Genomic DNA, 57,671 nt, shown 5'->3' on the forward strand with positions numbered 1-57,671 from the left:
ATGAGCGTCACCATCTATCACAACCCCGACTGTGGAACATCGCGCAATGTGCTTGCGCTGCTGCGTGAAGCTGGCGAGAACCCGCACGTCGTCGAATATCTGAAGACGCCACCTGATCGCGCAACGCTTGAGCAACTGATCGCTGACACCGGCATGGCGGTCAGGGACGTGCTGCGCATCAAGGGTACGCCTTACAAGGAACTCGGACTCGGGGATCCAGCATTGAGCGATGCCCAACTGATCGACGCGATACTTGCCCACCCGGTCCTGATGAACAGGCCGATTGTCGTGACGCCACGTGGCACGCGCCTTTGTCGGCCTTCGGACGCCGTGACCCGCCTGCTGCACCGTGTCCCCGGACACGAGATGCTGAAGGAGGAAGGCGTACCGTTCATCGTCGCCCGCGCCATTGACGGCAACGATGCCGGATTCGCCAATGCGTTGCGGGATGCCGACCTGCCGGGCGGCGACCTCGACGAACCGGGTCGCAGTTTCTTCGCGTTCAGCACCCTTGCTGGCTCGCACGTAGGCTACGGTGGATTCGAACATTGCGGCAACGATGTGCTGGTCCGGTCAATCACCGTAGAGCCGCAGCACCGCGGCAAAGGTATCGGCCGCAACCTGATCGCCGTACTTCTGCGCGAAGCGTTTGATGCAGGCGCCCGTACGGCCTGGCTGCTTACCACCAACACGACGGCGCTCTTCGAGAAGGCGGGATTCAAGCCGGTCGCGCGCGACGCCGCGCCTGCAGCAATCCTCGCGACCCGTCAGGCAACCGACCTGTGTCCAGCGACAGCCACGCTGCTCTCGCGTGCCATTACCCTGTAGTTCCTCCACACGATGCAGCCAGACCTCCCAAACATCAGCCTGTCCCATCTCGACACACCGGATCTTGCAAAGCTGGAACCGCCGGCGGTATCGCAACACCCACCTCGCATCCTGCTGCTTTACGGCTCGTTACGCCCGACGTCCTACAGCCGGCTGCTGACGCTCGAAGCCGAGCGCATCCTCCGCCAGTTCGGAGCCGAAACGAAGGTGTTCGACCCACATGATCTGCCGCTCGCTGATAGCGTCCCGGCTGACCATCCGAAGGTGGTCGAACTGCGCGAGCTGTCGATCTGGTCCGAAGGACAGGTGTGGTGTAGCCCCGAGCGGCATGGCGCACTGACGGGCGTATTCAAGAACCAGATCGACTGGCTGCCACTCGACTCCGGCAGCATCCGCCCGACGCAGGGACGCACGCTGGCCGTCATGCAGGTTTCAGGTGGTTCGCAGTCGTTCAACGCCGTCAACGCGCTGCGCGTACTCGGGCGCTGGATGCGGATGGTGACGATCCCCAATCAGAGTTCGGTGGCAAAGGCGTTCCAGGAGTTTGACGAGAACGGCCGCATGAAGCCGTCGCCGTACTACGATCGCGTGGTCGACGTAATGGAGGAACTGTACAAGTTCACGCTGCTCGTGCGCGACCGTTCGGACTATCTGACCGACCGCTACAGCGAACGCAAGCAGAAGGCCCCGGCAACCGTTACTGCGCTCGTAAGCGCGGCAATGAGTCATGAGCACAACACACAGAACGCCGACACCGACGACAGTGAAGTCGAGTAACGCGCCCGACACATCAGAGTCGCTGGCGACCTGGGCGCTCGCGCTCGCCCAACTGGTGTCGTGGGGCTCCGTCTATTACTCCTTCTCGCTAATCGTTGTACCGATGGAGCAGTCGATGGGCTGGAGTCGCACAGCAACGAACGCTGCACTCTCGCTCGGGCTGCTGGTTTCTGGCTTCGCCGCTTACCCGGTTGGCAAATGGATCGATCACGGTCTCGGTCGACGCGTGATGACCATTGGCTCCATCGTGGCTGCGGCCATGCTTCTCCTGTGGTCGGCAACGTCTTCACTGACGGTTGTGTTTGTTGCATGGATCGGTCTCGGGCTGTCGATGGCCGCAACGTTTACGATCCGCTCTTCGCGGTGCTGACTCACCGCTACCCGCAGCGCTACAGAGCCAAGATCACACTGGTGACGCTTGTCGCCGGCTTTGCGAGTACCGTCTTCATTCCGCTGACCCAGTACCTCGTAGGTGCGGCAGGCTGGAGACTCGCGTTGATCGCGCTCGCTGCCTGCAATCTGGCCATCTGCCTGCCAATCCACTTCGCCGCAATCCGTTCGTCGCGACTGGATGCGACGTCGGCCCACGCGAGCGCGGAGCGCAAGGCGGTCAACGATGTGGCCATGCGGCGCGCACTTCAAACACCGACCTTCTGGGCACTCGCCGTCTGCTTTGCGACCTACTATGCGACATTCACTGCGCTCACCTTCCATCTCGTTCCGCTGATGGTCGAGCGTGGTGTCGCAAACACGGTCCTCGTCATCACAATGGCGCTGATCGGACCCGCACAGGTCATCGCACGTGCTGTCTGGTTCATGTTCGATCGCAAGGTCAGCATCGCGACGGTCGGATTCGTCGTCGTCACGCTTTTTCCCGTATCGACGGTCATCCTCATCTTCGCCGGCAAGTCGGCCGCCCTGTTGTGGCTTTTCGCGCTGTGCTACGGCGCAGCCAACGGCATGATGACCATCCTTCGTGGAACTATTGTTCAACAGTTTCTGTGGACCGAAGGGTACGGCGCGATCAGCGGCATGCTGTCGTTCCCGTCGAACGTAGCCAAGGGCATCGCGCCAATCGCCGCAGCCGGCATCTGGGGCATCACCCGCAGCTACCCGGCAGTCGAATGGACCGTGCTCCTCGTCTCCCTGGTGTCGGCAATCTGCTTTTTCGTCGCGGCGCGCACCTCACCCGCCCAGATCCGGCAGGCCTCTGGTCAGTTGCCCTAACGCCGGCTCGCGCTGTCAAGGGGGAGATCAAGCTCATCGATGTTCAGCCCCTTTCTCGCGCAATGGAAGGCGATGCGCTGCCAGCGCTGAAGCCACTGCTGCTCGAGCGCTTCGTACTGGGTGATCCGCGCGCGCAGGCTCTCGATCGTCTGGTCAAGGTACTGGACCTCATCACCTTTAATGCGCGAGCGACGGGCCGGCATGGCAAGGGCCCGTTTAGCCTCGATATACGCCTGCCGGATTTCCGGATGACGGCTCAGTGCCTGCCGTGTAAATCCCCAGAAGGCCTCGACACGCTCCCATGTCAATTTTGCGCCGAGTTCGCCGTCACGCCAACGTTCGAGTTCGGCCACGATACCTGCCGCCTTGCGCTGTCCCAGTTTTCCATTAGCCCGTATGCTTTTCGGCACGGCCGCCTCCTTCGTTGATGTAGCGCAGAAGGTCCGGTTCGCTGACGTTGAGCGTTGCAAGCTGGGTTATCAATTGCGTGTACCGGGTGCGCAGATGCCGGAGCCAGTCCGGTGCGACCAGTGCCTGCATACCGATCTCTGTCTCGACGTTCTGCAGGCTGAGTCGCACGATCGCAGCCTGACGCTTCAGCTCGTCGGTCCGCGAGACGTCGCCCTTCAACCAGATGAATTCGTCGCAATTGACTGTGCACTGCAGATGCCTCGGACACGGTGCCATCTGGAAGTCGTGGATGCACATACCCGGTCCGACATCGTGTACAGCCTGAATGCGGGCGCTCAGAAACGTGTGAGCCAGTTCGACCGGCAACGCTTTCGCCATTTCGGGCACGATGCCACCCATGCGACCGTCTTCGATATCGGCTACAGCCCTGACGGCTCTTTGTGAGAGCGTGAGATGCTGGTAGGCACGGGTATCGGCTTCGTATTTGCGCCCGAACCACTTCGTCTGCACAAGATCCGGTGCACCACCCTCGTCGAGCAGATGGTTGAGGAAGTGGCGGAAGCCGTGAGAGTGCAGGTTGATCGGCCCGCCACGGCTGTCCCGCACCGCATAGCGCTCGAAGACAGACCGGATCTCCCCGCGCCCGCTCAGGAAGTCTCCTATTTGCTGATCTGATATTGGACGTGCTGCATACATCAATGTCGGCCTGTTACCTCGATGCATCTGGTTGGTGTAGCAGACGCACAGGGCCTCGTGCATTAGTACACCCTCACCCGGTGGTCCCGGAATGACAGGCAGTGTGCAGTGGTCGGCGAGCAGCCCCCGAAGAAGGCTATCGCGGCTGACGCAACAACTGCGCTCCCGTATTGAGAATGGAATCCGTCGTGCCTTGAGGAACTGTGCAATGCCTCGACTGCGAAGCCCAAGAATCGCGATCAACGACCTTCCGTCGATCTCTGTATCAGGCATTCTTCCAGATAGCAGACACCCCGTTTCATTGAACGCCCGGGCAACCTGTCTCGCGCCCTCTGTTGCCTCGTGCAGTTCGTTGAGTGCTTCCTCGATCAGCGTTACTGTCTCGGTAAGCAGGGGCTTGTCCTCCCATTCAACGCATATTTCGTCGGCCCTGCCTTTCAGGCGCGCATAGCGCAGAACCCTACTGCCGTCCCTGGCCGTTTTCAGGGGGTATTCAGGCAGCGTCAACATCTCGCCTACGCGTAACCCGGTGCAGACCATGATCGTGGCAATCAGAGTCATGATGCGATCACCGCTGACGCATTCGGATGACGATGCGCCACGCGGGATGTGCTGATAGAGATACCCGAGCGCGCGGATGGCGTCTTCGTCGGGGAGGCGATTCTCTGGCCCGGCATCTCGATGATCCTGCTCGACACGATCAGGCGTCAGCCATCTCGGACGGACTTTATGCCGGCATCTCCAGTCCAGACGCAAGCGGCAGAGTCCGTTACGATCCAGCGCGTCGGCAAACTCCTCTATATGCCCGAAGACCTTATACGCCGTCGACTCTTTCTCACGCCCTTGCACCCTTGCTGCTGCAGCGTCGAGATGATCGCAGCTCAACTCGCTGATGTCGTACTCGCAGTCGGCAAGCGCATCGAACACATAACGCGTTGCGCGCACGAATACCATGTGGCTATTCGATGACTGCCCTCGCTGACGATGTCTCAGACACACGAGTGACTTGACCACATCTCCAAACACGCCGTGCAGTGGAGCGCCCTGTAATCGATGTCCGGGACTGTGCCGGGTGAACACCAGCCTCTGCACCGGCTTGTCTATCTTGTAACCACGGGTGCGATGCCGGTAAGTCTCCGACACGTCCCAGACCGGACTGCCCCAGTCGACACCGGCAAACGGAACTGTCGATCTGGCCGCAGCCACGAGCGAAGCCTGATTGACCAGCCAGTTCGCCGACGGCGCACCCAATGCGCAGACGGGTGCCGCCATCGATTTACGCCTTTTTGCGGGGCTTGCGAACATGTTCTTCAACCTCCAGAACCACCTGCGCAACCGCATAGATAACGTCATCAAGCTGTATCGCTAGCCGCGAGCCATACCTGATCCGGCGATGCTCACGGCTGGCGAGAAGTTCGTTGAGCACAGCCTGATGGTCCGCCTCGACGTAAGGCTGGAATTTCGGACACAGATAGCAGGAGAACGGCGGATCAAGCGTGCACAGATTCTCCTGTCCGCATGCACCGATTTCGACCGGTCGCACCGCGGACACATCCCCTGTAAACCTGACACTTTTCTGTGGATCGGAGCCGTTCACAGCCCATCCGGCAGATGGCACGAGCGTGCCCCGGAACAACCTCATCAGCGGCCCAAGTTTCAACGCTGCGGCCTGATCAAGGATCGTGGTCAGTTGCCTGCCCTTCAGCGCGTAGTAGACCCTCACGTGCTGCGTATCCGAGTGATCGAGCATGACTGCGAGCACTTTTCGGGAGACACCCAGTTCGACCATTGTGGTGGCAAACGTGTAGCGCAGGCGCCGCGGCGTCACCCGCAGGGGTTGCATGGTACGCGGCGAGATCAATCCCGATCTCAACGAGAAGTATCGGAGCAGTTGACCGAACTGTCTGCATGGGATGTGATACGCGTATTCGCCGATATCTGTGCCGACGCACCACTTGTCCGGCCGCCTTCGCATGAAGAGCGGCCTTGGACAGTCACCGCAGTCAATCGACGCGTTACTCTCAATGAGATCCCGGAGCAGTTTCGCCAGATCGTCGCTAATACGCTCGTCTACGAAGACCTGGCGGGGGCGCATGCCGGACTTCTTGATGCGCGGAACGGACAGTACCCATTGAGGCGGGACGTCATATCCTTCAACGATGTTGCGAAGGTCCGTCTCTCGTAGCAGGCAGAAGTTCGCCGGATTCCTGCCAAGCGCCAGGCTGAGCGCAACGGCCGAGCGTTGCAGGAGGCGGGACCGTTTCATCGACTGGTCTGCGGCCAGAGCCTTGCTTAATAGCGTCACCTCAGTATCACAGAGCGGTCCACAATCCTCGTCTTCCAGCTCCACCGCCAGTCGCGAAGGTCGACCTGGAACCCAGATTTCGTTGAGCTCCAGCGCGAATTCGTCATCGAACCCGAGACACTGCAGCATTTCAGACGACCAGGCGTACCACAGACGCAAGTGATAGAAGTTCGACATCGCCTTGCGGGCCCGCAACGCCTGAATAGCTTTGACCACGAGGGTACGCAGAGCTGGACGCAACCTCTCCGGCTCATTGATGGTTTTCATCCTCTGCCAATGCGCTCGCAGTTCTTCGAACGACGCATTCGCACCGCGGCCACGGCCGCTTATAACCGCCGCGGTCCCGGACACCGCACCGGCGACGCTCGCGCTGGCCTGCTGCGTCAGCAGTTGCGCCGCCCATCGCCTCAGTGCATAGCTCACGATCAGATTGAAGTCAGCAAAGTCGCCCCAGTCGATAGACACATGATCCGTAACGGTATTGAGTCTCCAGCGAGATTCAGCCATATCGATACGCCGACCGTCCCGGTCAATGACAGAATCGGGCAAGGCTGGCAGGTTAAACCGGGCGAGCGTTCCGAGCATCGCCTGGTTGACGTCACCGTTCGTCACGTAATGCTCCTCAACGCGTCCCGGCCGAAGAGTGAGGTCTGGTAACGCAGGCTGATCTCATACGATTCCCGTCGGATAGCTGCATCGATGTAGGGTGTCACCGAACCAGATGAACGCCAGCCAAAGAAGTACATCATGTCCTTGTCGATGCGGTCCTCGTCCACGCCGTTACGCTGCGCTGTCGATCGGAAGTTGGTCGCGCACGTGCTTCGCAGGGAGTGGGGATGCAGATCGACGAACTCCGGGTGGACGTGCCCGACCTGGTCGAGCAGCCCATTCACACGCGCAAGGCTCATCGGCTGCCCGTTGCGGCTCAGGAACAGATATGGACTTCTGTTTGCGCCGGCGATCAGCCGCCGCACTTTGCAGATGTACACGTTCAGATATCGGGCAAGCGATACGTCGCACGGCAGATGCCGTGATTCGGTTTTTACCTGTGGCTCGTGCCTGCGCGGATCAACCGGATCGTCGGGCGAGCGCTCGACCTGGATTTCGGGAATGGCCCTGGATAGAAGGCAGTCAGACAGGCGGAGTTTGAGCAGCTCACCTCGCCTGATTCCGAGCGTGACGAGCATCAGCACAATCAGGAAGTTGCGCTCGCGATAAGGCTTCTTCCAGGGATTTTCAACCGAGTCTGGATGGCAGACCTGCAGCAGGCGCTGCAACTGCTCATCCGTGAGCGGCGTGGCATGCACGGCAGTCGGCAGGCGTGTTCGCGCTGCTGTTGCGACGCTCCGTCGAATGACTTCCAGTCGCTCCCGCGCGTCGGCGAGCTGCTGACTGCCTGCGGCCATCATCGCCATTGCGCATTCAAGGTGCCAGACGATGCAGCGCAAGGTGACATTAAGCCGGAACACTACCGTGCCAGGCGAGACGACCAGCTTGCGGATCTTGCCTGCAGTCCTGAAGTTGCGACGCAACCACGGATAGAGCCTGCTGACGATTTCATCCGGGGACAGGCCATCCCCTGACACGAGCCGCGCCTCAAGCGGAAACGCCTCATTGGACGCCCACTGCCATACACATCCGAGAACATAAAGCGTCTTGACGAGACTGCTAACCGCGAGCCGCGGTCGCAGCCTCCGGATCACATAGTTGTTTAGCCACGGTATGGGTTGCCGCTCGGCGTCCAGCAGGATCGGCAGGCGTTCGCCGCCCGGATGCCGGACCGTGACCACGTGGAATCGGGCATGCATCGGCTTCTCCCTGATGCTCCCGATCCAACGTAGACGATGTTTACGACATTTTCGTGGCAGCGCCCGGCGAACCGCACCGGTCCGCACCGCCTGCGCCCGAAGTTGACGGCAATAGTTACGAACAGAAAATCACCGGCGGCCGCGGTACCCCTCCGGTAAATGTTGCGGATCAGGAAACGCCCTGAATCCCAGATACAAAAAGAAAAACCCCGCACAAAGGCGGGGTTGATCTTTACATTCTACGGTTACGAAATCTCGTAGAGTAGGTCTCAAGTTTGAAGTGATCTCCCCAGCGACCTCTCGTCAAACCGTGCTTGCAGTTTTCCCGCACACGGCTTTCCGACTGCCTTCAGCCAGCAGCGTTACAACGGCACAGGGCGTGCATACCGACTTGATTCCTCTCCGGTCACCGACAGGCCATACAACTTGAAGAGCCCGTGGTAATCATAGAACCAAGATGGCGGGTGGTCCCTCCACCCCTTAGCTCGCTTCTTGTGCTTCTTCCGAAGCATGATGCAGAGCGTCCACGTCGTGTAGTTCGCGATGCTCAAGAAGTGCTTCCTTGAGTTACCCGTCTTGAAGTAGTTTCCCCAGCCGCGAAGAATCGGATTGACCTTCTCCTTGATGAGCTGCGGCAGATTCCAGTGCTGCCCTGTTCGGACAACCTCCCGAATCTTCTTCTTGACCGACTTCATCGCCTTGGGCGAGGGGTAGTAGTACGACTTGAGCTTGCCCGTCACCTTCGACGGTTGGGCTACAAATCGGTGACCCAGAAAGTCGAACGGCTCCTCCCGGGCATCTACTATCCGTGTTTTCTGCGCATTGAGCGTGAGACCAAGACGATCCAGCACTTTCTTGGCCTCCCCCAGATAAAACTCGGGGTTCTTGTTGCACAGAATTACGAAGTCGTCGGCGTACCGCACAATGTGAGCATCGTACGGCCGATTAGCAAACGCCTTCTTCACCCATGTGTGATCCAGCCAGTGCAAGTAGAGGTTTGCGAGCAAGGGAGAGATAACTCCCCCCTGTGGTGTCCCGGTCGTTTCCGTCCGGACTCGCATATCCTCCATCACACCTGCTTTGAGCCACATTTCGATCAGTTTTACAACAGACCGATCTATGACCTTGGATCGCACTGAAAGCAGCAGTTTGTCGTGTGGAATCGTATCGAAATAAGCCTTCAGATCCGCATCCACAACCCAATGGCATTTGAAATTCAGCCATTTGTAGACTTCCCGCAGGGCCTGTTGCGCACTCTTCCGAGGGCGAAAGCCATACGAAAAATCCTTGAAACTCGCCTCGAACATAGGTTCGATAACAAGCTTCACTGCTGCCTGAACCACGCGATCGGCAATGACTGGTATGCCCAGCGGTCTTTGCGATCCATCGGCCTTAGGGATATACACCCGTCTAACCGGTAGAGGCTTGTACCGCTTCGCTTTGAGACGTGATTGGATTCCATCCAGAAAATCGCTAAGACCGATTTCGCTTTCAATTACGTCGAAAGTTTGTCGGTCGATGCCAGGGGCACCTTTGTTGGCTTTCACCTGTTGGTACGCCGACCACAGCACATCGCTTTGGCACACTTTGTCATATAACGCACCGAATTTTCGCGTCGGATTCGTCTTGGCTGCCTGGTATAGCTTTCGTTGCAGTACTCGCACACTTTCTAACGGCGTGTTTTTAGCTTTCGCAATCACGCAGTGCCTCCTACAAAAAGAGCATGACAGAAGCAGAGGCCCTTCCCTCCGGCAAGGTTATGTTGTCCTTGCCATCAACAGTACTATGACCTCCTCCGACTTCTCTATCCCGCGTTTCTCCGAACTTCGGCGGTTACCTTATATCGTCGATTACGTGGCGGGTTAAGCCACGACGGGTAGAGATCTCGTTCGTTCCGCTCAGTGCTTTATATGCATCCCATCCTCAATACCCCGAGTTCCTATCATGGCTTCAAGTGGTTAGTTAATCCACCATGACTCGCTGGCCTTCGCCCCCGTTCTAGAGGCTCGGCGGAACCACCCTACACCACACCACTCCCAGCATACTCGTGTGGCTGACATTTACGAGGCTTGTTCAGGTTCACTTTCGTTACGGGCTGCATATTTGCGCGCTCCCACTGACTGGGTCGGGGGACACGTTTATCCGGCGTTGCTCCCATGTTTCAGTCGCCATCCACATGTACGCCATCGCTACGCAGTCAAACTAACCAACTACTGCGACAGGACTCGCACCTGTTAGACACTGAGCAGCTTACCGAACCGCTCAGAACGGGATATCGTCATCCATCTCATCGAAACCGCCGCCGCGCGGTGCACCCCCGCCAGGGACACTTTGCGGTGCGCTTTGCGGCCGGGACTGCGTCGACGCCGCCCGCTGTCCAGCGGCCGTGCGACTTGCCGGCTGCTGTTGAGCGCGCGAGCGACCAGACTGTTCGAAGCCACCGTCGCTCTCATCGCTTTCGCGCTGGGCGCCACCGCGACCACCGAGCATCTGCATCTGATCCGCGACGATCTCCGTCGAATAACGATCGGTGCCGTCCTGCGCCTGCCACTTCCGCGTACGGATGCGGCCTTCGAGATAAACCGATGAGCCTTTCTTCAAATACTCGGAGACGATTTCGGCGAGGCGTCCAAAGAATGAGACGCGGTGCCATTCGGTTGCTTCCTTCATCTCGCCCGATGCCTTGTCCTTGTAGCGATCGGTGGTGGCGAGCCGGATGTTGGCCACAGCGTCGCCGCTGGGCAGATAACGTACTTCGGGGTCCGCGCCGAGATTGCCGACGAGGATGACCTTATTGACTGAAGCCATTGAGAAAGTCCTTAGAGTGAAATTGACCACAGCCACTTGTCCCAGAGCACGGGCGCGCCGTTTCTGGTTTTGGGTGTGCCGTCGGAATTGAATGCCTGCACCTGGATCTTGCGCAGGCGCCGCACGGATACGACATCGCCAACCTGACAGCCGGATTCGCATATCGCATCCTTCAGGCCTTCGCCTTGCAGGACACGCTCGCCCGATAGCGTCTGGAGTCGAAGCGCAAATGAGGTGTAGAAACGTGCACCGCCTGGTTGACGACGAGGAAATTGCTCCTCGCCCCACGCGACGATCGTTCCCGAAACAGTAGCCGTCTCATTGCCGCCGTATTGCGATCTGGCCTGACGTGCAGAGAAACGCGGTACGTCCTCGTCGCCCTTTTCATCTGGCATCAACTGTTCGCGCGGCGACGCCGCACGGTTGCCCCCGAAGTTGCCTGCAGGATTGCTCACGGCCGGCGACATCGGCGCCGGAACGCCGCGCTGACCGTGGCCGCGAATCGCTTTTGCGATCGCTTCCTTGAGACTGCAGCGATGCGTCGCGGCCTCGGTCCAGTGTGGCGCAAGTTCCGGCAGCACCTTGATGCCGAAGTGGGTCTCCTGCATCGCTTCGTCGAACGCCGGAATGAATTGAACGACGCAGTCCCCCTCGTCGACGAACAGATTGGGAACACCAGCGATCGTGACGTGGGCTTCGTTCGTTGCGCCTTGTCCTATCACGCGGGGCGCGGGTTGAACGACGGTCGCTGTTGGCGTTGCTGACGGCGCGGACCAGGTAGGGGGTTTGGCCGTCGGCGAAGTCGCTTGCGGCAGGTTGTTCGACTTGCCTGGGAAGATATCCGCAAGGACTCGGGTGAAAAAGCTGGCTGCGTTCGACATGTCCCCTCCTACAGCAATGTGCCGAGGCACATCGCTTTCAGTTCGGCCAGATCGCGCGCGAGCAACGGCGTGCTCATGATCACGTCCTGCATCGTCTCCGGGTCGACCCCGCTGACCTTGCAGACGTAGACATAGGGCAGTGCGCCATCCCAGTAACCCATGATCCAGCCCAAGGTTGCACGATAGTCAGCAACGTCAATCCTGCGATTGCGAAGACGCTCGGACAGAAGCGTCGCGCAATCCATCAGCGACTCGGGCATGCTGTCGCCGCGCCGGCTGTCGCTGGCGAGCGAGATCAGCGCGTCGACCATCCGCTCACGGACGGACTCGCTCCACAGATGCGGATCGGGAAGAGGATCAGGCTTGATCGGGGGCGTAACGACTGGCGAGGATTCGCCGAACATGTCGAGCTGCCAGGCAGCCGCATGAGGATTCATGAGATTGCTCCGGTGTTTCCGGCAATCTCAATGCCCGTTTCCGGGAATGGGATTCCCGGAAAGGGTTGAGGCGTTACCACCGTGATCAGTTCACGGTGGTAACGCGGTGGTCAGGCGCCTAGTCGCGGGTGCCTGTTTTCAACGGAATGACGACAGCCGATTTCGCATACTGACGTTTCGGTGCCGGTTGGGGCGCGTCCGCTGGTGCTGCGGGAGCCGCGGCAACACCGGTCGCGACGGCGGGTGCTACGGGAACGACGGGAGGCGCCGATTCCGCGCGTGCCGCCTCCGCTTCAGCAGCCGCAAGCGTTTTCGCCTGCTGTTGAATAGCCTTACGAACCCACGCATAGCCGAGGAACGCGAGGAAAATAGCCACGATGAGCGATGTCGCCGCCAGGTAGACCACGAGGCACAAGGCCAGCAGCTTCCACGGTGTCTTGATCGCATCTTTAAAAAGCAGCTTCACCATTTTTCTCTCCAGAAAAATAAAACGCACAGGAAATGTCCAGACGACGTCTGGAAGGCTTCGATGCTCGGTCGAGCAGGGAAAACCGGCGCGAAGCGCTTTCGTGCACGTCGATCACGACCGGCACGAAAAAGCTCAACGACGGTTCAGAGAAATTCCGGGCAGATGTGCCGCGTGGAAGCACGGCGTCGCGCCATGCCATAAGTCGATGCGTCGTCCGACGCGGGGATACGACAAGACTAGGTCCGCGGATACGCAAACGGCGACCGAATGCTCGCGAAACGCATGCAGCTTTGCACGCCGCACGGCATACCGAAACGCGCGCCGCTTCCTTAACCCGAAAGCTATACGTTTTTTCGGGTCATTTCGCCTAAGTCCGCCCAACGTGTTGGACGCACTAGCGAACGGCCGGCGCTTGACTTCTATTTTTCATCGACAAACTGAACTCACCACAACCTGCGGAGTTCACCATGTACGGATATGCGTTGCTGATCGTCGTCTGCTTCTTCGTCTACCGCACCCTTTCTAGCAGGCGACCGACGCAGTTGCGCCCAGTCGAGCCACCTGTCCCGCGCTCAGAGGCGCTGGGCGATGCGGGAGAAGCGATCGCCGACGCCGAGATACGGCGCGTGCTCACCTGGCTGTGTGGCGAGAATTATTACCTGCACCAAGGTGCGGTCCTGCTGCATCACGCGCCCGGTACCGCCTATCCGACTGCGGAAATCGACCACCTCGCCGTCACACCGTTCGGTCTCTTCGTGTTCGAAACAAAAAACTGGGCGGGTCGGATCGAGCCCGGCCCGGACAGCGACACGGTGACTCGTATCGCCGCCGACGGCACGCGCGACGTGCGGCGATCGCCGCTGCGGCAGAACCGTTCGAAGGTCGCCTTCCTCCGAAGTGTGCTGCCCGGTATGTGGCCGGTGCATGGTTTCGGTGTGTTTGCTTCGCCGTCGTCCGTCCTCTCTCCCGAGCTGCCTCCCGCGCTACTGCGCATCGACGATATCGCCCAGCAAATGCGAATGTGTAAAGCGCGATTTGAGGAGTCTGGTCAGCGCTCGCTAGATATTCAATTGGCATGGTCAGCGGTCCTGTCCGTGGGGGAGTTGTGCCCGTTGGCCCTCGCCGAGCACCGTTCCCGCGTGCGCATGGACGACAAATCTCGACACGCTTTTTCCTAAAGATCAAGGCGTCTCTGCCGTTTGTAAGGCATCTCCTCCGGGAGAAATTTCCGCTTCGACGGCAAAAGCTACACATCTTTACGCATCTTTCGCCCTTTTCAGAAGAAAGACCGGGCGTATTCTTATGATCAAAGACGGGCCAACAGTTCGCGGCGAATGTTACTGAATGTGTCTTTCGAAACTATTCGTAACGCGTCTTCGTCCCGCCGGATTGCGAATGCGCCCTCATCACACTTAATGGATCAGCATCATGAGCACTAGCAAAGGCATCCTCTCTCAGAACAATCCGTCCGCTGAATTTGATCCCACGCGACTCGAAGGCGCGTCCGGCTCGCTGCCCGCGACTGAGCCGCCGGGTCATACCGCTCCGACCTTCGGCAATTTCGTCCCGACCGAAGGCGAAATCAGCGCTGCCGCGCGGTCGCTGTTTGGGACGGAAATCCCCGAGTCCGCCATCCGGACCATCATTCAGGAAAGCGAGGAGGTCGCTCATTCAACGCGCAAGATTCTGCTGGAGCATATGCGTATCGGTGGCTACTACGTCCACATCCTCACGACCGTCGTCAACTCCTTCATTGCGTCCCAAGGCGATCGCAAGGCGGTGCGCGACAAGGCAGCGCACCTCGCCTACACGTACATCCAGCGCGTCCACCAACACTCGAAGTCCTCTGTCGGCGTGTACACCCGGATCTACGACAAGTTTGCAAGCAACAGCGCCGCCGTGCAGTCGCTCACGCGCGCGGACATGGCACTACTGATCCGCAACGACACGCCGGACGAGCTGGTCGACCTCGTCATCAATGCAAAAACCGGGAACCCGGAGATGCCTCACAAAGAGGTCAAGTTGCTCGTCGAGAGCTACCGCAAGGCGCAGGACGAAGTCGCCGCAGCGAACAATCGGCTCGAGACAATGAATATCGAGCTGTCCAATGCGGGCCAACAGCTTGACGAGGAGCAAAGTGAAAACAGACGCCTTCGCGAGGAGCGCGACCGACTGCAGGCGAGCATCGATCAGGACCGCCGTGCGGCCGACGCGATGAAGAACGTCCTGGCGAGCCACGGAGAGTCTGTCAGCGCGTTGCAGCGTGAACTGTCGGAGCGCGAGCGAGAATTGCGGAACCTCCATCAGCAACTGGCGGACGCGCAGGCGAAGACGCGCACTGAGCAGGTCGAGGTTCCGAAGGTTCCCGACGGCTTCAAAACGATGGAAGATGCGATTGAGGACCAGATCCGCCGCAAGCGCGAAATTACGTCGACGCTTGAGACAAAGCAGGATGAACTCGTCGCGGCCGAACGGGCACTCGCCGAGAAGAACGCCGAGATCGAGGCAAGTCTGCGCGCCGAGCAGGAAGTCAACGCGTTGATCGACAAGTTTGGCGCGTTCACCCAGCAATTCACTACGGCGCAGTTGCTCGTCACGGCGGAAGGCAGCCCGACCCGATATCTTCCGCTTTTCCAAGGGCTGGCCGATCTCGTCGGCAAGTTCCATTCCGAACTCGTCGCCGTCACGCGGGCCGCCTGAGATCCCGGCCTGGGCTGGCCGCGAATCAGAGACAGAGAGAACCACAGATCACCGAACAATGAACGCAAAAGAAAAATATCTCGCCGTCGAGCGCCTGCATGTCCCTGACTGGCAGACAGATCAGATTCAGAGCGCGAACTTCGACTTCGTCGAATTCATGCGCTGGCTGCTCACTAGCGAAAGCCGCTTTAACGAGATCTTCAAGGTCGAGCGCAAGGAGATCGAGCACCTGCGTGTGAATCAGGCATCCTTGCGCAGCCTGCTGCGAACACCTTTCCTTATGGTGGCGCCCACCCTGACGACGGTCGAAGACTGGCGGTGCTTCTTCGAAGAGACGCCAACGACGCTTGCGGTCGACCGTCTGCGCGCGATGCTTCCCCCCGTCGAAGGCATCGAGTTGTACTCGATCCGCAGCCACAATCTGCGATTCATGACGCTAGTGAGCAACCTGATCCACACCAGCGTGCTCGCCGCGCCGCTGCTCGGCATCACGCCCGAAGTGGCCGATTACCTCGGCTCTCTTCGCGGAAGCCAGATCCGGCTCGCGCTGGGACGTATCGGCGGCCTGCCCCTCTTCCGCTGGAGGTTCACGAGCCCGACATTCTGGTATGAGTTCACGGCAGATACGTTGACGGATGAGTCCGTCGCGCACCAGATCATGCTCACTGCGCCGCTCGATACGGCGAAGCCGACACGCATTCTCGGTTTCTCGGAGCTGCGGATGGAGCGCTGGCAAAAAGAGACATTCGCCTCCGCGATGATGGCGCACGGCCTGCGCGCCTCGACCGCTTCGGACGTTTTCACGCTCAATCCCAACAAGATGCGCGCCCGTTTCGTTGAGATTCACGGCAAAAGCTCCCCATGCGGTAACCGCGCAATGTCGCTGACGTGGTTTGTCGAAACTGCCGCACAGCGACTGCACGCGACGACCTACATCTGGCTATACCGTAAGGCGATCGCGCGCGGCGCCAGTGCAGCCGAAGCACTGATTGCCACGCACGACATCTACTCGCGCCTATTCGGCGGCACACCGCTAATTTCGGCTGATCGCGCGTACAACCTGACGAGTGCAATGGCGGCCGACACGCGATTAACCACAGCGCCTTGCCGTTCCTGCGGAACGCACTACGTGGTTTCGAACAGCGATGTGCGCGTGGAGATGCATCACAGTTTCACGTGTCCATCCTGCGCGCAGGAGCTCGGGCCGCGCCGCAAACGCGCGCGCAAAGCGAGGGGCGCAGCATGATCGGCACGGCTCCGCAAATTCCCGATGACCTTCCGGCAGGGTTCGTGGTGATCAGCGCCGACGGGCGGGTGCAGTTCGGCTGGCAAAACCCTGAGACTGGTCAGTTCTTCGCCGAGTCCGACGGATCGTGCATCGTCAATGCGATCGGTGCGATCGCGTGGGCCAGCGACCAGATGCATTAGAGGAGGATGGGCATGGACGATTTCGACTACGTCGTACGAGACAGCAATGCTGCCTGGCTGGACGGCCGCGGTGACGGTCGCTTCGAACGCTATGAGAGCTTCTATCAGGACTCGCGCGCGAAGCAGGCTGATGAATTCGATCTGGAAAAAACCAACGAAGCGTTCGCCAAGGTAGCCGGACGCAGCCCGTCACGCTTGTTCGCTCTCGCGTCCTCGCCGAACTTCGCCAGGCTCGCGATCGCTCTGCTTGCCGTCTTTATCACTTCGCGCACCGTTCCGTTGGTAGCCGTGAAACTCCCGTATGCAACTGCGTGCATGCTGGCTGGAGCATTGGTCGCGTTGCGGATTTTTCATCGGCGAAAGCGCAATCGGAAATGAGACGCCGAAGTGAACCCTAGACCCGCCGCCTGGCGGGTTTCTTTTATGCGGAGGACATACAGCTCAAGTACTACTGGAGATTACCGATAACTTTACAATGCCGACGCGCTGGAAGTGGGCATTTATGCGAAATCGGGCTTCACGACGCTCCGAGTGGTGGGGAAACTTGACTTCCATCTGGCGCGTGTAACCTGGAAATACGGTCGTGCAGTGGGCGCGACCCTTGATAGAAAGAACGAGGAAAAAATGCAGAACAAGAAAATAACTCTCACGACCCTGTCGCTCGCTGCACTGATGACACTCGCAGCCTGCGGTGGTGGCGGTGGCGGCAGTAGCGCGAGCAATACGGGCACCACAGCGCCAGCAACCGGCAGCAGCACACCGGCGTCAAATGCGGCCTCGCCCGCGACGTCCGTGCCGGCGCCGACGTACGCGAGTGCGTCGACGCAGTCGGCTGCCTTCAACGCATTGAATAACTATCGGCAAGCGATGGGAGTCGGCCTGCTTGCACAGGATGCTGTACTCGACACGTCTGCGCAATCACACGCGGCCTATCTCAACGCAAACCTTGCTAACGGCAACATCACGGCTCTTTCCCACAACGAAGTATCCACGTTCACAGATTTTTACGAAGTGACTCCGCTGAGTCGTGCGCGCAAAGCCGGTGCGCCCGCAACTGAATGGATCTGGGAGGACATCGCTGCTGGCCAAGCGCAAGCCAACGCGGCAGCATACGCTTCGGACTGTGTCGGGCAGTTTTTGAATACGGTCTACCATTTGCAGGGTGTTACAAGCGTCCAGCAAACGATCGGCATCGGGTTCCAACAGAACACGAGTCAGGGAACGTACGCATGTTCGTTAGACTTCGGTGAAACGACAGGCGTCAGCGGCAATCCGTCGGACAATAGCGTGAACCTTTCCGCGGGCCAACAAATGCCCACTACGGCAATAGCTATTTCGCCTCTTCCCGGCGAGACGGGCGTAGCGCGTCTGATGACTGCGGAAACGCCGAACCCTGCGCCGGACCTGTCCGCCCCCGGTCGACCTGTTCTGGTGCGCGTCACGGCGATGAATCAGGGTGACGTGCTGACCGTCCAGAGCTTCACCCTAACGTCCGCGGGTGGCACGGTTGTTCCTGCCCGGGTGATCGTTCCCTCCGCAGCGCTAAGCGGCTCGACGTCCGGCGTCACGGCGGACGTCAATAACGAACTGTTCCAAGGTGTTGCCGTTCTGCTCCCCTTAGCGGCGCTGGCGCCGAACACCACCTACTCCGTCAAATTGAACGCGTCGCGAAATGGCTCGCCGATATCCAAAAGCTCGACGTTCACAACCGGAAATTGATCAAAAGCCGTATTTGTAAAAACGCGTGCAGGGTAGCCTGCACGCGTTTTTTTTAACGCCCGGATGCGCCTACGTCGTGTGTACACTGGCGTGGCGGCCACGAGGCGGGTGGGTAGTTTGGATCTGCATAGCCTCCGTAAAGCGAGGCGGCTGGCACATCCCAGTTATCGCCCAACACGTCGGCAAAGAAGCGTCCCATCGAATCTTGCGAGACACTGTAGGCAGCGGTTGGACTCGCCATCTGATAATACGAAACGTATCCGTCCGCGTAGGTTGCCTGATAGACGAGGGCTGACATCGTTCCATCCTGAGTTGGGGCGTACCATCCACACTGAACGGTGACAAAGATGCTGTTAACCGCGACAAGCGCAGCACCGTTATGCGTCGCCATCCCCGTCTGTGGACTCGGCAAAGGGTTCGCACAACTCGGCGCGCCCCAAGCGCTTCCCTTCCAAGTTGGCGCAGACGTCTGCGTATAACCAGTCGGGCATGTGGGCGGCGCCTGATAATTGCACTGCGGCGCCGAGTACCGAGAGCCTATCCACTTGGCCGGCACGAGCGTGGTCCAGCCAGGCGCGGACGAGCAAACCGGCGCAACCTGCGGAGATGCACGTATGGGTTGGATGCACGTATTGTCTTCATAACCGTACACGCAGCCGTATGGCGCAGCCATCGCCGAGTAGACCTGTGCCATGAGCGTAGTGGCGATCGCCACTCCAGATAAAGTCGTTGCTCTGTTCATCTTGATTGTCCTGTCATGAAGCGCAATACGTCGCAGCTACGCCGACGGCGGAAATTGGAGATCCGACTCCGTCTACCGCGTTAAGTGTCCACGGACCTGCGCCTTGCGTGACCCAGCTCACTACTGCCGTGTTGTCGACGTAGAAGTTTTGCGTGCTGACAACGATCTTCGGCGCCGATCCGGCGGAACAGACCGGAGCGGGTACCACTGTCCCGTTATAGACCGCGTATGTCTGATATAGCGTCCACGGACCACTCATCGGAATCCAGACGTTATCGAGACAATTCAACTGCTGTCCCGTGCCATCTGAGTTACCGGCGATGTCGCCATTTCGAGCACAGAAGGCCCGAGGCACGGCAAGGTTTGCAGCGTGAATGGTTCCAGACGACGTTACCGCGCCGACGTTGACGGGCGCGTAGAGATTTGTGCCCGTCTGGATTACCTGAAGGGCACCATCCTGATAGATGTTCGTGTTCCCGGCGCCATCGTTACCGATCGAAGTCTGCCGCGGTCCATTGGCGGCGATCAGCGCACCGGCCTTCACCGTGCCAGTTGCGTCCATACTGTTTACGTTGTGAAGACTCACGCCATTCACATTCTGGTCCCCCGTCCACGTAAGGCTACCGTCGCGTCGGATATAGACCGAGTTGCCGTCGGAGTCGAGCGCGTTGGTTGCGACGATCGCCGCTGGCGGATTGCCCGGTAGCGGGTTCGGGGTATGCCACGAGCCGTTCAGCCCTGTCACGGTCGCAGCGTTCTGGTAGTTCGAGTAACCAAAAGCGTTGCCGCCCGCCTGCGCGATCTGCGACGCGCCAGCGACGTCGGGCTGTCCGAGCTTCAGCAGCGGCTGCGACGGATAGAATGTATATGCGACGTGGCAGTTGCCTGCGGTCGCGGTACAGGTCGCCGGCACCATCGTCATCGCAATGGTGTACGTTCCGCCCCAGAAAGGCCCATTGCGGTGCGGCTGCTTGAGGTTGCCTGCGGTGTAAAGCTGGTCAATCGTCGGCGGCGTAAGTGTCGCTGAGCCCGTCGAAGCGAATTGCGCGAGCAGCGATGCATAGTTGTCGGTCACCCAGCTCGCAAGCGCCGCGTTGATGACCGCTTCGTTCTGCCCTTCGGCCGCGAGCTGCTGCGCTCGACGATGCGCGAGATCCTCCCTGATGCCCTGCATCGTCAGCCACGCGGCGGCCGCAAGGACAACCGCCATTTCGATAATGCTGCCGCCCATGATCGCCCTTACCCCGCCTTCGACACGTACATCTGCACCGCTGCGGTACCGCCCGCCGAGGCGCACGCGGTCCCGGCCGTGCTGCTGTTGAACGCGACGTTCGGGCTGTAGATAGTCGTTCCGTTGATCACCACCTGCGAGTAGGCCGACGCGAGCGCACCCGCACTAAGCGCACACACCGCGGCGGGCACCGGGTAGCCGAGGATCATCGCGTCGTTGGTCGTAACCAGTGTGCCCGTCGTAGCCGACAGTGCTCCGCCGAAGAGACCCCGCACGCTTGCCCCGCCTGCCGCGACGCGCGAGCCAGCGACATCGAACGCGTGGTTCTGTGCGAGCGTCTGCAACGTTTCACCCGAAAAATCGACGTCGGTGTTTGTCGCATTCAGCACGCCGGAATGAAACAGCTGCGCTTCGCTCTTGAACGACGACGCGCGCACGAGGTTGTAGACGTATGACCCGCCGGCGTAAGCCGCCAGCGCGAGCAGCGCCGCGCCCGCCAGCACGGCGCCCGATTCAATCATCGACAGTTCGCCCGACTGCCTGCGGCGGCGACCCATCTCGATGTGCCGTGCTTTTCCTGCCTCGCGATCCGCGCAGTGCAGCCGCATGACGTTCTTCGGGAGCGTGGCGACCGCTGCGCTGGACTTCTTGTTCTTATGCATGGTGTGTACCTCAGTGAGCGACGAAATTGGGAGTGGATGGGGTCCCGGACAGGTCGAGACTGACGGCGCCGGTCATCACGTACGAGCCGACGCCGAGCCCCAGAAAAATGAGCGCGGCAAAGCCGAGCAGGACGTAGTGGGTGATCTTCGCGTTACGGCGGACGCTCTCGACGACCCTCGCGAGCGATTCGCGACCGAGTGCCTTGATTGCCGCGATGAACTGGTCGCGAGCGGCGGCGTCTGAAACGGTGTCAACGATCTCGTCAGAGAAAATTCCGGTATCGAGTGCGCGCATGGGCTGATGGGGCGTCGCAGTCAGCCGGCGGCTCATGCGGTTCAGATGCCACTTCAACCAGGGGTCAGCGGTCTTCGAGAGACGATCGAGCGCCGCGCGCAACGTCAGCCCGGAGTCGAAGAGGCCCGAGAGCGACACGATCAGAAGCGCCGCGCGCAGATCGCGCCGGTTGCGCCACATCAGCGGTGCCGCGTCGAACCGGTTTCTCGTGTCGCCGGTCCAGCGCCGCAGCGTCGAGAAATACGTGAACACGGCGCCGGTCACGAGACTCGCCGACAGCCACCACTTTTCGTAGCAGAACGTGTCGATCGCATAGAGCACCTGTCCGGCCGCCGGCCACTGGTCCAGCGGCTTGACGTCGAGCGCCTGCGGATAGATCGCCCCGCCAAACAGCATGCACAGCGCGTACAGGTAGACAATCAGGAAGGCCGGATACGCCATCTGCGCGGACGTGGTGCCCGAGAGCACTCGCTTCGCGTTGGCCGCCATTTCCGCAAGCTCGAGTCCGCGCACGGCGGCGTCCTCGCGCGTGGACGTGCTCGCGAGTTCAAGCAACGCGTACTCGTCGGAAGGAATGAACGGCTTCATCGCCTGGGCGAAGGTATCCCCCGCGCGCATGCGTGCGCCGACCGCCCTGTACACCGGCCACAGCAACGTGTTGCGTTTGCGGCTGCGCTCCTCGTGCGTGCCAAGGCGCTCAAGCAGGGTCTCGCGGTTGCGCAGTCCCTTGGTCGTTACGTCGAGCCGCGTTTCGCGGTAGAAGCTCTCCCGCGCCTTGTGGAAGCGCCACGTCGCGATCCGCATGCGCTCGTTCTCCGGCAGCCTCATCACGACGGCGTGTATGAGTCGGCGCATCATGACGGCATCTTCCCGTCGCGACCGGGCATCACGCGGTACTGCGCGAAACCGCCCATCGAGCGATCGATGAAGCGCGGATCGATGATCCCGGTAGACGCCTTGTACAGGGCGTGCTCGAAGATCGTCTTGCCGGTCATGTCGGCGTCGCCGAAGCCGGTCGCGCGTTCGCTGCGCCACACTGTCTCGGCGCCGCGCCAGTCGCGAACGGAAATCCTGTCGAGAAATTCGGGCGTCGGCCGGTACAACTCCATCGCAAGTGTCTGGCCTTTCGTCCCACCAGCCACCTTGCCATCACGCGTGAAGAGGCCCTTGCGCTGACAGTGCTCACAGCCCTCCTCGCTTCGGCACGCCATGCGCGACGTGTCGAGGCCGAACTTTGCACGCAACAGTTCGAGTTGCGCCGCCGGCATCACGTCTGCTGCTGGGACTTTGCAACGAGGGCACAGCAGCGGGATCAGCTTCTGATAACCGGCCGCGTTCACGAATTCGTCGGACGACACCTCGTCCATTGGAAGCTGGAGGCGGCCGCCGACGAGCCGCATGAACACGCCGATCATGCGCTTGGCGTGAATCGTCGTTCGCACCGGGTGGCCGGTCAGGGCAAGTTCCGCGACCAGTGCCGCGACCACCTGATCACGGATCTCGGTCACGGTCAGATCGTCCGGGTCCATCCGCATGAGTGTGCGGATCACTTCCGCCATCTTGCGGCTGGCCTCTGCGTCCGATTCGTCGGGGCGCTGCTGCAACGATATCTCGGAGAGCCACGGGTTCGGAAACTCCGAGGGCTGGCTCACCGCATACTGCTTGCGCAGGTCGCGGGAGGTCATCATGTACGACATGGCGCGCAGCAGCGTCGATTTCGCCGAGCCGGTCTCGCCGCTCAGGAACGTGACACCGCCACTCACGCCGGCGAGGGAATCGATGATTTCGAGCTGACTCGCTTCGAGCCCCATCTGCGACGGCATGAGCACGTTCACGTGCCGGAAGTTACCGTCGAGCAGACGCAGCGCCACGTCGAAGCCACCCACGAGCGGCGCGCTCTGCCAGCGCAGGTTGAGAAGGTCCGTACGGCAGACGATGGGAATCATCGCGGACTGAGATACGCTCGGCTGGAACGTCTCGCCCGAATTCGTGTTGCGCTGGACCAGATCCTGATAGGAGGCCGACAGCGCCCGCAGCACGACCGCCTTGGGCATGCGCCGATAGGTGTACATGTCGCCGTCAACGCGCAGACGGATCTCGACTTCATCGTTGAAGTCGCGGTATTCCCAGTGCTCATCGCTCGCGCCAAACTCGTGGGCTGCTTCGACGATGTCGCGGAACATACCGATAGCGCGCGATGCCTCGGGCACGACGGCTTTGGCCTCACGCTGCTTTGCTGCCGCGTAGATACCCGCGACCACATCCGCCGTGGCGACCATCTCCTCCCGGATAGCGATATCGGCGCGCGCAAGGTCTTTCAGGTAGGTGGAGTACAGCGCGCTTTCGTGGAACTCGCGTGTGGCCACGACCATCGCAACGCCGCCCTGCAGGTCGACGGCCACGAACTCGCGGCGCGCCGCGATCGTGATCTGCAAGGTCGAGTCCGGGCCCGGCTCACACAGAATCCGCTTGAACGGACCGAGTCCCTCGACAGAGAACAGTTGCGGCAGGCCACCCTGTGCATAGAGGACACCAGCGTCGAGCAGCTCGGTGTGTTCGCCGGCCTGCTCCGCCTTGCCCTGCTGACCGGTTCTGACTGGCGGCTTTTCGCGAGCGCCCGGGTCCGCCTCACGCGCATACGCCGCCGACGACGTCGCCTCAGCGCTCGTGGCGGTATCGGCCGCGTTCATCGACGTCGGTTCGCCGGATCCGTCGTGCGCCTCGATGCCGCTCATCTCTCCCGGCACCCCGAACTGTGCGCTGACATGCGCACGGCCGCGCAATACGTCGTCGCTGGCCTGCTGCGGTGTCGATGCTGCGTCCGCCGCCGGCGACGCGTTATCGTGCGCCGCGGACGCGAACTCTGCGTTTGTCGCGTGCGAAGCCGCACGCTCGTCGCAGGCTGACTCCGGCTGCGCGTTCGCACGGGCGCGCGTTGACCACTGGATCGCATCCGGGTCGAGCGCTTCGACATCGGTCACGTCGCCGTTGCGAAGTCTCATACCGAGCGTCATCAGCTGCGGATTCGCGGCGCGGCTTTCGGACTCGAAGCGGGGCTCCGACACCGGAAGAATGGTTGTTGCACCCGTATCGGTGAATGACTCACGCCAGCCCCGCAGACGTCCGAGAAAGCCCCGCGATGCCGGTTCTTCGGATTCGGTTCCCGTGAACATGCCCATGTTTATTTTCCTGGATAGATGGGGGTGGCCACCGGGCCACCCGGCGGCAGCGGCCCGCCGAGATCGCTGATCGCCTGGAGCGTTGCCGTGTTCATGCCGCCCGATGCAGCACCGCCCCGGATCGGTTCGGTCCACACGTGTTTGCCTTCAGAGACGGTCACGGCATAGCCGCTCACTTTCTCGGCCGTCCATCCGTTCGTCAGCTTCGTGCCGAGTCGTGCCGGATAGATGCCACCGCCCGACTCGTACAGCACGTAGTGGCCGGTCGCATCGTCGTATGCGCCGACAAAGACCACCGGCTCCGAACGCGAGCGCGGCGATTCAGCCTTTCTTGAAGGCGGTACGTTCTGCACGGGTGCCGGGGCCGACATCGACGGCAGCGGCGCGGGGAGACCGCCCGCTGGGGGAATCGCGGCAGATGATGCGCTCGCGTCTTCCGAACTTTTGAGCTGCCGCACTACCTTGTCGCGCGAAAGCTGGTCGATATCGTCAAGCGACAGGTGCGGGCCGTCCGCGCGTGCGAGCAGAGGCAACCCGAGAAGACCAGTCGCAGTGAGCGCGATCGCCAGCCGCGCGGCGACAGGATTAATCGAGAACATAAAATTTTCCCTTCGCGGTGAAGTGAATGCCGATCGGTTCAGTGGTCCGGAACTCGACCTTCAGGGTGTCGAGGGTCATGTTCAACGGCAGCCGCGCCAGCAGCGGCGCCTGCCACCTGAATCCCTCAATGGTCCAGCTGCCCTCGCGTATGAGGTGCGCCGGTTTCGGACCGGCGCTCGCGGGCGCTGCAAGAATTGGCACAGCGTGTTCCAGCGTGACCTTGTAGCCCTGACTGTCCAGCTCGAACGGGTCCCCCGAGAGTCGCTGCGGCGGCGTCTGCAGCAGTTCGATCAGTATCTGCTCCGAGGGCCACGACTTCTGCTGCGCCACTAGAACGGCGGCCACCGCCGGCACCTCCGGTCCCCGCGTGTTCAGGTGCTTGCCGTCCAGATCGAAGACGACCGGACGCATGGCGGGCAGCGCGTCGCGAGCGAAGCCTTCGAAGGTGCCCCCTTCCCGGCTGTAGGTCACGGTGCAGCGACCCACAACACCACACTCGGCCTGGTAAAAGCGGAAGCCACTCCGGTTACTCTCAGTAGCGCCCAGCGTACCGATCAGCACCGGCGCGAGGAGACCGGCGCGCGGTCGCGCCACGGCGAAAGTGCGGCGAACGGCATCCGCGTATTTCTCCGCGTACGTTGGCTCGTGGGGTGGCGGCGGAGGTGGGGGCTGAAGCGCATCGAACAGCTTGCTCACGCCGAATCCGAGCGCGATGAGGATGACCGTCATCGGCACGACGGCAGGCAGCGCCATGCGCAGTTTGACGACGCGGCCCGCCTTGCGATCCTCGAGCAGCGCAGCAGGCTGGAAGGCCTCGTCGACGTCGCCAATCGATGCGCCCGAGCCAAACGTACGCAGCGCGAGGCCTTTACGCTGACTGTCGGCGACGATCTCTTCGCGCCGGTCGCGCGCCTGCTCAGGCGAGAGCACCTCGTCGCTCTGTACGGCGCCCCTCACCAAGTGGATCAGGTGAACGCGCTCGCCGTCCTGCAGCAGGACGAGCGCGGCCGCGAGGGTCTTGACGCGTGCGTGCATCGCGATGCGCGCGGCACCGGAGTACAGCCTCGCGCCTGCGATCTCGCTGCGTTCGAGCGCAGCGAAACCGGCGGTCATGTCCGCGCCGACTCGATATTCGACGTAGTGCGTCGCGCCGAAATCGTCCGCGCGGCGACGGCGCTCCGCCTTCGCCCCCTTCGCGGGATAGGCGCGCCAGTCCAGCCCGAAAACGAGTCGGGCCTTCCGGTCGGTCGGCAGAGGTTCCGTGATATGCATGCCGGCGCTCACATCGACGGAACGACGGTCGCAGTCAGCATGACCACCTGGAAGGTTCGCGAATTCGTCCACGAACCGGTAACGCCGCCAATGCCGCCGTTGGTGGTGCTGCCAGCCTGATCTGTCATCGCGCCGTACAGCACGATGGTCTGGCCATCGGCGAGCGCCACGATCTGGTCGTCCTTCTGACCCACGGTATGCGCGAGCTGGATCTGCTGCTGCGTCTGGCCGGAACCGACCGTTGCCGATGTGAACTGGCCGTTCAGTTTCGAGCTGTCGCTCCAGTACGCCAGAACGATCTGGTTGTGGTCGTTGACCGAGGGTAGGACGTTGATGAAGTCGCCCGTCGTCACCGTGCCCGGCGTGAGCCCCGGCACGCCACCGGAGGTTGCCGTGAGCGAGCCCGCCGACGGTGAGGTGGAGCGAAGATAGTCATCGCTCTGGAATGATGCGATCGACACCGGCAGCCCGTTAAGGGTCATCTTCGTCACGGTGTTGTCCTGCACCGTGCGGCCGTACTGGTTCAAAGCATTGACCACGGCGTTGGTGCCGGAGAACGGCGCGTTGGGACGCAGCACGGAGACGCCCACCGAGCCACCGCCTGAAGAGAGCGAAGTCGGCGAGACGAAACTGACCGCGTACTTCGCGAGGCCGCCCTGGATACTGCTGAACACAACGTCGGCATTCATCCCGGCCTGCGTGCCGCGATTCAGCGCGATCTGGAGCGTGCGGACCCGGATCGCCACCTGCCGCGTCGAGATAGCGTTCTCATGCTTCAGGATGTCGCCCATCCGGTCGGCTGCCTCCTTCGTGTCGTACACCATCACGAGGCGGCTCTGCGGATTGACGACGACGCGCCCCATCGGCGAGCGCACGCGGTTCAGCTCCGCCTCGATGATCGCCATCTGGTCGAAGTCACCGGTGCGACCGGTCGAAGTGGTCGCGGAGAACGATCCCGTGTTTCCACCTGAGCCACCCGAGCTGCCGCTAGCCTGATTACCCGTTGTTGTATCCATGCCTTTTGACATGTCGGACTTGATCGACACCTTCCCGGGGATCGCGGCGATCTGGTACATGCGCGTAACGAAACGCGAAATGTTGATCGACGAGCCGTCGAACGACCAGTCGAGGCCGAGGTCATCGGACACGCCGCGCAGGTATTGGCCGACGCGACCGTTGAACGGTTGCGCGTAGACCGGCTCTTCGGACGTCTTTGCTAACTGGCCCTGAAACGCGCCCGTCGTTGCCTTACCGTCGCCGGCGGCCTCCCGCGGAATGAGAGCGTCACGGGGCACGAAGACGTCCGGACTCAGGTGAACCGGATAACCGGTGGCGCTGGACACGAGCGTGGCAATTTTTCTGAGCGTCAGGTTGGCCGGAAACGTGACGACCTTCTCGCGGAATACGGCGGGCAGACTCGCCTCGTACGCGACCGGGACCAGGCGGTCGCCGAGAAACGCGGTGGGTACGTCCTCGACGAGCGGCATGGATTGCGGCCCGTCGCCCATCGCGCTGGTCATCGTGCGGTTGGCCGCGTCATAGGCGCCGTTCACATCGGACTGGCTGACCGCGCAGCCTGCGATAACGAAGGTCGCGGCGATCGCCACGGCGGATCGCAACGGAATCGGGAACATGGTGTCAGTCCTTGCAGTTGGCCGCGCGCGCGACGACGCGGATGACCTTGTTGGTATGTCGGCACACACGGGTCGGCGTGCGCATGTGATTCGTGGCCTGCATCACCTGCGTGAGCACCGAGGTGAAGTCACCCGAGAACGTCGCGTTGAATTCGAGTGGAAGGTCGTCGTCGATCTTCCAGGCGAGCTGCCAGCCCTGCGTCTGCAGCCAACGATCGAGCGCGTTACGCAGATTGACGTCCTGCGGCGTGATCGAGAGCGTCAGATCGCCCGACGGTGCGGAGGGCGCGCCCGGCAGCACCACGGCGGTGACCGTGAGCGGTTGCGGTGTGCTCTGACCCGCAGACGCCAGCGGTTGCGTGACGTCCGCGGCGACCGACTGCGCGACGGGCATCGTTGCGGTCGCGGAGGTCGACAGGATCTGCCAGCCGTCATCGCTCTTCGGTGCTGGCGTGTCGGCGGCCGCACAACAGGACGCCGCCCCGGCAAGCGCGACCGCCCCGAGGATTTTCACAACGAACAAGGCCGGCCGGTGTGACGACATAGTGAAGTTGATGTCCATGATTCAGTGCCCTGCCCGCTGCAGGCGTCGGTAAATGGCGTTGGCGTAGACCAGCTGCTTGCCCGTCGAGCGCGCGTTGTACGCGCCGACCGCTTTCCAGGTCGGTCCGAACTCGCGGATGTTCGAAGCGAGAATCCAGGTGCCCACGTAGGCGTTCACGCACGCATTGAAGAGGTGCTCGCGCCGGATGCCGTAACGCGCGAGTTTCGGCAGCCACGAGGAATTGATCTGCATCAGCCCGATGTCCTCGGAACCATCGCTGTTTACGTTCACGGCGTTCGCGCGCATGCCCGATTCGTGCTGGGCGATCGCGCGCACGAGCTGCGTGCTGATATGTCGATACGTCGCCGCGTCGTCGAGACAGTCGGCGCGACACGTTGATGCAACTGACGTGATTGCCGTGACGGTGAGACCAGCGAGCAGCACAACGGACGCCCGGCGCGTCATGGCTGCGTCCCCGTTGCGGTAAGCGTCGCGCCGGCGGCACTCGCGCGCTCGGCGTACTTCACTTCGCGGCGCCTCGTCACGTTCACCGTATTACCATCGGCGGTAACGATGAACTGCTCGGCGGTGCCCTTGAACCGGTAGTAGCGGCCCTTCTGCTCGCCGGAGCCGAGGTGATGAACATCGGCCACGGTGACCTGCACAACCGAGTCGGCGAACTTGAAATAGGTCTCGCCGTCTTTGTCGAACACGGCTTCGAGGTGGGCTGCGCTGGTCGCGTCAAAGTCGTACACGGTCGAAGCCGTGCGCTCCACGTCGACGCTCGACGCGCCATCGGACACAACAAAGCGGGGCGTACGCTCGATCGTCATGACGTTCGTTGCGTCGTCCCATTTCTGGCGCAGCGACTGGCCATCGGGTGCCTTGAAGCTCAACGTCTTCGGAGGCTTCGCGGCAAACCGGATCTGCGTATGCGTGTCGTCGCCATCGCGGATCGCCTGCGCGCCGAAGTTCTGCGCAAGAAGGGAAACCTGCGGGGAAGCATTCGCGGGCGCAACGGCCGGTGTGGAGGTCGTGTTGTGTTCGCCGGCAGGATAATTAAGCGCCGCGGACTTAGGCGCGTCGCGGTGTAGCCTGACGTGCCGTGCGCCAAAGTCCACGTCCGCGTAAAGGCCCGACTGAGCCATCAACTGATCGAGCGCCTGAAGCCAGTTCTGACCCGGATGCGTTGCAAAGCCCGCCTGGCTGTTCAGATCCACATCTTTCTGTGCGGCGCCCGTCCAGCCCTGCGGGACTAGCGCCTTCACGAGATTGGCCACGGGCATCGTCGCCTTCAGTTCGCGCACCGGCTCGAGCGTGCCGTGGGCACCGATCAGCACGAGCCGGTTGGTGAAGCCGTCGAACGTCGCCGGCTGGTCGTCGCGCAGCGACGCGAGCGCACCGGTCCCACCGATGAAGTGATTGGCGCGGGTCCAGCGTGCGACCGCCGTACGTCCGGCGACCTTGTAGCTGATCGACTCGGGCGTGCCGTCAACGACGACGTACGGTCCTTCGCTGTGGCCGCCGTCGGCGGTGATAAGCTGCCCCGCGCGGGGCTGGATATAGGTCTTGCTGCCGTCGTTGAAGATCAGCGCCGGACGCTCGGTGATGCCACCGAGGATTTCATAGTCGAAGTCGAACGGATCAGTATTGGCGGCCGATACGGCCTGCGCTGCGAAAAGGCCAACTGCGACGAGGCCGAGACGGGCGATGACGTTAGGAGGAAGGCTGCGCATCAGAGGCCCGCGTCGATCTGTTTAAGGTTGCGCACGAAGCGCTGGAGGTACTGCTGCCCCGGCGTGGGATTGGCGCTGTGGTACCAGGCGATCGCCTTCGCAACGGAGTGCGTGCGGCGGTAGTTCTCGTTCAGGATGTCTTCCGCGACGCGGATGTTGGTCGCGGGCGCGAGCGCGTCCCACGGCGACGCGAAGCGTTGCCGGTGATAGCCCCAGTTGATCTGCATAATGCCGACATCGAAGTCGCTGCGCCCCGCGCCAATCAGAACTTGGATCGCCTGGTAGGCATCCTCGCGACTGCGGAAAAAAAGGCCTCGCCCCGCGACGTTCAGTGTCCACGGCCACGCGCGTCCGTTCAGTCCCGATTCGTTGAGCGCGATGCCCGCGAGCACCTTCGCGTCGACGCTGGTACGCATCAGGTCGAAGGGCGTGCGCGCGCTCGCACACGCCCATCCGCCCCGGCCTTCCGTGATCGCGGCCTGAGCGTCGTCGTCCAGATGCGCGGGTTGCAACCAGCCTTTTTCAACGAGTAGCTGGCGCAGCGCTACGGTTCGCGAGTCGATGTCGATGGTCATGCCGTGCTGAGGATCGCTCGACACAGCGCGCCCGACGAGCGGCGTCGCCCAGGCCGCGAACGCGTTGAGGCCGCAGTAGAAGACTGGGGTGCCATCGAGCGACGCGAGCTCGCGCGCGCGATCGCCGGCGAGGACATAGTTCACCGGGCTGATCACCGCTGCAATGGTCGCGGCGTGAGCGTTGCCAGCGACGCCGGCAACGCCGACAGCGCCGCACACCACGAGGGCCAGACACTGGAGCCTAATCACGATACGGCTCCAGATGAATTTCCCGGTTCACCTTGATCATGAAGCGTTTGCCCCAGTCGGTGGTGATCGTCGGCGGGATGTTCTGGTAGCGGCTCAATACGGACTGCGCGGTCGTCGCCGCGACCTGCCCCGCCGTGCTGCCGACCTGCGTCACACCGAGCGGGCCCGTCGTCGTCGACGAGTCGCCGCCGTTGAACTTACGCAGAAGGATCGCCGTGAGGAACGAGGTGCCGTAGATCTTGAGGAAGTGATTGTTGACGTCGCCGGAGAAACCTGTCCATCCGTTTGTATCAGCGCCCTGTGCCCCGTAGAGCGGAACCTGCTTGCCGTTGGGCAGGCGCATTTCGGTGGCAGCGACGAGGATGCTTTCCTGCCCTGGCTGGATGTCGCTCGCGTACGGCGCCGTGATCGTCGTGCCCTTCGGGATCATCAAACAATCGCCGCGGATGCTGTCGTACACATCTTCGTCAACGACAAGCGATGCCGTGCCGGGACGGTCCGAGTTGAGCGCCTCGATGGTGAGCACGGGGATGTGATGCGGCGGCGTCAGCGTGCAGCCGCGCGATTGTCCGACGAACCCGGCGCTCAGAAAGCCTTCGCCCGAAGCGGACTGCGTTTTCGCATCGCTGAGAAACTGGTTATCGCGAGCCTGAGACGACACGGGCGCGGCGGCGGCCTGTGCGCCAAACTTGCCGGCAAGCGCTGCCGCCTGCGCATTGGCCGCGCCCATTGCCGCCTGCTGCGCGGCCGCCTGCTGAAGCGCCATCTGCTGGGGCGTAAGCAGACCTGCGGGTCCCGAAGCGGACGCCTGCGCCGACTGATCCTTGATCTTTACACCCGGCCGGAAAATCGGTGACACATAGATCGCGTCCTCCTTCGCATCGGCGGATAGCTTCGAGACTTTCTGGTCGTTGACGAATCCATCGAGCGACAGCGACGGCTTCGACACGTCGGCTCTAGGCGTAGACGCAGCATTGGCCTTTGCTATTGCCTCCGCGCGGCGCGCCGCAGCCTGCTGGTCGGCGATGATCTTGTCGACGTCTTCGGTGTTGTTGGATTTATCTACCCCGTCGGCCGCTTTCGATGCCTTGAGGAGCCGCTGTTCCTCCGCGGCTTCGTTACTGGCCTTGACCTGATAGTAAAAGCCGATCGCGCCGATCGCGAGTGCTGCGATTGCGCCGACACCCAGGAGCGCGTTGCGCGGTGATTTGCCCTTTACGATCGTGGCCTGATCCGGCGTCGGTTGTCCGTTCTGGTTCGCCATGGTCGTTCTCAGAACCCGAAGATGCCGCGGCGGCCGCGAGTCACTTTCACCTCGTCGCTGCCGGCGCGCAGCACGATCTCGTTGGCCATCTGCTGAACGACGATGTACGGACCACGACGGATGAAGTTTGGCGTGATGACGTCGCCGTGGTCTTTCACGACGGGTACGGCAAACGGTGCGCCCGGCGGCAGGCGCAACCACACGAAGCGGCCGTCGTCAAAAACGGTTTCGGGTTTGAATGGCGCGGAGCCCGACACCATGTAGTCGAAATCGAGCTTGTCGGGTGAGACACCCAGCGGCCCGGAATCCGTTGACGAGCGCCCTGCCCCGTCATCAACCGCAGACGCACCATCGCCACCATCGCGCTCCTGACGCGCACGTACCTTGGCCATCAGTGACTGCGGGTAGCGGAACCGCACGGTTTGATAGAACAGGCCGCCCATCGGTGACGAGACGAGCGTCATGTCGTACTCGCGCTGATTCGTCGTGAGGTGCATCGTGTTGACGAGCCCGGGCTTCGTGGGTTTCAAGAAAACGTGGTTTGCGCCGTCGGTATCGACAACCCACTGAACCGAGTCGCCCAGCGCCGGATCCGCGACGAGAGATTCCCCTGACGCGAGCTCGATCGTGGTGGTCTTCAGGGGCGCCGTCATGATCTTGAAGATCTGGTCGCGGCTGTATGGGAAGACCGCCATGCGCGCATCGCCGGGCATCGTGATCGGGTCGGTGCCGCTGTTGTATGGATTGACCGGGCTCATCGGATCGCCGAGAAGATTCGCGATCTCCTGCGAGGCGGCCGAGGGCAAAACGCTGCTCTTTGCCGCGAACGAGGAAGTGCAGACAAGCAGACACGCAACGGCGCCGGCCAGCGAAGTGAGTCGATGGTGAGAGCGCGTCATGACGTCTTCTGCAGGTTGGTAAACGGATAGAAAATGCCGTACGGGTTCGACGTCAGGGCATCTTCCGCAGCGGGAGGAACAATCTGATATCGCCAGGTCAGCGCGTATTTCTGGACAACGGGTTTCGCTGTCGGGCTGTCAGTGGTACTCGTAGTGAACTCAACGATCGCCGTCGAATCCTCAAGCAGCGAGACATTGGTGACGCGAACCTCGCGCACGAGCTTCGGGTTAGTGGTGATCGCCTGGAAAGGCGCATCCTCCTTGAGCCACGCGCCGAACTGGTTGCGCGCGTTGCCGACCATCTGCGCCTTGACCGCGTTGATGTTGCGCGCCATGCGGGAGTTTTCGAGGCTGTCGGTCAACACCGGCTCGATGGTGAACCAGCGTTCGACCGAATCCTTCATGGACGTGCGCAGCGCCTGGTCCTCGGGCTTGTACGCAGCGAGTTGCGACACGACCGGATGGCCACCAGCGTCCGACGAAACACCATAGGCTTTGACAACGGACGGCGGCGGCTGACGGGTCCATACGGCGCCGCTCGCGATGAATGCCAGCACGAAGCACAAAAGTTTCCAGTGGTTCGCTTCGACGCGAAGGCGCGTGCCACGGTCGAAAATGATGCCCTCGGGGTCCTCTTGCGAGTAACCACCGGGAGCGGTCGAGAGCGCGATCTGTTTTTTGCTTCGAAGGAAACGCATGACGGACTATCCAATTGGGCCGACTCAATTGGAGCAGCGCCAAAGGTATAGTCCGAACGCTAAAGCGAGGCGATTTTCAGGCGCTTTCTAGATCCATCTCCATAGGGCTGTTTAGGTTTGGGCGAGCCCAACATGTTGGGCGCTCTTACCCGGAATGGGGCCGGATTCTGGCTGTCTTTCCGCCGAAAGCCGGTACTTTCAAGTGCTATAGCTCCGAATCAACATTGAATGTTGCACGCGTTGCGCAAATTCAGACTAGCTGACATACGGCGTATTTTTATTATTAATCATGCAGTTACGTGTCATGACGACGTGTATGAGAAACGGAAGTGCGCCCAACATGTTGGGCGCACTTCATCCGCAGCGAATAAGAGGCTTGGAATATTGACGACCGATTTGGAGAGTGGATCGATTTTCGCAACGCAGTGTCTTGACAGTCGGGTGGTATAGGATAGCCTGCAACCCTAGTTTCACCTTTTTAATAGATAAGGATGACGAATCAATATATTGCGTCGAATTGGCAGTGTGTGAAATCTGCAATGGACGCTCACGATGTGCTTCGAGAGCAAACGGCTTCTGCAGTCCGGCTTGGCTATTTTTACAGGGACTTGCTTGCATCTGGCCTGTGGACTTCCCAATCTGCGCTTTCCCGGGACATGGGTGTGTCCACATCCAAAATATCAAGAGCGTTGGCAGCCGCTCGGCTGCCAACGGAAGTTTTGAGGGCCTTCGACCATGGTGAGACAGTGACCTATCGACTGGCACACGCAATTAGCCTGCTCATCGTCGCTCTTGGTACGGACGTCGTTCGACGGCGGGCGACTCTGTTGCCGAAACTGCGAACGGTGACAGTCGAGGAATTCGTGTTGGCGGTGGTAACGGAGCCGTCTATGGGATCGAACAATGGGAAGATATCGTTGGTAGTGGACGAACCGTTGCAATCGATCCGAATTGAGGCCGCCTGTTTCGAGCAACTGCGAGCGCATGCGCACGAACTAGAGCGTTTTGTACAGCTGGCCGCTGATGTATTGGTTGCCAGCGATGGGGGATTTGTAACGGAGTCTAGATTCGCGGGCACGGCATGCCGGAAGGGTGAGCCTTAAAAGGGCCAATGCGCGTACGACCGTACCACGGTTTGACGGGCTGTCTATCTGACGGCGCGCCTGTGTTTAGATATTTAGAAGACCCTTTAACCGTTTACAAACCTTTAGGCTGGCTGAATCGATTACCTGGCGGGCGTTTGCGGAGGGATAGGTAGCCTTCTATAGGGGAAGAGGTAGTCGCTGATGGGGCAAAAGGTTTGTGGATATGGGAGAAGTGGTAACCACCGATGGGGCAAAAGGGTTGTGGATATGGGGGACAGGTAGTCATTTGTGGGGGTGCAAATGTTCCCTTGGTTTGGTAGCCGTCCATGGGATGCCGATTTGGTCGCCATCTATGGGAAGAACATCTCATGTAATAGGTCTGCCTTGCGCGGACGTCGTTCGTCATAGGTAGCTGTTTATGGGGCAAAGTGTAGGTAGCCGTTTATGGGGCAAACAATGGGGCTCCGTTGAACGCCGGTTGTGCCATCTCTTTCAATGGGCCAGTGCTGCTGTTAGATAAAGGTGGTGTTGGCAAAGGTAGCCTCGTATGGGAGGCCTTTTGGGTAGCCGTTTATGGGGATATCTACTCAACGTTGACAGTGATCGTTCCGGGGAAAGGTATCTGGTTATGGGGAACTACAACGTAGCCGTCTATGGGGAAATCAAGCCCTCCGTGGACACCATGTGCATCATTCAAGGCGGGATTTCTGCGCCACAGCCGAGCAGGTCCCATCGCTGGGTACCTTTTGTCCGTGTTTACACCAACTCCAGCAGGAATGGCCTTACATAGGTTGCCTTTTATGGGGGGCTTTCGCAGTTGATGGTTCCCAGCTATGGGAGCAAACTCGGGCATGGCCCCAATTTTTGAAGCTCGCACAATCAAACACTTATCGCGCCAACTTCGCGTATTGGCTTCAGTCGGCATTTCTACAGGTTGCATGACAAAACCTATAGGTATAAAGTCTTCTTATTTGATGGTTACCTAAGGCACGGCGATGGCACGGAAACGAGTCGGTGATCCCGCAGACAAACAGGTTTCATTGTTTCAAGCCAGCGAACCGCCGGACATTCTTCGGAAAGCGGTCCAAGCCATCCATATTGCGCCAAAGTCGGGCAAGCTCGGTTTGCAGCAGAGAAAGATGTTCAGCTCGCTGATCAAGAACGCTATCAAGCAAGACGCAGTTGAACCGGGTCGCATGAGCTATTCGATCACGATCGGTGCATTGTCCCAAGACAGCGGTTTGAACAGTAACAACACCCAGTACGTGAAGGAAACGGTCAATTCGCTAATTAGCACGGTTGTGAACTGGGACTATCTTGCTGCCGATAAGACGGCCGTTTGGAAGGCCTCAGGTTTGCTCGCTGGCGCAGAATTGCAGCACGCCGTTCTCAAATACAGTTTTTCCGATCAAATTCGCGGCGAGTTGCTCAGCCCTGAAATTTACGCACTGATCGACATGCGGATCGCGCGAGAGTTTCGGCGTGCGCATTCCTTGGCGCTCTGGGAAAACACGGTTCGTTATGAGGGCGTGGGACTAACAGCAAAGATTCCGCTGTCGAAGTTCCGAGATTTGATTCTTGGTCAGGACCGAAGCGCGCAGTCCTATCAGGAGTACAAGCTATTCAAGAGCAAGGTGCTGATGCCTTGCATACGCGAGGTCAACGAGATATCGGACCACGTCCTTGAGCTCGTCGAACATAAGGCTGGCCGTAGCGTTGAGGCTGTGCAGTTCAAGGTAACCAGGAAGTTGGACACCGAACTTAAAGACGAGCCCGACGGAAGAAACGAAGCGCTTGTGGATGAAGTTATTAAACTGGGAATTCCGCGCTCTGAGGCTCGAAAAATGCTTGCGCAGTACGGTGACCAGCGCGTGCGCTCAGCGTTAGCTTACGTAGCAAATCGCTCGACAAAGAAGAATGCGGCGCCTGTCGATAACGTTGCGGCGTATTTCAGAAAAGCGCTTTCGCACGGGTATGCCTTGCCCGACACGCCGACGCCCAAGCGGAAAGAGTCGGCGGTACCACCTCAAGGCAGACAGGCGCAAGTTCGTGACAAGTACCTTGTTCAAAAAATGTCCGAGGTGCGCGAGTATTTCAGAGAGCTGGAGATTGACGATCAGACGGGTTTGATTGGACGCTACAACGAGACCGTTGATGCGAAGAACCTCAAGCTTTCGCCGCCCAAAAAGCCTTCCAAACTTGCCGAGACGGGCTTTTTTCGCTGGCTAGTACTCGATACTTGGGGAGAGCCGAGCGCGGACGAACTCCTCGAATTCGTCCTCGCTGCCGAAAACTCGGACTAGGCCTGTCGCTAGCTCGTCGTGCCTCAATCGGCGCAAGCACGCGTCGATTCTATGAGCTGGCGATGCTCTGTTGTTCAACAGTTTCGGGAGCCTCCGCAAGCGCCTCTTTAGACAACTGCGACGTAATAAATTCGCGAACTAATCCTTCCAGTTGCGTGACGAGGAGTGTCTGCTGGTCTTCGTTTAGACCGGTCAGTTTCAACTCGGTCCGTCCGTCGCGGTAACGTTTGAGCGCGCCGACGTCACGGCCGTCGGCGGTGTGAAAAGTAACGTTGCCACTGTAGTGTGTCTTCGTTGCCCGGGGCGGCGAAGCGCCATCCAGTTTTTTCACATATTCCTCGAGACGTCGCACGGACATCTCACCCTGGACGACGCGTTCAAGGATGGACTCGGCTACATCGACATGGACGCGTTCGAAGATTAGCTTCACGTTGTACGCGTGCGCAAGGCCAATGCCGTCTGCGTCAGCCATTTGCTGAAGATAGTGCTTCTGTAATTTGCCGATAAGCAGGGTTTTGGACACTAGAGCTTTGCTGACTCCAAGGCTTTCAGCTAGCGCATCCTGAGTCTCAAATATGCCCTCCGAAAGCAGGCGAATCCACGCCACCGCGTCATCGAACACAGTCTGCTTGGTTCGATTCTTGTTAATACTACTGGCGCGAAGGTAAAGATCTTGGTCGCTTAGATCTGGGACGATTTCTGCGTCGATGGATGGTTCGCCCAGACTCTTTTTCGCGCGGAAGCGGAATTCTCCGTCGACAATGACGTACTTGCCCGGATGTCGATGATTGCGGGTAACCGTGATCGGAACGTGTTGTCCTTCTCGCTTGAGACGGACAGCCAAATCATCGATCGCCATCGGGCTGTAGAATTCGCGCGGGTTAAATGGGTTTGAAACGAGTTCATTCAACAGAATTCTTACTCGAGGCAACACTGCCGAGGCATTGGTACGGCTGCCATACGTGTTGGCGAGTGGGTTCCCTTCTATAGCTGCCCCTACCTGATCTGTCGGTTGATCTTTGGCGTGCAGAACGCCGGTCGCATCAAGGCGGCCGTCGACATCTGCTTTCTCGTTAGCAATACCTTTGCGAATAGACGCACCCAAGCCCAGTTTCGCTTTTGATGCTTGATTCTTGTTTGTCATCACGCCTCCATCAAGCCCTTAATCGCTAGGATTTCTCTTGCCACAGCGGTAATTTCGTCGCGAGCTTGCTTTGCTGTGCGCTGCCCTTTCACAGTAAAGACGGTCGCTCCGACGCCGATGGACGTCTTGTAGATCTCGCGCAAAGCAATGGTGCTATCAAGGATCGGATACGGATTGTCCTCTGCCATTGCGGCCCTCACCTCGGCGTAGCCTGTAGTTTTCGTATTCACGCGATTGAACACGATGCCGCAACTCTTGGGATCGCTGCCGATCGTTCTGCGCACGAGTTGAAGCATGCCGGTGGTGCTCCATGCGTCGAGCGCGGATGCATCCATCGGAACGAGCACAAAGTCTGAAGCAGCGATGGCGATCTCGGTGTTTTTGTCGTGCACGCTGGGCGGACAATCAACGATGACTAGATCGAAATTCTGAGCCATCCGTTTGATTTCACGCCCTAGATTCGCGCCTGCCGCAGCCAAATTGACTACTGTGAATGGATAGGGGACTTCCCCTGCCCCTGTCGCTCGAACTGAGGAGCTTTGCGAATCGGCATCAACGACGAGAACGCGGAGGTCCGGCTCGTCATCGCAATACGCACCCGCGAGGTTGAGGGTAATCGTAGTTTTTCCGCTTCCACCCTTCTGGTTTGCGACTGCAATGACTATTCCCATGCTCATCCTCCAAATAACATTCGCTCGATCATAATCGAAATTAATAAAATTAACAACGAAATAAAATTGGAAATAAATTACCTGATGCTGTCTACGCTTGCATGAATCAAGGAATAGTAGGTGGTCAACCCAAAGCGTACAAATTTTTTACATTAAATGCCATGTTTCGATGGGTGAATGAACCGAGGATCAATTGATCCTCGGTTCGTAAAAAATGGTGGTTTGCAGTAGGCGCTGTACGGCAAAAGTTAGTTTTCTTGATCGTAGCCGTTTTCCACGTGGAAACCGAGGACACCGGTTAGGCGATGGCGTTTTGTGGTGACCGTTCGTCGCTCGACATTGAGCGTGGTCGACCGATGGTGAGCAATTGATTTGGCGTGCAGATCGCGCTGGCCAGAAATGAAATTTGTCGAAGCAGTGATTTATCGTTTCCGTCATCGACGTCTCTGAGCTGATCTTTGAGTTGATTGGTCGATGCAACAAAGCGCTGGCTGCGAGAGCCTAATCTTTACTTGAGATCTTGGCTGCGCAGCGGGGTGTAACATTCAAGGACTGTCAGTTTCCACGTGGAAACTGACAGTCCTTTGAGATGTTCGAAAATGAGGGTCCACTCGCTCCTATGCGTAGATGGCTAACGCAGGTATATAGGTGGGAGGTCCGTTCGTTGGTAGCAGCCGGCGACTCGTTGTCAGTTTCGATAACGAGGTTGAACGCGTGGAGTTTAGATGGACTGCGGGCGCGGAGAATTGCCATTCGGCGTGTCAATCTGGTTTCCACGTGGAAACCAGGTGGAGTTTCATAAGCCGATGTCGTTGTCTCGGGATGTGGCAGGTGGTTTCAATTTTTTCAAACTCGCAAAGAGCGAGCTGGCTTCAGTTCAACGTCGGAGCATGGTTGGCCGACTCGCGGTGGTCAGTCTGCTGACAGACTCTCCATCGGCCGTTGACTGTCAGGAACGATTTCCTCGACTCAGTGCGATGTTATTGCCACCAACCGCTCGGCGGATTTTCTTGCAATGACCTATTGACGCAGCCAGAAAACTCGATAATGAGACACGTTTTTCCTCGTTTAGCGCTGAGGTCTTGTGTACGGACGTCTGAACGGTAGAGCGTAAGCTTGTTTCCACGTGGAAACTGATCTTTCCAAGCAGCCGATCTGTGAGCGCTGGCCACCGCCCTCGTTCGTCTAAAAAATAACCTGAACGTGTGAGGGGATACTGTTCGAGTATTCGACGGACGTCTGGGATCTTGGAATTAGCGGCTGCTCGTTGTGTCGCTGGGTATGCGATGCTTGGCACAGTATTTCAGTCGACGCCTGTCGCGCGAAGTATCAGGCCTGAGGAATTACATTGCTTTTACTGCATGAGGTCTTGGACCTGGTTGCGCATACTCCGGGTCACACGTATCGAGTAGAAGGGCTCAGGAAGTTGTGAAGGTCTAGTTGCTCTATTCCCGTGTATGCGACGTCGACAAGTCACGTACCATGCGCCAGTTTGTCTTTCGGCCACGGAAAATATCCCACAGCCTGTCTCACAAAGCGGAGTTGATTTCGATTCGGCGGAGCGGCAAGTTACTTGACTCGCTCAGTGATTCTTGGCCGAAACGTGAGTTGCGATTGATGAGTACAGACGGTGGTCGCACGCATTACCGGTCTCTTCCTCGGTCTTAGGGACGTGCTCAAGCCTACATGATGAGCTAGGAATCCAGTGTCTACATCGACCGCTCGATTCTCAGTTAGCGATTTAGGTTTGCCATATTGATAGTCCACGTGTCGCTGCGACCGAGTCATGGATCTTTGGTCTATCGGTTCTGCGAACGTCGTTGATAGGTTGAAATTCGTCCGCGAAAGTAGGATCGAGCCTGCGTTGCGTCTGTGAGTTCATTGGGCGGCGGGAGGGTAGGCGGGAAGATTTCTACTGCCGGCGGCCCCAGATGCTCGGGCTCACCTAGGGCAGTGGGCCTATCGCGTCATTCCGATGAGCCGGCCGACTCGCCGCGGAGCAGGCTTGCGGAGTTTCCACGTGGAAACCGCTTTAAGAAACACTGTAGTTCATAGCTTTGGGTTATCCCAGGTTGAGGGCTACTCTTGGTCCCGGCATCGCATACCCACGGGTAGAAAAAACTATCGTTACGTCGATTTTCCTTGAAATTTGGAAAATTTTTATGCTTGGTTCACTTCCGAAAAAAGATTGTGAAAAGTTGTATGGGAGTGCCAATCGCGTGAAGCACGCGGTTCGCGCTCGTGGCGCGGATCAGCGCCTTATATACTGAATTTACGGAGATCGTCCACGTTGCGCATTCGCGCCAATTGTTCTGCAAGGAAGCGGTGGTGTGCCGACCGCGCCTTCAGGTTGCGTTTAGTGAGAGATGGCTGGACGCGATGTCTTGCTGTTACTGTTTCAGACATTCGGAGGGGCGCGTTGACCTTGTAGTTGCCTCGGAGGGGAGGCATGAGCCGCAGTTAATCTACGAAGCGGTCAAAGCGCAAGATTGAGAGGGGGCGCCCAGCGCGTGTGTGTGGCCCGGCGATCGCGTCTTGCCGCTTGGCCAAGGCCGTATTGAACCGCGGAGACTTCCGGTCTCGACACCGTTGTTAGCGGGGATATCAATGACGGTCGCGGTTGTGCCACCCCCGAATGATCGGCCAGCGGGTGGCCCGTCTGCACGGCAGGCACATGGTTCTATCGCGGTCCGGTGCGGCCAGTCCTGTTTTTCGCATAGAGACGGCTGGTCTCACGCATGACGCGCTGCTTCTCGGCCTGGACGTAAATCGTAGTGGTCTGCAGGGACCGGTGCCCCAGGATTTTCTGTAGCACGTCAATCGGCACGTCCTCGGCCGCAGCTTGGGTTCCAAAGGTGTGCCGGAAAGCATGGGGAGACGTCGTCGCCAATTGCTTCATCTCGGCTTCGTTGAGGTCGGGCATCCCCGCGATGAGCCGCTTCATCGCCCAGCGGACCATCTTGTTCACCCCGTCCGGCGAATACGGTTCCGCCTCCGGACCGTCGTGCTTTCTGATCGCGAGGGGCGTCGGGGGCACGATGAGCGGGCTGATCAACGGGCCTGCGGACTCCGTGTCGAAATCTAGGCCGCGATCATGCCAATGCGCGCGGAGCGCGTCCACCGCTGCGGGGCTCACCGGCACAATTCTTTCGCGCCGGCGCTTGCCCAAAACCTTGAGCTGCCAGACCGGCGCGCCATCTTCACAGAACGTAGTCGGAGCCATGCCGTCACGGCGACATACCGTCAGTTCTTCGCGGCGCAGGCCCGAGTCGCCGCTCAGGAGTAGTGCGACCCGCACAATTCGCCAGTACGTCGCCGATGGCGGCAGACATTGCGCATCGATAAACGTTCGCAACCGATACCACAGCAAAGCGGGCAGGGCGCGCTCGAGCTGCAGGTCGGACTCACGTTCGATGATGACCGGATCCTTCACGACCTGCCATGGATTGCCTGCAAGATAGCGCACGTCGACGAGCCAAGCAAATGCCGCCCGCAGCGCGCGCACCGCGTATTTCTGGGTCTCGGCAGACATCTCGCTGGACGCGAACGGTCGCCAGCGCGACGAGCTGCGCGGCGCGCGTGGACCCACGAAGGCCAAGGGGGCCTTGAGAAAATCCTTGTACGCTTCGCAGTCGTCCACGAGGACTGCGCTCAGCGCCTTGCCGCGCACACAGACCGTCCACATCAGAAAGCGCTCGATTTCCTTGGTATAGCTGCGCAGCGTTTTTGGCTGGTCGCGGTACTGGTAAAGATACGAGCGGACCGCGTCGAGGTCGTTGCGGGCATGGATGTACGAAAACGCCGGTGCACGGTTGATGCCGTCCACACCCGAGAGCGAGGCGCGCAGCGCCATGCGTTCAAGTGGCACGACCGTCTGGCGATGGCCGCCAATCTCCACGATCTGGCTGTCGCTGGCCTTGAACGGTTCGGTCTCGTCGATGTCGCTTGCGACTCGCCGGCCGATCGACGCTTCGTGCCGACGCAGCCAGCTGACGATGCGTCGGGCGCGGCCTGGCCCGATCCTCCGGATGGCGCGCCACCAGCTCCCGCCGCGCCGGTTGCAGAAGTCGATAAGCTCGCCGACCGTTGCGATGCCGCCGGCCTTGAGCTGTAGTGCGACCATGGGTCGGAACCAGACACCCACTGCGTGATCGGCGGCGGGTTCCGCGACCGCCAGCCTGGCGGCTTCCTCGACCATCTTCAGGCTGATCGCAGAAAGACGGGCGCTTCCGTGCTTCCGGGTCGAGGCCTTCAGGTGGTCGGCGAGGACCGGTGAGCCGTGCTGAATCGCGAGGTCGACCAGATCGGCCTGCATCGCGCGCAGATGGCGTTCGACGCCAGTCGCCGTCGGCGCGTCGCCGTTCTCGTCCTCGGAAAAGTACAGGCGCGCGATCGTGGCTGCGGGCACGCGCTGCACGAAGGCGCGCAGCGCGGTGAAGTCGTTGCGGGTGTACTGTCGTAGCTGCTCAACGGCCTGCACCTGATTGGTCATCGCTTCTCCGGATCCCGTCAGTTCAGTGTGGGTTGGCCGCGACTTCGGGGGCCGAGGCTGGGCGAAGTACCTGCGGAACCGGCGACGGCATAGGCGGGAGGCGGCCCAGCGAATCGGCGTCGAGCGGGGGCAGCGGAGGCAGGGCGGTAGGTGGCCGGACTCCCGAAGGAGTGGAAGCCCCGGGGGACGTGGCGAGATCGTGGAATCGTTGGAGGTCGGCTGGGCTGAGCCTGACCGACCGAGGCGCGCCCTGCGGCGGCAGATCGTGTTCGTGTGCGGCGCGGCGCTGTTCGGCAATGGTCGTGGCCGCCGCCTGCATTGCACTGTCCAGCGTCGGCGCGCTCAGTTCCAGGTCGAGGGTAGCGTCCTCGTAGCGCGCCTTGATCAGATACGGCCCGTAGAGTTCGTCGTCGACGCCTTCGCTGTTGATACCGAGGCGGGTCAATGCGTTACGCCCATCCCGATCGTCGAGAACACGAATGGATGTCCCGTTACCAGGAAGAAGTGGATCGAGTTTTGCGGCGACGCGGTCACCATCGATGTCGCCCTGCTGCGCCAGGCCGGGGCCGAAACTGTAGGTCAGCGACTGTTCCTTCGCGTCCCGCGAAACCGTCGCAGTCGGGTCGAAGGGTGTATTCATCACGCAGTCGACATGCACCTGAACGTCGAAGAACGCGACTGTCCCGCGGGACTGCCCGATGTCGTAAAGCAGGTCGAGCAGCCTGGGGCTGGCGCCCATTCTGTCCTGTGGGCAGAACGTGTACCAGCCGGTAATCACCGGCATCGCCGCGTTGGACGGCTGCGCTGTGGCAGTTATTGCTGTTCCCGTCGGTGGGTGCCCGGATGCAACGAGGATCTCGCCTCGCCACTCGCGGAGTTGATCGACGAACGGATGCCAGCCACCGACCACAGTGACGATCGTGCCGATGACGGCGAACACGACGAATGGCCCGGAATTCGCGACACGCGCGGCCCAGCCCGGCCGCGTCTCTTGCTCCTCGCGCACCTTTTCCTCGGCGAGTTTGGCGGTGTCAACGTTCGCCGGAGACTGGAAATGATCGCGCCGGAGCAGGCTGTCGATCCGCGTGCGGTCGGCCTGAGTGCCGCCATCGAGGACGCTCGAGACCCGCGCATAGCAGGTGAAATCGGAGATGGCGCGCTTCAGTACCCGGCTTGTGATGTCGAGCGGGTCATCAAACACCCCCCAGACGATGAGCTTTTCCTGCCGGCGTCCCAGCTCCGACTCATACGGATATAGGAAGACGGCGACAGCGCCGGTTGGGCCCTGCGAGAGCACGAGCGCCGCACCGCGCTCGATCGCGAGTGCGCGGCTGCCAGGTATTCTTCCGACTGGATGCTGCCCGAAAAACAGCTGGATTGTTCGGTGCTCTCTGTTCTGACACACGTGAAGTCGTTCCGGATGGCCAGCGGCAAGTGCCTGTTGTTCTGCCGCCCGGAAATGACGCTCGATGCGCGTGGGATGAAGGGAAAGTTGCGGCACCTCCGATTGGCATCTTATTGAACGAGGCGCGGTTGCCACGGGCGCCGTCATCACTTTCGTTTCTGCGCGTCAGGAAGTGAAAGTCAGAAATGCCAGAGATCGGAAGAGAAAGTCTGAATTGTCGTATGCCGGCAGTCTGCGATCGAAGAACGTCGTTGTGAAACATACCTAATCAACGTCCCGATCCGAGGAGATCCAGCGCCAGTAGAGCTTTGATGGCAATCTGGCTAGTTTTTATTCCGATTGTTTCACGACGAGACGCGTTCCCGGACCGTCTGGTTCTCCGTAATGATCTAAAAGTGCATATACACTTTCTAGGAGCTAGAGAAATGTAGTAGGCAATACGTATTTTGTAGTGATGCGTCGATCGCGGAGAATTCGACGGCGCGGTGTTCGGAAGGGCGGATTACCGGGCGCTTTTGTACTAAAACATTATTTGGCAAACCGGAGCCCTGGCGATGATCGAACCACGTTTCGTGCAGGCAGTCAACAGCACGCGTCCGCACGGCGCGCATCGTTATGACGTGTTCGGGCCGAAGATTGGACGTCGGCTGACACTGTTCGGGCGGTGCGCGATGGATCTGTGGGTCCGCCTCGAAACGGATCCCCACGTGCTCGCATACTGCGAGAGACCTCTGCGTGTTCCGGACGTGAAGCCGGCGCGGCCCGTCGATTTCTGGGTCCGCACGCCTGACGAAGAGAGATTGTGCATTGTGCTGCGTCCCGCGGAGTCGAGTGCGGCCGATCGGGGGGACACTCTGTTTCCGGCATTCGAGAAATGGAGCAGGGTGTCTTCGATGCAGCTCGACCTCATTCATCCACAGCATCTGGACGATCCGCCGGCGTTGCGCGAGAACAGGATGACGATGCTGCATCACCTCGCGAGCACCCATTCGATTCCTGTCGGGGCGGTGATGCGCGGCGTGCTGGACCGATTTCATCACGGCCAGACTCTGGCTGAACTCGAGCGGAGGCTCGCGCCCGTCGACCCGATGCTCGTGCGCTCGGCGGTCTTCAGACTCGTGTTGCGCGGCGAGATACGATGTCCAGCACTTGCACTCGAGCCGTTGGGGGCGCACACCCGGCTGGAGCTGCCGTGAAAACGATCGCCTTCGGCGCGATGCGATTCGACCGCCGCTCCATTCCGCCGGATCTGATCGATGTCGGGCAATGGCCGGGCGCAGACGACAGTGCACTCTCCGACGAGGGGCGCGATCTGCTGCAACGCCGGATCCGGGCGATGACGTTGTTTGTCGATGGGCACACACCCCTACGCGAAATCAGCCGGGAAACCGGCATCGGTTTTAACGACCTGTATCGTGTCTTCGAGCGGTGCATCACGCAACACGAGGACGGTCGTATCTTCGGCTGCCGAGCGCTGATCCCTTATCAGCACACGCGACCCTATGATCGCCGCTCGCTGGTCAAGCCATCCCGTGAGAATGTAGCAAGTAACGCCAGCGGTGCCTTCACCCAATTGCTGCGGCGTTATCCGGACATCGCGCGCTGGATCGAACGCAAGGTCGCTGAACGAGGCAGGAAGCATGCGGAGTTGACCGAAGTGCACCGCCAGTTGTGGCGACTGCACGGAGGCTTTCTTGCGCAGTGCCGGCAGGCGGGCATTCAGGCACATGAATATCCATTCAACCAGAAATACCTCGGTGAGCGATCGCTTGCCACTTGCGCCCGCAGGCTGGCGAACCGGAATTTCGACGTGGCGGCTCGGGCAGCAGGCGCCCAGCAGATTGGCCATCGTTGGCGCGACGATCCCGAAGCCATGCGCAAACCGGCGACCTGTCCCTACGAGGTAGTCGAATTCGACGGTCACAAGGTCGACGTGCGCCTCACACTGCGCATTGATGACCCGTTTGGTTTTGAAACGCTGCTTGTGCTGCGCAGGATCTGGATCCTGCTGCTTCTCGACGTGGCAACGCGCGCCGTGATTGGCTATACGCTTTCGCTCGGCCGCGAATATAACAAGGACGACATTGCTGTGGCCCTGCAGGCCAGCCTGACGCCACACACAGAGCGCGCGTCGAAGATTCCGGCGCTGGTAGTCAGGCCGGGAGGTGGGTTCCCGTCCGCCGCCATTCCCGAAACGGCGTGGGCGTGCTGGGGCACGTTTCGTTTCGACGCGGCGAAGGCCCATTTCGCAAGCGCGACACTTGAGCGTCTGACCCAGGTCGTCGGCTGCGCGACCGACAACGGGCCACTGGGTCAGAAGAACGAACGTGCGTTGATCGAGCGCTTCTTTGATCAGCTCGCGTCGCATTTTGCCCACAGGTTGCCGGCTACCACGGGCAGCGATCCTCACGCAGTCGAACGGGCGCTCAACGATGTCGGCAGCAAAACCTCGCTGATGATGACCCTCGACGAGCTCGAGGATGTGATCGACGTGGTTCTGGCTAACTACAACGGCGAACCGCATGGGGGACTGGGCGGGCGTACCCCGCTGGAGGCCATGCAGTTCCTGCTCGCGAAAGGGGAGGGTCTATTGCGTACGCTACCGGTGGCCCGGCGCAGTACCTTGTGTCTGCTTCAGGAAGCTCGTGTTGTCACCATTCGCGGGAACGCGAGCCGCGGCGAGCGCCCGCACATCAATTTTGAACACGTGCGCTATGACAGCCGCGTGCTGTCGGGCATCGCGGGACTGATCGGCAAGCAGCTCCGCGTCTATTTCAACGTCAAGGATATGCGGCATCTGCACGCGTTCCATATGGACGGGTCTGAACTCGGTGTGCTGACCGCCGCGCGGCCCTGGTGTTTTACGCCACATTCGCTGCGCGTGCGGCAGGAAATCTTTTCACTGATTCACCAGAGAAAGCTGGCGGTCCGGGAGGGCAGCGATCCCGTTGGCGCGTGGTTTGCCTACAAGAAGGAACAAGCGCGAAGCCATACGCGCGACGCCAACGATCTGGCGCGCATGTTGGCGGACCGGGCAAAGTCGCATCAGGGATCGCTGCCGCCCGACGTCGCAGATGCGAGCGCAGCGGCGACCCGTGAAGCGCTGGTGACGGAGCCACCAGCGAAAACCACGCCACCGCCACCGTGGCTCACGAAAATCTTCACGTTCGGGTGACCGATGCCTGACTTGCTGCCACGTCCCGTTGATCCATCGGAACATCCGCTCGCGAACCAGACGTACATGGTGCTGGTGCCGACGCCGGCGATCGCGGCGATGTATGCACGCGTGCGCCAATGTATCCGGCGGGGCGTGGCGGGCGGCCTGATCTATGGGCACACGCGCTGGGGCAAAACATACGCGATCCGGTATTGCGTCCGACTTCTGCGTCTTGAGCTGCCTCGCGCGGCGGTCCTGACGATCGGCATGCCGCGCAATCCGTCGCGTTCGGAAGCCCTGTTTTTCGGCATGCTGCTGAAAGCGGCACAACATGAGCGCCCGGACAGCGGCACGGCGTTACAGCGCCGGCTGCGTCTCTATCACAAGCTGGCTGAACTGGTAGAACGCGCGGCTGGCAACAGACTGATCGTGTTCGTCGACGAGGCGCAGCGTCTGGAACTTGAGCACTACGAATGGTTGCGAGATGTGCAGGACGAACTGGAGCGTCGGGGCGTTCGGATGTTCACGTTTCTCGTCGGTCAACCGGGCATCCTTAACCGGAAGAGTTCGTTCCGGCAGAGCGTCGATACTTCGCAGATCGCGTCCCGTTTCATGATTGACGAGTTGCGCTTCGAAGGCTTCCGTTCTGCGGATGATCTGAAGATGTCCCTCGGCGCATATGACACGTCAACCTTTCCCGATCGCAGTGAGTGGCCCTATACGCGTTTTTTTCTGCAACGGTCATTCGATACCGGATTCCGCCTCGGAAAACAGCACGGGGTGTTGTGGGAGGCGTTCGATGCCGCGCATCGGCGCGCGCGGTTCGATTTCACGATGGAAATCCCGACGGAATATCTGGCCCGCACGGTGGAGATTGCGCTGACAGACAACATGCAGCACGACGCGGCAGACTTCGCGTTGAGCCCGGCCTGCTGGTCACAGGCGGCGGAGGAGTCGAACTTCGTCGCCGCACTTGAGGAGCTGCGTATCATCTTTGTCGACGAGGCCGCATACGGATCATGAAGCGCTTCCATATTCTCGTGCCCCACCCTGAACATGAATCGCCCGGGCTGTGGTGCTGGCGTGATGAATGGCACGCCACCGGGCAATCTGCGTTTGCGCTGCTCGCCAAATTTCAACGGCTCAACGCGCTGTCGTGCACCAGCCTCGCGGACTGTTTTGGCCGGCGCGAAGAGCGGCGGTCGGTATCTGGAAGCATCGATCTGCGCGACGCACGGCAATTTGATGTGCGGCGCCTGGCGGATGTGCTTCGCCTGCCGCTCGAAGACATCGCGCGCGCGTTCGTCATGCCTTCGCATCTGGCGCGCGTGATCGCGGTGCCAACGCTGCGCTGATGCGCTCGGTGCGCCCGGGAGGGCGTGCACCTGACAGTGTTCCAGTTGCGGACTTGCCGTTCCTGTCCCCTGCACCACACTCCGCTGGAGGAGTGTTGCTCACAGTGTGGCCTGGAGATTCCATTCCGGCTGAGACCCGACGTCTTCCGGGCGCCGTTTTCTTGTCCATCATGCGGCAGGCCGTGGATATTCCCGCCATGCGGCCTTGATGACCTACGAGTCGACGGTGCGTATCGGCGTCTGCTTTCGCGGTGGGCCGCCGGCCAGCGTCGTGTCCTACAAGGTGGTCCGCAAACGGATCCCATGGACGGCGTCTGGAACGTACGCCGTCCGGAGGAAAGGGAAGTGAGCGGGTATGCATCGTGTACGATGTTCCCTGACGCAACCGCGAGTGACGATGATCTTCTGACGGGAGCGCGCAGCTGCTACAAGGCCATCAGGCGCTGGGTCATGCGCGAGTACGGCGGCCAACATCACGTGTGCATTGCGTCGGCCACCCACCATCTACGCAGGCGGATGGATGGCCGCTCGACGCCGCCGTTCTGTCCGGTCGCACAGGCTGTGTTGCGGTGGCGCACGAAATGGGAAGGCTTTGGCGTTCCCGAGGCGCTGCTGCATCCACCGCTGCACGGTCCGCTCGGGATTGTCGTCTGGCTGTCGCGGTATGCGCCGATCGCGCCTGGCGAATGGAGCGAGTCAACGAGCCGATGGCTCACGCTACATCTGTTCGCAATCGCATGTCTCGACAGTTTTCGCACTTTCCTCCATGAATCGCAGCAGGCACGCAGTCACGAGCGCATTGTGTGGTGGCCGTATCCCGTCCATGACTTCCCGCAGCGCGAAGTGGTCGCGGGGGGCCGGGACCGGCCCGATGATCCAGCACGATTCCGGCTGATGCCGCTCCAGCTCAAGCGAGGTATCCGCGTTTTGCCCAGCACCACACCCGGCGGCCTTGCACATGAAAAACGTCATGCACGGCTTTTGTTCGCTATCGGAAATGCGGGCGACGGACCGGCTTCGTCTCTTTCGCCTCAACCTCCAGGGCACGTCAATCAGCCGACGGCACCGGGATACAGCGTTTCGGCTGTGCCGCCGCGATACGACGCTCGCCCGGGCTTCACCGTCGCGAACACCGTCGAAGGCGATCCGAAATCTGTTGTTGCCGTGTGAGTGTCAACGCAGGGTCCTCTCTGGAGAACGGAGTTGCCGCAAATTTTATGACGATCTGAAAAGCCTGTATGTAGCAAGCAAGCGAGTGCACTCGGGTAGCCCCTGGACCGATCGCCCAACCCCAATGGCTCATCGCTCGGCGGTGGTTGTTATGGACGACGAATGATATGTGCGTTGTTCGCGCTATCAAACAAAAAGTAGCTATGCTCAAGCCCGTGAAATCCATCCTCACCAGTCCAGCCGATGTTTTTCTTCCGTCTCCCGGTGACGGGTGTCGTCGTCGCTATGAAGATAGATGCTCGTTGTCGAAATCGATGCGTGTCCGAGGTTGTCTCGCACGAGTCGCAGATCGAGGTTGCCGTCGGCCATGTGAGAGCCGGCACTGTGCCTCAGCCAGTGTGCGGATGCGCGCTCCAGATGTACGGCACGCGCGGCATACTCTTCACCCCGAAGCCTTAATTTGTCGGCTGCGCCCGCAAAGATGCCTTTGATGATCGAGTGCAGCGCGGCCCGTGTGAGCGGCTTCATGGATTTGCCGAGCGGCAACACCAGTGGCGTGTCCTCGTGCGAGGACGGTAGCGGTGCGAGCCCGCGCGCGCGCCGGTAGCGCGTGAGTTCGACCATCATTTCGGCGGACGCGGGGACGAGTCGTTCCTTGTCACCTTTGCCAAGCACCTCCAGCCACCACCGTTCGTGCCCCTCGTTGTCACGCCGGCAGAAAAACTTGCCCATCGTGTTGCCACCGACCTCCGAGATCCGCAGGCCGCCCAGGTAGAGCAGGGTAAAGAGCCATCGGGCGCGCCAGTAACGTTCCTGTTCCCGATCGCTATCGCGGGGCAGGCCGTCGATATAGACCTTCACCTCCTGCCAGAGGTCGCGCTTCAGGTAGCGGGTGATGCGCGGCGCCTGTCGGCGGGACCGCTGGCGCGACAGGGACAGCGGGTTGCCGGCGAGGTAGCCCGCTTCGACAAGCCATGAGAACAGCGCATTGAGGATGACCATCGCCTGACGCTGGCTGGAGACTGCGAGCGGCCCGTAAAACGGTCGCCAGCGCGGATCGTGACGCGGAAACTTTCGCCCACCGTCTGACATCCAGCGCGAACGTGGTTGGGGCTCTCCAAGAAATACTTTGTAGGCAAGCAGGTCCTCGTGCGTGAGTGATGACAGAGGCTTGCCCAGTTGCATAATGGACCATAAGAGGAGTCGCTCAGCTTCCTTGCGATAATTGTCGAAAGTGGTCTTCGTATCGACAACGCGGGCCAGCCACGCGCGGATCGCGCTCAGGTCGTCAGCTGCGGTGATCTGCTGGCGACCGTTCGCCCGATTGATGCCGTGGCGACCGTCCAGGTCAGGCGGCAGGTCAAGCGCATCGAGCGGGCGTGGAGCGATCAGCTTGGTCGTCATGGTTTCATCGTGGAATGGGTAGGAGCATGTGTCCCCGCGATTGTCGCACGCGCGGAGGCAGTTTTGACACTACAGGCATAATGTCAAGATTGCGCTCAAAGGCGTGAGAAAAACGCCACACAGTTCTGGAAGTCTAGTCCGCCAGCGCGAATGCATGCGACCGACGCGCAATCTCCTATGTGCTTGCCGGCGAATCGTGGTTTCGCTCCTCAGAGAGCGGGGCGTCAGCGTTGCGGTATGAACGGTCGAGAATTCTGCCATACCGGCCGGGCGGCCTCTCTGATAACCTCGCTAGTTTTCGAGCCGAGGTGATATGAACAATAAAAGGCAGAAATCGTCGACGGACCGGCTGGATGCAATACCAAATACGAGCAGTCCAGCATTCACAGCAGGCAACGGGGTAACGCGGCCCTTCGACCGGTTTGCCAGCGCCGTCACCCGTATGGCCGGCTCACCCTAACCTTCGTGCTGGCCGCTCTCAATATCATCGTCGATCGTGACGGGGCCGGTCTTTCATTATTCTGACGGTTGGCAACCGGTTATCAACACTGGAACGACCATCGTAACTTTCCTGATGGTCTTCCTGATTCAGCAAAGTCAGAACACGACGGCTTGACAATTTTGCATGGTGAGCGACGTGGTCACTCTCCCTCCCGCTGCAGTACATCTGAAAGCATTGCCAAGCAGGTTGACAAAGACCTGCCGCAGTCGCATCTTGTCCCCAACGATCCGCACATAAGACTGGATCGCGCTTTTCAGCTCGATGTTGCGCTCGTCGGCGAGGAGGCGCATCTCAACAATAGCCGCAGTCAGGCAACCATCGAGCGCTCCCGGCCGCTTTCGCGCAGCGATTCCATTTGGGCAAAAGCGCTGCTTAACCCGTTGGCGTCCACGGATTCCGACCGACCTCACTATTCGATGTTGCCAGACTAATCAGTGCCATTAGCGATACGATAACCCGCAAAGCGGTCGGCGCTATTGTTCGAGGCATATCATCGGGATTGGCTGCGCCTGGCCTCCCAGGCTGCTGGTGAGCTCGGGGGATGTGTGTGACGTGACCGACTATGAAATCCGCCCGCTGGAATGCGTCATTGTAAACGATGCATCAGCTGATCTGCAGGTCAGACGGCCGTATCTCGACTGCGCGGGTCACCGGGCCGACGCGGCGAAATATTTACGGAGGCGGTCATGACTGGTCCCCTTTGCCGTTCGTTCAAATCCGCAGTACATTCCAGCCACCGTCTCGCCCAGTATGGCCGTTCCATTGACGACGCGGAGCGTTTTTACTGCATTTTCAGACTGGACGTGACGCCGACGGGCGCTCATGCGCACGAACTCGGGTGACGCGCTGCTGAGCTCAACCGCTGCGCTCAAGCGTGCCCCCGCAACGCGGGCAACGGGGCGTCGCGTCGCATACGCGTCAGCATCTGTGCCGGCGGCCGGCGCTTTTCACACGTGCTGCTGTTCCCGTCCGACGTGATGCGCGCACTCGGCTTTTAGAGCAACGCACTCGCCCGGCGCCGATCGAACCAATCGCTTGACATCATCGCGTTCAGGCACGCACCTCATGCCATTGATCATCGCCTTATCGCGTTCGCTCAGAGCACCGCCCGCAACTGGCATCGTGTTGCTTAAGTCGCGGAGAATGTGAACGGGTGTCCGAGGGACCATCGCGGATGGCGGACCGGATTCTTGAACTTGGCGCAGATAACGCCGGAAGCAGATCGAGGCAGGCGAGCTTGCAGAGTCAGCGCATAAGCGACGAGGCGGTCGATGCGGGTGCTTCGCTGCCGACGCATGACCGGTAACTTCCGGCAATTGAGGGACAGCGCCTATGCAAATTCCGTATAACTCGTCGCTTTTCGTCATGTAGCGGGTGTGAGAGGCGGGCACAATAATGGAAGCCTAGCCAACTCGATGCGGACTTTAGCCCGACCACACGTCGGCAATGTGTTACATGGGAAAGCCGATTGCCCAGCTACGCAATGCCGTCGAATAAAAATACATCTGGCATGGAGGCGTACCTAATGAATCAGAAACCCGACTACCGTAACGTCGGTTCTGGCGATCATCAATTCAGTGAACGACTAGGCGATCTGACCGTGTCAGGACGCAGGCGCGGCTTCAACGGCGGCGCAGGCGCTGCCGACCGACCGCTGATCGTTGCGCTGCACGGCGGCACTTATTCGTCTGCCTACTTCGACGTGCCAAGCTATTCACTCCTGGATCGATGTGCTTCGCTCGACCTGCCTGTCATCGCAATCGACCGGCCGGGCTATGGCGACACAACGCCGCTTGCATCGCACGACGCGACGGTTGCCAGGAATGCGGAGCAACTCGCCGATATTCTTGGCGCCGTCTGGGAACGTTACGGTCGCGGCCGCGCCGGCCTGTTCCTGATCGGACATTCAATTGGTGGCGCGATCACGGTGTCGATCGCCGCCAGACAACCGGCGTGGCCTCTCATCGGTATCGCCGTCTCAGGGGTAGGACTAGTCACGCCGCCCGAAAGCCTCGATCACTGGTCGGCATTGCCGGACATTCCGATGATAGATCTGCCCGCGCCGGTGAAGGATCAGGTCATGTTCGGCCCCGAGTGGACTTTCGCGCCGGACATGCCGGCTCGCAGCCACAGCGCCAACGCGCCGGTGCCGCGCGCGGAGTTGATCGATATCGTGACGACCTGGCACTCGAGTGTCAGAGACATCGCGAGTCGCGTTCAGGTGCCGGTGCATTACCGGCAAGCCGAGTTCGACCGTTTATGGATCACGGACGCGGATCAGGTCGCCGGTTTTGGCGCCGCTTTTTCCGCGTCACCCGTGGTCGATGCCGCGCTTTACAGGTCTGCCGGCCACTGCATCGACTTTCATCGTCTGGGCTTCGCTTTTCAACTCGATCAACTGGGTTTCGCGCTTCGCTGCGCAGTTCGGCCTGCGGGCTAGGACGAGGGTTGCGGCGGTGGTGCAGGGGGCGGCAGAGATACGTCTCTGCTCCCAACTCGTGCAGAGACATATCTCAAGAAAGGGCATCTTCGAGATAGAACGGATTCCTTATATATAACGTTACGGCCACGATGCATGCCACTGGAAGCTGCCATCAGCTTTCGACGGTAATCCGCAGCCTGTTACCGCGTAATGACGTTTTGTCAGAGTGACAAACGCGATCTAGTCGGAAACCCTGGCGTCGTCGAATTCGCTTGCACGAGCCCAAACCGGCTCCTAAGATTTGTCTCAAGTTTCGCAGTGACAAAAACGTCGTTATAAAAACAAGAGGCGCTTACAAAACCGGATCGCAGTTTAGCCGTGATGTGAAAAACCTCGCTGCGAAGCACGTAGATTAATAGTGACATAAACGTATACTATTGAAGGAGATGAAGATGGTCGAAGAAGCGATCGCGCTTGCCGAAGCCTACGTATCGGAAGAAACGGCTCACGAGCCGTGCTTGCAGGAATTGACCCGACGCGCCGAGGCTTTGCAGCCTTTGTTGTTCAAGAACGCCGCCGAGTCGGAAAAAAATCGCCGCGCCAGCGAAGAAAATATCCGTGCGATCGCCGAGGCTGGGCTTTTCCGTTTGATGGTGCCTAAGCGCTACGGTGGCTACGAAGGTACGGTCCGTTCGCATCTGGAAGTCTCTGCGGCACTCGGCGAGGCATGCGGCGGGACCGCGTGGGTGGTGGCGTTGACCAATGTCTGCGCGTGGTTCACCGGGCTGTTCCCGCAGAAAGCGCAGGATGAAGTGTTCGGCGCCAATGCCGATGCGCGAGTGTCGGGCGTCTTCACGCCATCCAAACAGTCGCGCCGCGTGGAAGGCGGACTCGTCATTTCCGGCAAATGGTATTTCTCGTCGGGCTCGCTGCATGCCGACTGGGCGATGGTCGGCGTGATCGAGCACGATCAGAACGGTGCGTTCAAGGCGCAGTATCTGGCACTGGTTCCGATGTCCGAACTTTCGATCGAGGACACGTGGTACACGGCCGGCATGCGCGCGTCAGGCAGCAACTGCATTGTCGGCAATGAAGTGTTCGTGCCCGAGCATCGGCTGATGGACATCATGGCGGCAGTGAAGGGCGTCTACCCGACCGAACGCACGGACGAGGCCAGCTATCGCGCGGCGTTCGTGCCGGTCGCCGCGCTGATTCTGACGGGACCGCAACTCGGCATGGGCCGTGGGGCGCTCAGGTATGTGATCGAGAAGGCGCCGCAGCGCGCGATTGCCTATACGTCGTTCGAGAAGCAGACGGATTCGACCGTGTTCCAGATGCAGATTGCCGATGCCGCGCTGAAGATCGATACGGCCGAGCTACGCGCGTTCCGCTCCGCCGATCAGATCGACGAAGCGGCCAGGCTCGGCGCGCAACTCGACTATCTGACGAAGGCCCGAGTTCGCGCGGACACTGGCCTCATCACGACGCTCATCACCGACGCGCTCAACGTGCTGCTGTCGGCCCACGGCGCAGGCAGCTTTGCCGAAAGCAGTCCAATGCAGCGCTGGTGGCGCGATTCGAACACCGCTGCGCGTCACGCGGTCGGCTTGCCGGCGATCGGCAACGAGGTCTACGGCAAGGCGCTTCTCGGTGTGGAAAACACGGTTACGCCGCTGGTGTGATCATGGCCGATACACATTCCTCTGAGCCTACTGGTTCGCTGGACCCGAAGCTCTTGCGCGCCACAATGGGCCTCTTCGCGACCGGCGTGACGGTTGTGACCTTTACTGCCGACGGTCAGCCTGCCGGAATGACCGCCAACGCGTTCATGTCCGTGTCGCTGGAACCTCCGCTCGTGCTCGTTTCCGTCAGAGCGAGTTCGCGGTTCAACGACTGGGTGCGAGAGGGCGTCCGCTACGGCATCAATTTTCTCGCCGAAGATCAGCGTGCGCTCAGCGGACATTTTGGTGGGCGCACTGTTGAAAATATGCAAGTGCCGTATTGCGAGCGAGATGGAACGCCTTTGATCGAAGGCAGCCTGGTCCACATCGTCGCGCGCACGGTGGACGTGCATCCCGCGGGCGACCATCTTCTGTATATCGGGGAAGTGGAGCACATCCGCTTCGGCGAACAGCGCAGGCCGTTGATTTTCTACAGCGGCAAATTTCAGCAGGTTCACACCCATGCGCCGATGATTTCCGCAAACGGCTGTATCGAGGGATGGTAGTAAGAGCGCGCGCTGCCACTCGCCGAAATGGGACAGCGTTAGGGCTTGCAGTCGCGGCAATTCGACAGGCACCGGTCGGATGCGTTTAGTCATGCGAAATATCACCGACTAGTTGAGCATGTGATCGGATCCTGAAAGCGGACAGCGGCGCGCAACTGGAGCGCACCAGCATGCGCGGCAACCACGACAATCGAGTACCGATATGAAGTCTGAATCTTATGAACTGTTGGAGACGGCAAACCTGCCGTCGGAGCAGGATT

48 protein-coding genes and 2 pseudogenes (1 of these 50 running past the window's edge) are annotated in these 57,671 nt (G+C 60.3%); 21 read left to right on the forward strand and 29 right to left on the reverse strand.

What is annotated here, in order from left to right:
- The 3 genes and pseudogenes from arsC (at window position 1) to LFL96_RS34605 (ending at window position 2,832) form a co-directional block, all read left to right on the forward strand.
- Complete coding sequence (gene arsC, locus LFL96_RS34595; protein WP_281004165.1) at window positions 1-828, forward strand: arsenate reductase (glutaredoxin); 828 nt, start codon at window positions 1-3, stop codon at window positions 826-828.
- A gap of 12 nt (window positions 829-840) precedes the next feature.
- On the forward strand, window positions 841-1,605 hold the full coding sequence (arsH, locus tag LFL96_RS34600) for an arsenical resistance protein ArsH (RefSeq protein WP_281004166.1): 765 nt from the start codon (window positions 841-843) through the stop codon (window positions 1,603-1,605).
- A pseudogene (locus LFL96_RS34605) lies at window positions 1,556-2,832 on the forward strand (MFS transporter). The gene arsH and the pseudogene LFL96_RS34605 overlap by 50 nt, the downstream one beginning before the upstream one ends.
- Here LFL96_RS34605 and LFL96_RS34610 read toward each other — a convergent pair.
- The 10 genes from LFL96_RS34610 to LFL96_RS34655 all read right to left on the reverse strand — a co-directional run bounded on the left by LFL96_RS34610 (window position 2,829) and on the right by LFL96_RS34655 (window position 12,846).
- Window positions 2,829-3,242, reverse strand: coding sequence for a hypothetical protein (locus LFL96_RS34610; RefSeq protein WP_281004167.1), 414 nt, complete (start codon window positions 3,240-3,242; stop codon window positions 2,829-2,831). The pseudogene LFL96_RS34605 and the gene LFL96_RS34610 overlap by 4 nt on opposite strands.
- Window positions 3,220-5,211: an integrase gene (locus LFL96_RS34615; protein ID WP_281004168.1), complete on the reverse strand. Its 1,992-nt coding sequence runs from the start codon at window positions 5,209-5,211 to the stop codon at window positions 3,220-3,222. Before LFL96_RS34615 ends, LFL96_RS34610 begins: the two co-directional genes overlap by 23 nt.
- A 4-nt stretch (window positions 5,212-5,215) precedes the next feature.
- Window positions 5,216-6,856 carry a site-specific integrase gene (locus LFL96_RS34620; RefSeq protein ID WP_281004169.1) on the reverse strand — a complete coding sequence of 547 codons (1,641 nt, stop codon included), beginning with the start codon at window positions 6,854-6,856 and terminating at the stop codon, window positions 5,216-5,218.
- Window positions 6,853-8,052: a site-specific integrase gene (locus LFL96_RS34625; RefSeq protein WP_281004170.1), complete on the reverse strand. Its 1,200-nt coding sequence runs from the start codon at window positions 8,050-8,052 to the stop codon at window positions 6,853-6,855. Before LFL96_RS34625 ends, LFL96_RS34620 begins: the two co-directional genes overlap by 4 nt.
- A 362-nt stretch (window positions 8,053-8,414) precedes the next feature.
- Window positions 8,415-9,752, reverse strand: a complete 1,338-nt coding sequence (gene ltrA, locus LFL96_RS34630; protein WP_280997543.1) for a group II intron reverse transcriptase/maturase — start codon at window positions 9,750-9,752, stop codon at window positions 8,415-8,417.
- A 562-nt stretch (window positions 9,753-10,314) separates the two neighbouring features.
- On the reverse strand, window positions 10,315-10,860 hold the full coding sequence (locus LFL96_RS34635) for a single-stranded DNA-binding protein (protein WP_281004171.1): 546 nt from the start codon (window positions 10,858-10,860) through the stop codon (window positions 10,315-10,317).
- An 11-nt stretch (window positions 10,861-10,871) separates the two neighbouring features.
- Window positions 10,872-11,741 carry a hypothetical protein gene (locus LFL96_RS34640; RefSeq protein ID WP_281004172.1) on the reverse strand — a complete coding sequence of 290 codons (870 nt, stop codon included), beginning with the start codon at window positions 11,739-11,741 and terminating at the stop codon, window positions 10,872-10,874.
- Between the two features lie 8 nt (window positions 11,742-11,749).
- Window positions 11,750-12,178 carry a hypothetical protein gene (locus LFL96_RS34645; protein ID WP_281004173.1) on the reverse strand — a complete coding sequence of 143 codons (429 nt, stop codon included), beginning with the start codon at window positions 12,176-12,178 and terminating at the stop codon, window positions 11,750-11,752.
- Between the two features lie 118 nt (window positions 12,179-12,296).
- Window positions 12,297-12,647, reverse strand: coding sequence for a hypothetical protein (locus LFL96_RS34650; RefSeq protein ID WP_281004174.1), 351 nt, complete (start codon window positions 12,645-12,647; stop codon window positions 12,297-12,299).
- The gene (locus tag LFL96_RS34655) at window positions 12,628-12,846 is read right to left on the reverse strand and encodes a hypothetical protein (RefSeq protein WP_281004175.1); all 219 of its coding nucleotides are present in this window, start codon (window positions 12,844-12,846) and stop codon (window positions 12,628-12,630) included. The genes LFL96_RS34650 and LFL96_RS34655 overlap by 20 nt, the downstream gene beginning before the upstream one ends.
- Before the next feature lie 268 nt (window positions 12,847-13,114).
- Here LFL96_RS34655 and LFL96_RS34660 point away from each other — a divergent pair, with 268 nt between their 5' ends.
- From LFL96_RS34660 to LFL96_RS34685, 6 genes are all read left to right on the forward strand, one after another.
- Window positions 13,115-13,825, forward strand: a complete 711-nt coding sequence (locus LFL96_RS34660) for a nuclease-related domain-containing protein (protein ID WP_281004176.1) — start codon at window positions 13,115-13,117, stop codon at window positions 13,823-13,825.
- A gap of 250 nt (window positions 13,826-14,075) precedes the next feature.
- Window positions 14,076-15,347: a hypothetical protein gene (locus tag LFL96_RS34665; protein ID WP_281004177.1), complete on the forward strand. Its 1,272-nt coding sequence runs from the start codon at window positions 14,076-14,078 to the stop codon at window positions 15,345-15,347.
- A 58-nt stretch (window positions 15,348-15,405) separates the two neighbouring features.
- Entirely contained in the window at window positions 15,406-16,593 is a 1,188-nt protein-coding gene (locus LFL96_RS34670) for a FlhC family transcriptional regulator (RefSeq protein ID WP_281004178.1), read from the forward strand.
- Window positions 16,590-16,775, forward strand: a complete 186-nt coding sequence (locus LFL96_RS34675) for a hypothetical protein (protein WP_281004179.1) — start codon at window positions 16,590-16,592, stop codon at window positions 16,773-16,775. The genes LFL96_RS34670 and LFL96_RS34675 overlap by 4 nt, the downstream gene beginning before the upstream one ends.
- 12 nt (window positions 16,776-16,787) lie before the next feature.
- Window positions 16,788-17,153 carry a hypothetical protein gene (locus LFL96_RS34680; protein WP_281004180.1) on the forward strand — a complete coding sequence of 122 codons (366 nt, stop codon included), beginning with the start codon at window positions 16,788-16,790 and terminating at the stop codon, window positions 17,151-17,153.
- Between the two features lie 114 nt (window positions 17,154-17,267).
- Window positions 17,268-18,494, forward strand: coding sequence for a CAP domain-containing protein (locus LFL96_RS34685; protein ID WP_281004181.1), 1,227 nt, complete (start codon window positions 17,268-17,270; stop codon window positions 18,492-18,494).
- A 755-nt stretch (window positions 18,495-19,249) separates the two neighbouring features.
- Here the strand turns inward: LFL96_RS34685 and LFL96_RS34690 are convergent.
- Genes LFL96_RS34690 through LFL96_RS34755 form a run of 14 tightly spaced genes read right to left on the reverse strand, consistent with a single transcriptional unit; the run spans window position 19,250 to window position 34,074 of the window.
- Window positions 19,250-20,467 carry a hypothetical protein gene (locus tag LFL96_RS34690; RefSeq protein ID WP_281004182.1) on the reverse strand — a complete coding sequence of 406 codons (1,218 nt, stop codon included), beginning with the start codon at window positions 20,465-20,467 and terminating at the stop codon, window positions 19,250-19,252.
- 8 nt (window positions 20,468-20,475) lie between these two features.
- The gene (locus tag LFL96_RS34695) at window positions 20,476-21,129 is read right to left on the reverse strand and encodes a hypothetical protein (RefSeq protein ID WP_281004183.1); all 654 of its coding nucleotides are present in this window, start codon (window positions 21,127-21,129) and stop codon (window positions 20,476-20,478) included.
- Window positions 21,130-21,139: 10 nt separating this feature from the next.
- A complete protein-coding gene (locus LFL96_RS34700; protein WP_281004184.1) occupies window positions 21,140-22,282 on the reverse strand; it encodes a type II secretion system protein in 1,143 nt (380 codons plus the stop codon).
- Complete coding sequence (locus tag LFL96_RS34705; RefSeq protein ID WP_281004185.1) at window positions 22,279-24,603, reverse strand: ATPase, T2SS/T4P/T4SS family; 2,325 nt, start codon at window positions 24,601-24,603, stop codon at window positions 22,279-22,281. Before LFL96_RS34705 ends, LFL96_RS34700 begins: the two co-directional genes overlap by 4 nt.
- Window positions 24,604-24,605: 2 nt before the next feature.
- Window positions 24,606-25,202, reverse strand: a complete 597-nt coding sequence (locus LFL96_RS34710) for a hypothetical protein (protein WP_281004186.1) — start codon at window positions 25,200-25,202, stop codon at window positions 24,606-24,608.
- On the reverse strand, window positions 25,189-26,475 hold the full coding sequence (locus LFL96_RS34715) for a hypothetical protein (protein ID WP_281004187.1): 1,287 nt from the start codon (window positions 26,473-26,475) through the stop codon (window positions 25,189-25,191). The genes LFL96_RS34710 and LFL96_RS34715 overlap by 14 nt, the downstream gene beginning before the upstream one ends.
- A gap of 8 nt (window positions 26,476-26,483) precedes the next feature.
- A complete protein-coding gene (locus LFL96_RS34720) occupies window positions 26,484-28,109 on the reverse strand; it encodes a type II secretory pathway protein (RefSeq protein WP_281004188.1) in 1,626 nt (541 codons plus the stop codon).
- Window positions 28,110-28,113: 4 nt separating this feature from the next.
- Entirely contained in the window at window positions 28,114-28,623 is a 510-nt protein-coding gene (locus LFL96_RS34725; protein WP_281004189.1) for a toxin co-regulated pilus biosynthesis Q family protein, read from the reverse strand.
- Window positions 28,624-28,674: 51 nt separating this feature from the next.
- Window positions 28,675-29,118 carry a lytic transglycosylase domain-containing protein gene (locus LFL96_RS34730; protein ID WP_281004190.1) on the reverse strand — a complete coding sequence of 148 codons (444 nt, stop codon included), beginning with the start codon at window positions 29,116-29,118 and terminating at the stop codon, window positions 28,675-28,677.
- Window positions 29,115-30,389 (reverse strand): hypothetical protein, encoded by a 1,275-nt coding sequence (locus tag LFL96_RS34735; protein ID WP_281004191.1) that lies wholly within the window; start codon window positions 30,387-30,389, stop codon window positions 29,115-29,117. The genes LFL96_RS34730 and LFL96_RS34735 overlap by 4 nt, the downstream gene beginning before the upstream one ends.
- Entirely contained in the window at window positions 30,389-31,183 is a 795-nt protein-coding gene (locus tag LFL96_RS34740) for a transglycosylase SLT domain-containing protein (protein WP_281004192.1), read from the reverse strand. The genes LFL96_RS34735 and LFL96_RS34740 overlap by 1 nt, the downstream gene beginning before the upstream one ends.
- 22 nt (window positions 31,184-31,205) lie before the next feature.
- Window positions 31,206-32,477 carry a TrbI/VirB10 family protein gene (locus tag LFL96_RS34745; protein ID WP_281004351.1) on the reverse strand — a complete coding sequence of 424 codons (1,272 nt, stop codon included), beginning with the start codon at window positions 32,475-32,477 and terminating at the stop codon, window positions 31,206-31,208.
- Window positions 32,478-32,485: 8 nt separating this feature from the next.
- Window positions 32,486-33,376 carry a TrbG/VirB9 family P-type conjugative transfer protein gene (locus LFL96_RS34750; protein WP_281004193.1) on the reverse strand — a complete coding sequence of 297 codons (891 nt, stop codon included), beginning with the start codon at window positions 33,374-33,376 and terminating at the stop codon, window positions 32,486-32,488.
- Window positions 33,373-34,074 carry a type IV secretion system protein gene (locus tag LFL96_RS34755; protein WP_281004194.1) on the reverse strand — a complete coding sequence of 234 codons (702 nt, stop codon included), beginning with the start codon at window positions 34,072-34,074 and terminating at the stop codon, window positions 33,373-33,375. The genes LFL96_RS34750 and LFL96_RS34755 overlap by 4 nt, the downstream gene beginning before the upstream one ends.
- Window positions 34,075-36,154: 2,080 nt before the next feature.
- Between LFL96_RS34755 and LFL96_RS34760 the strand changes: the two genes are divergently transcribed.
- Window positions 36,155-37,462, forward strand: coding sequence for a RepB family plasmid replication initiator protein (locus tag LFL96_RS34760; RefSeq protein WP_281004195.1), 1,308 nt, complete (start codon window positions 36,155-36,157; stop codon window positions 37,460-37,462).
- A 49-nt stretch (window positions 37,463-37,511) separates the two neighbouring features.
- Here the strand turns inward: LFL96_RS34760 and LFL96_RS34765 are convergent, their stop codons facing one another.
- The 4 genes from LFL96_RS34765 to LFL96_RS34780 form a co-directional block, all read right to left on the reverse strand.
- Window positions 37,512-38,606: a ParB/RepB/Spo0J family partition protein gene (locus LFL96_RS34765; RefSeq protein ID WP_281004196.1), complete on the reverse strand. Its 1,095-nt coding sequence runs from the start codon at window positions 38,604-38,606 to the stop codon at window positions 37,512-37,514.
- On the reverse strand, window positions 38,606-39,277 hold the full coding sequence (locus LFL96_RS34770; RefSeq protein WP_281004197.1) for a ParA family protein: 672 nt from the start codon (window positions 39,275-39,277) through the stop codon (window positions 38,606-38,608). Before LFL96_RS34770 ends, LFL96_RS34765 begins: the two co-directional genes overlap by 1 nt.
- A gap of 2,680 nt (window positions 39,278-41,957) precedes the next feature.
- A complete protein-coding gene (locus LFL96_RS34775) occupies window positions 41,958-43,769 on the reverse strand; it encodes a phage integrase family protein (RefSeq protein ID WP_281004198.1) in 1,812 nt (603 codons plus the stop codon).
- 22 nt (window positions 43,770-43,791) lie between these two features.
- Window positions 43,792-45,321 (reverse strand): hypothetical protein, encoded by a 1,530-nt coding sequence (locus tag LFL96_RS34780; RefSeq protein ID WP_281004199.1) that lies wholly within the window; start codon window positions 45,319-45,321, stop codon window positions 43,792-43,794.
- Window positions 45,322-45,728: 407 nt separating this feature from the next.
- Between LFL96_RS34780 and LFL96_RS34785 the strand changes: the two genes are divergently transcribed.
- The 5 genes from LFL96_RS34785 to LFL96_RS34805 all read left to right on the forward strand — a co-directional run bounded on the left by LFL96_RS34785 (window position 45,729) and on the right by LFL96_RS34805 (window position 50,856).
- A complete protein-coding gene (locus LFL96_RS34785; RefSeq protein WP_281004200.1) occupies window positions 45,729-46,370 on the forward strand; it encodes a hypothetical protein in 642 nt (213 codons plus the stop codon).
- Entirely contained in the window at window positions 46,367-48,349 is a 1,983-nt protein-coding gene (locus LFL96_RS34790; RefSeq protein WP_281004201.1) for a hypothetical protein, read from the forward strand. The genes LFL96_RS34785 and LFL96_RS34790 overlap by 4 nt, the downstream gene beginning before the upstream one ends.
- 3 nt (window positions 48,350-48,352) lie before the next feature.
- A complete protein-coding gene (locus tag LFL96_RS34795) occupies window positions 48,353-49,354 on the forward strand; it encodes an ATP-binding protein (protein WP_281004202.1) in 1,002 nt (333 codons plus the stop codon).
- Complete coding sequence (locus LFL96_RS34800; RefSeq protein ID WP_281004203.1) at window positions 49,351-49,686, forward strand: hypothetical protein; 336 nt, start codon at window positions 49,351-49,353, stop codon at window positions 49,684-49,686. Before LFL96_RS34795 ends, LFL96_RS34800 begins: the two co-directional genes overlap by 4 nt.
- A gap of 303 nt (window positions 49,687-49,989) precedes the next feature.
- On the forward strand, window positions 49,990-50,856 hold the full coding sequence (locus LFL96_RS34805) for a hypothetical protein (RefSeq protein WP_281004204.1): 867 nt from the start codon (window positions 49,990-49,992) through the stop codon (window positions 50,854-50,856).
- 228 nt (window positions 50,857-51,084) lie between these two features.
- Here LFL96_RS34805 and LFL96_RS34810 read toward each other — a convergent pair whose 3' ends face one another.
- A complete protein-coding gene (locus LFL96_RS34810; protein ID WP_281004205.1) occupies window positions 51,085-52,260 on the reverse strand; it encodes a tyrosine-type recombinase/integrase in 1,176 nt (391 codons plus the stop codon).
- 313 nt (window positions 52,261-52,573) lie between these two features.
- Between LFL96_RS34810 and LFL96_RS34815 the strand changes: the two are divergent.
- From LFL96_RS34815 to mdeB, 6 genes and pseudogenes are all read left to right on the forward strand, one after another.
- Window positions 52,574-52,864: pseudogene (locus tag LFL96_RS34815) on the forward strand (low affinity iron permease family protein); the annotation flags it as partial.
- A complete protein-coding gene (locus LFL96_RS34820) occupies window positions 52,789-53,193 on the forward strand; it encodes a hypothetical protein (protein WP_281004372.1) in 405 nt (134 codons plus the stop codon). The pseudogene LFL96_RS34815 and the gene LFL96_RS34820, both read left to right, overlap by 76 nt.
- 1,094 nt (window positions 53,194-54,287) lie before the next feature.
- Entirely contained in the window at window positions 54,288-55,202 is a 915-nt protein-coding gene (locus tag LFL96_RS34825; RefSeq protein ID WP_281004206.1) for an alpha/beta hydrolase, read from the forward strand.
- Window positions 55,203-55,636: 434 nt separating this feature from the next.
- Window positions 55,637-56,866 (forward strand): acyl-CoA dehydrogenase family protein, encoded by a 1,230-nt coding sequence (locus LFL96_RS34830; protein ID WP_281004207.1) that lies wholly within the window; start codon window positions 55,637-55,639, stop codon window positions 56,864-56,866.
- A gap of 2 nt (window positions 56,867-56,868) precedes the next feature.
- Entirely contained in the window at window positions 56,869-57,411 is a 543-nt protein-coding gene (locus LFL96_RS34835; RefSeq protein ID WP_281004208.1) for a flavin reductase family protein, read from the forward strand.
- Window positions 57,412-57,613: 202 nt separating this feature from the next.
- On the forward strand, window positions 57,614-57,671 hold the start of the coding sequence (gene mdeB / locus LFL96_RS34840; protein ID WP_281004209.1) for an alpha-ketoglutarate dehydrogenase. It continues 2,618 nt past the right edge of the window; only the first 58 of its 2,676 coding nucleotides appear in the window; its start codon is at window positions 57,614-57,616; its stop codon lies beyond the right edge, outside the window.

Source organism: Paraburkholderia sp. D15 (assembly GCF_029910215.1).
GTDB lineage: Bacteria > Pseudomonadota > Gammaproteobacteria > Burkholderiales > Burkholderiaceae > Paraburkholderia.

Excerpts from the sequence above, each read along its gene's own strand:
- arsC (WP_281004165.1), top strand. The coding sequence starts at position 1 with ATGAGCGTCACCATCTATCACAACCCCGACTGTGGAACATCGCGCAAT.
- arsH (WP_281004166.1), top strand. The coding sequence starts at position 841 with ATGCAGCCAGACCTCCCAAACATCAGCCTGTCCCATCTCGACACACCG.
- LFL96_RS34615 (WP_281004168.1), bottom strand. The coding sequence starts at position 5,211 with ATGGCGGCACCCGTCTGCGCATTGGGTGCGCCGTCGGCGAACTGGCTG.
- LFL96_RS34625 (WP_281004170.1), bottom strand. The coding sequence starts at position 8,052 with ATGCATGCCCGATTCCACGTGGTCACGGTCCGGCATCCGGGCGGCGAA.
- LFL96_RS34635 (WP_281004171.1), bottom strand. The coding sequence starts at position 10,860 with ATGGCTTCAGTCAATAAGGTCATCCTCGTCGGCAATCTCGGCGCGGAC.
- LFL96_RS34640 (WP_281004172.1), bottom strand. The coding sequence starts at position 11,741 with ATGTCGAACGCAGCCAGCTTTTTCACCCGAGTCCTTGCGGATATCTTC.
- LFL96_RS34645 (WP_281004173.1), bottom strand. The coding sequence starts at position 12,178 with ATGAATCCTCATGCGGCTGCCTGGCAGCTCGACATGTTCGGCGAATCC.
- LFL96_RS34650 (WP_281004174.1), bottom strand. The coding sequence starts at position 12,647 with ATGGTGAAGCTGCTTTTTAAAGATGCGATCAAGACACCGTGGAAGCTG.
- LFL96_RS34655 (WP_281004175.1), bottom strand. The coding sequence starts at position 12,846 with ATGGCATGGCGCGACGCCGTGCTTCCACGCGGCACATCTGCCCGGAAT.
- LFL96_RS34660 (WP_281004176.1), top strand. The coding sequence starts at position 13,115 with ATGTACGGATATGCGTTGCTGATCGTCGTCTGCTTCTTCGTCTACCGC.
- LFL96_RS34665 (WP_281004177.1), top strand. The coding sequence starts at position 14,076 with ATGAGCACTAGCAAAGGCATCCTCTCTCAGAACAATCCGTCCGCTGAA.
- LFL96_RS34670 (WP_281004178.1), top strand. The coding sequence starts at position 15,406 with ATGAACGCAAAAGAAAAATATCTCGCCGTCGAGCGCCTGCATGTCCCT.
- LFL96_RS34675 (WP_281004179.1), top strand. The coding sequence starts at position 16,590 with ATGATCGGCACGGCTCCGCAAATTCCCGATGACCTTCCGGCAGGGTTC.
- LFL96_RS34680 (WP_281004180.1), top strand. The coding sequence starts at position 16,788 with ATGGACGATTTCGACTACGTCGTACGAGACAGCAATGCTGCCTGGCTG.
- LFL96_RS34690 (WP_281004182.1), bottom strand. The coding sequence starts at position 20,467 with ATGGGCGGCAGCATTATCGAAATGGCGGTTGTCCTTGCGGCCGCCGCG.
- LFL96_RS34695 (WP_281004183.1), bottom strand. The coding sequence starts at position 21,129 with ATGCATAAGAACAAGAAGTCCAGCGCAGCGGTCGCCACGCTCCCGAAG.
- LFL96_RS34700 (WP_281004184.1), bottom strand. The coding sequence starts at position 22,282 with ATGATGCGCCGACTCATACACGCCGTCGTGATGAGGCTGCCGGAGAAC.
- LFL96_RS34705 (WP_281004185.1), bottom strand. The coding sequence starts at position 24,603 with ATGGGCATGTTCACGGGAACCGAATCCGAAGAACCGGCATCGCGGGGC.
- LFL96_RS34710 (WP_281004186.1), bottom strand. The coding sequence starts at position 25,202 with ATGTTCTCGATTAATCCTGTCGCCGCGCGGCTGGCGATCGCGCTCACT.
- LFL96_RS34715 (WP_281004187.1), bottom strand. The coding sequence starts at position 26,475 with ATGCATATCACGGAACCTCTGCCGACCGACCGGAAGGCCCGACTCGTT.
- LFL96_RS34720 (WP_281004188.1), bottom strand. The coding sequence starts at position 28,109 with ATGTTCCCGATTCCGTTGCGATCCGCCGTGGCGATCGCCGCGACCTTC.
- LFL96_RS34730 (WP_281004190.1), bottom strand. The coding sequence starts at position 29,118 with ATGACGCGCCGGGCGTCCGTTGTGCTGCTCGCTGGTCTCACCGTCACG.
- LFL96_RS34735 (WP_281004191.1), bottom strand. The coding sequence starts at position 30,389 with ATGCGCAGCCTTCCTCCTAACGTCATCGCCCGTCTCGGCCTCGTCGCA.
- LFL96_RS34745 (WP_281004351.1), bottom strand. The coding sequence starts at position 32,477 with ATGGCGAACCAGAACGGACAACCGACGCCGGATCAGGCCACGATCGTA.
- LFL96_RS34750 (WP_281004193.1), bottom strand. The coding sequence starts at position 33,376 with ATGACGCGCTCTCACCATCGACTCACTTCGCTGGCCGGCGCCGTTGCG.
- LFL96_RS34755 (WP_281004194.1), bottom strand. The coding sequence starts at position 34,074 with ATGCGTTTCCTTCGAAGCAAAAAACAGATCGCGCTCTCGACCGCTCCC.
- LFL96_RS34760 (WP_281004195.1), top strand. The coding sequence starts at position 36,155 with ATGGCACGGAAACGAGTCGGTGATCCCGCAGACAAACAGGTTTCATTG.
- LFL96_RS34765 (WP_281004196.1), bottom strand. The coding sequence starts at position 38,606 with ATGACAAACAAGAATCAAGCATCAAAAGCGAAACTGGGCTTGGGTGCG.
- LFL96_RS34770 (WP_281004197.1), bottom strand. The coding sequence starts at position 39,277 with ATGGGAATAGTCATTGCAGTCGCAAACCAGAAGGGTGGAAGCGGAAAA.
- LFL96_RS34775 (WP_281004198.1), bottom strand. The coding sequence starts at position 43,769 with ATGACCAATCAGGTGCAGGCCGTTGAGCAGCTACGACAGTACACCCGC.
- LFL96_RS34780 (WP_281004199.1), bottom strand. The coding sequence starts at position 45,321 with ATGACGGCGCCCGTGGCAACCGCGCCTCGTTCAATAAGATGCCAATCG.
- LFL96_RS34785 (WP_281004200.1), top strand. The coding sequence starts at position 45,729 with ATGATCGAACCACGTTTCGTGCAGGCAGTCAACAGCACGCGTCCGCAC.
- LFL96_RS34795 (WP_281004202.1), top strand. The coding sequence starts at position 48,353 with ATGCCTGACTTGCTGCCACGTCCCGTTGATCCATCGGAACATCCGCTC.
- LFL96_RS34800 (WP_281004203.1), top strand. The coding sequence starts at position 49,351 with ATGAAGCGCTTCCATATTCTCGTGCCCCACCCTGAACATGAATCGCCC.
- LFL96_RS34805 (WP_281004204.1), top strand. The coding sequence starts at position 49,990 with ATGGACGGCGTCTGGAACGTACGCCGTCCGGAGGAAAGGGAAGTGAGC.
- LFL96_RS34810 (WP_281004205.1), bottom strand. The coding sequence starts at position 52,260 with ATGACGACCAAGCTGATCGCTCCACGCCCGCTCGATGCGCTTGACCTG.
- LFL96_RS34825 (WP_281004206.1), top strand. The coding sequence starts at position 54,288 with ATGAATCAGAAACCCGACTACCGTAACGTCGGTTCTGGCGATCATCAA.
- LFL96_RS34830 (WP_281004207.1), top strand. The coding sequence starts at position 55,637 with ATGGTCGAAGAAGCGATCGCGCTTGCCGAAGCCTACGTATCGGAAGAA.
- LFL96_RS34835 (WP_281004208.1), top strand. The coding sequence starts at position 56,869 with ATGGCCGATACACATTCCTCTGAGCCTACTGGTTCGCTGGACCCGAAG.